This window comes from Paenibacillus sp. CCS19, from assembly GCF_033239625.1.
In the GTDB taxonomy this organism is placed as follows: Bacteria; Bacillota; Bacilli; order Paenibacillales; family Paenibacillaceae; genus Paenibacillus_T.
This window is the reverse complement of sequence record NZ_BTCK01000001.1, coordinates 403701-461371: the sequence shown is the minus strand read 5'-3', so window position 1 is coordinate 461371 and position 57671 is coordinate 403701. Positions and strand designations below refer to the sequence as shown.

Here is a 57671-nt window from a genome sequence, read left to right as displayed (position 1 = left end):
CGCTGACCCGCTTGCGAAATATACCGACTTTTATGCCATAGCAAAGCTATTTCCCTGTCCAATCGATGACCCTCTATCGTAATATAGCGGATGCCTTCGCGTGAATGGCTGGCGGTGCTCGGGATAAACGCAATACCGATTTCCGCTTCTACTAACGCACTTAACCTCGCAGGTTCATCCCCTTCAAAAATATAATGCGGCTCGAAACCGACCGTTCTGCACACTTCATCTACGAAATCGCGAGTGCCATAACCTTTCTTCACGCCAATGAACCATTCGTCCTTAAGCTCGTCCAACGCAATGCTTGTCCGATTGGCAAGATGATGCCCTGCTGGTACAGCCACGACGATCGGATCGATGCAGACGATCTGACATTCAATGTCCTCCCCTTGTATCGGAGGTGAACATAGACAGAAGTCTACCTCTCCGCGTCGAAGCAGCGTAACCATCTCTTCTGTCGCTAACATTTGGACATGAAATTGGATTTCGGGCAGCTGTTTCCGGAATTCACGGAGGATCGCGGGCAGCGTGCTCGCCGTTGTAACTGCTAGTTCAAGTGTGCGATTCTCAGGGCTGGTCAGATCCTTAATCTCAAGCCGCCCTTGCTCGATCTCCAGCATCGCCCGTTCTGCACGGCGCAAGAACCTTGTTCCCAGTTCGTTCAGACGAAGGTTTCTGCCCGTTCGATCGAATAACGGCGCACCAAGGTCCTCTTCCAAGCGTTGTATCGTCTTGCTTAAGGATGATTGTGTGACATGCAGCGTGCGCGCCGCCTCGGTCACATGCTCCAAACGAGCGACCGTAATGAAATATTGCAATTGAAGCAGCTCCATGTTGATCCTCCTTTCATTCCTTCCAGTCAATGAGATCATAACATGAAATGCGTTGGAGTAAATCAATCGAATCGAATACGATATAGCTACAATTCGATTGGGGGAATTATCTATGCGGACACACAGTTGGTCGTTATTGATTGCCGTTGGACTTGGGGTTTTATTGAATCCACTCAATTCATCGATGGTAGCCGTTGCCATTCCGGGGTTGGAACAAGCTTTCCAACTCGACTTCACGCAGGTGTCGTGGATCATATTCGCGTTCTACATTGCAAGTGCGGTCGCCCAGCCGGTCATGGGCAAAGTAAGCGATTTATTAGGACGGCGGAACCTATTTCTCGCAGGGCTCTCCGTTGCTTTCGCGGCCTCCTTAATAGCTCCGCTATCAACAACGTTCGGATGGCTTATTGCGTTTCGGATCGTGCAGTCGATTGGCACGAGCATGATGATTGCGGTAGGGATGGCGATTGTTCGCATTCATGTGACAGAGCGGCAGGCGATGGCGTTGTCGGTACTAAGCATCTTCTTATCCGGAGCGGCGGCGATTGGCCCATTCGTTGGCGGTATGCTCATGCACTGGTGGGATTGGCGCGCGATCTTCTTGGTGAACATCCCGTTCGTTATCGGGAGTATCATCCTTGCGTGGAAGACCATCCCGAAAGATGAACCAACTTCGGCAGTCGGGGGCGGCAGGAACATTCGCTATTGGTCGAAACAGTTGGATGCCGCAGGCATTATTTTGTTCGCATTGGGTCTGGTTGCCTTGCTTATCGGTGTGTTGTCAGTCAAATCTTCCGGACATGTAACCTGGTCGAATGCTGGAGTCGGGATCATCGGTGTCGTGCTCCTTATTGTTTTCGTCCGCTTAGAACAGAGAACGAACCACCCATTCATACCGCTGCGCACCTTCGCGCAGTATCCTGCCATGACATGGGTCAACGTGGAATACATGCTCGTTAACTTACTGTTCTACTCCCTCTTCTTCGGGCTTCCATCCTACCTCCAGACGGTTCGTCACGTTAGCGAATTCCATACGGGCATGCTGATGTTGAGCCTAGGTTTATGCTCCCTCGCAGCGTCTCCATTCGCCGGACGTTGGATAGACCGTTCTGGACCGCGGCCGGCCTTGCTCGCCTCTGCCATTCTCATGGTGACGGGTTCTGTTTGGCTGGTAACCTTGAATGAACATACTCCTGTAAGCAGTATTTGTTTCGCGTTAGCCGCTTTCGGAATTAGCAACGGCTTGAATAATGTCGGCTTGCAGGCTGTCTTGTTCCGAAGCGCTCCGAAAGAGATGATCGGCACTGCGTCTGGGTTATTCAACACGTCGAGGTACTTGGGGACGATCCTCTCATCGTTGTTGATAGGCGTCGTTATGGGCAGCCAGTTCAGCTTCGAGGGCTTCCGCGTGCTCGGCATCATTCTCACCGTAATTTCGACATTGTTGGTGGCTCTATACGTTCGCCGCCGTAAGGATATGGCACGCCGTTCGGTTCCGTTAACTTGAATTGCATGAGCTTCATCCATTCTTTCGCAGCCTAACAGCAACCCAATGGTGAACAAGTATATGAAGATAAAGTAAATAGCAGCATAATCAGCCCCTCCTGTTTAATACCATGCGATGTGTTGTGTTGAAACATTTTCCAAATCAATCATACACGAGATTTAGACAGCACAAACCCGCTGTATGAGATTTCGCATCTCATGCAGCGGGTTTTATTCGTTCGTGGGCGATTCGTTACGCGGCTTACGGTTGTTTGATCTCCGCTAATGCTTGCTCTCGGTAGCTGTCAACCGCTTGGATGGCTGTTTTGCCATTGCTTGAACGAACCTGCCAGTCCGATTGCTTCAGCACATCAACAAATCCTTGGACGATCTTGCCCGTCTGCGTATCCGCATAATCCTTGGCGATACGCTCATAGCTGGACTTCACTTCATCAAGCAGCTTATAAGAGCCTTCCCGATCATAGATCGGTGTATTATCTGCCCCATTGAGGTAGATCGTCATCGCACCCTCGTACATCGTTTTCACTTTGGAGACTTCAGGGCTTGTCGGGAATTTCGATGCATATTGGTCATATGCGATGATACGGTCTGCGAACTGGTCCCAGGAGATGACAAGGCCGCCGTCTGACATTGCTTTCTGGTCCGATTGCTGCGCCAGCAGTTCGATATAAGCGGAATATGCCGGCGACAACGCATCAGCAAACTTCCGCAGTGAACCGTAATCTACGATTGGGAATATCGAGCCTTCAACGGCTTCCAGCTTGTAACCATCGGCGAATGCGGCTTGGACTATTGTACGAACGGATTCGTCTTGGATCTTATCGACACTGTCACTTGTTATCGGCCATTCCAGTTCATTCAGAACGGAAGCCACATTTTCTTTATAAAATGGATCCTGTCGACTTGGCAGCTCCTCGTCGTACCGCGCAGCTAATTCGCGAACGAGTCGATCCGCATCTTCTGGAGACAACTTAGCTAGCTGTTGATCGAAGAACGCAAGGACCTCGCTGATGCTGGCTTTGCTGGTCTTGAGCGCTTCATAGTCCTTTATGATTTGATCCTTATCGGCTGTCTCATTCGAAGGCGTCTGTTCTGCTGGTTGTTGATCCTGATTTACGACTGAGGAGTCGTTCGAGCTGCTGCTCGGCGTTTGGCTGTCGCCGTTGTCACACCCAACCAGCAGAATAGCTGAAAGTAGACAGATGGCGGCTGCGGAAGCGGTTTTTCTTTTGATACGCATATTCGTACCTCCATTTGGATGCTTATTGTTCATTCGGGTACTATTACAAACGCGCTCGGAAACGGATTGGTTGCATAGTTTGTCTTGTATACATTTCCTAATCGCCAGCAAAATATGAGAAAGACTGCCGCTTCAGCGACAGCCTCGAGGATCAGCTTATATCTTGTGCCAGTCATTGATAAAGACTGTAACGATAATCAAGATCGATAGGATGAGAAACGCAATGCCATACGCGTGTTGTCCAGATGTATATAATGCTGCAGCAGCAAGCGCAAATACAACCAGTTTCAACCCTGTTCGCGTTGGATATGAGAATACAGCATACGATGCTTTCGGGGCGAGCACCATTCCCCAAATGACCATGACGCAAACAGGTACAACGATCGCAATAATGATTTTGACCGTTCCCGCGATATGATACCCCCAATAGCCGAAGGCAAACATTGCGATCAGCTCCAACAAGAAAAATGCGGTAAGCACAATTGTTTTCATCACAAATTTCCTTCCTTAGTTCACAGCCTCCGTGTTCGCCTCCGCAAGAATGATGCCAGCCTCCCGTTTGCTCAGCCCGTCACCAGAAGACTTGCCGATCTTTTTCTCCAATTCAGCAATCGCTTTACGTTGTGTTTCAGTCGCATGCTGATCATTGATTAATTTCATTATATTGTCCTGCTTGTCGCTTGCATCATGATTATGAACGTCGACCAATCCTAAATCTCCATAAGTTTGGACCAGCTCAGCACTAGCACTATTGTATGTAAATATGTTGGATTGGTCTATACGTTCTCTAACGCAAATAAGGGGCAATCTTACGACGCAATCGTCTTAAGTGCCCCTCATCATGCGCCGTATTCAGCTGCTACACAGCTTTCTTCCTAAGTCTTTGAAACAAATAGAACAGCAGCGACGAGGCGATGCCGACTGCCATCATGATGATCATGTATCGATTAATGGTGTGGTGATACGCTTCGAATTTGGTTCCTAATGCGTTCCCGAGCAATATAAAGACACACACCCAGAACCAAGCGCCCGAATACGCATAGATCGCATAGTGGCGAAACGGGATCCGCATAACCCCGCAGAAGTAGCCTGTAACATGCCGCACGCCTGGTATGAAATAAGCGATAAACAGCAGCTTCTCCCCATACTTCTCAAACCAGGTCGACAGCTTCTCAAGCTGAGCTTCCCCGAGATGAATATGTTTGCCGTATTTCAGCAGGAATGGCTTGCCTAACTTGTATCCAATCCAATAGGACAAGGTGACGCCAAAAGTGACCCCGACGCCGGCACATACGATACTCACAACTAAGTTCATGCTGCCTGATGAGATGAATACGCCGGTGTAGCTCATCAGCATCTCGCCTGGCAGCGGCAGGGCGAGCATCTCAAGCAATAGAGCAGCGAATAAGATTCCATAGCTATAGTGTTCTAACCAAGATGCGACATTGCCCAATGGATTCCTCTTCTTTCTTAACGGTAATCAATCTCGCTGCTCCTCATCGAAGCAGCAATGACCTTTTAGTGGTTCCCTTCTTACGCATGAAAAAACCGCAGGATGCTCCCGCGGTTCGCGTCGATCGAACGATATCGTTCTAACTGATTCCGTACACAATCTTCCCGGCCAACCGTTCCAAGCGATCCTGCATGCCGTCATCCTCGTGACTCTCTTGGGACGAGCTAAGAAGTTGGCGCTTCTTAATGAGATAGTAGTCGTAAAGCGCATTCCGCAGCGTCAAATTCTGCTTCATTAGATAGACAGGGTCCATAAGGCTTCGGAAAATCAATTCATCCTGCATGATGAGCAGCGAAGCGTTCTGTTGAATGAAAACGCCTTCGGTCATGCCCTTCTCATAGAACAGCCTCAGGCGATCATTGCGTGAGGCGATTGCGGATTCAAGCTTGCCGTACAGCTCCGGGAACGTCTCCCGCAAGTCCTTCAAGAATGCCTCGGAGCGGTAGCTTGCGATCATCAAGGTTCGTACGAATGTGTTGCGGAACCGTTCTTCATAGGAGCTTTCTGCACCTGGCATATCCTCCGCATCATTCTCTTCGACGCTATTCACGAATTGATCGATGATCAGATCAATGATCTCATCCTTGGAGCTGAAATATTTGTACAAAGTCGCTTTAGAAATATCCATCTGCTTCGCAATGTCGTCCATTCTTAGCTGTTGAAAGCCCGAATTTCGGAAGGGGGCCAGCAGCTTGTTGGCGAGTTTACATTTGCACTCGAGGTCATTATATCGGAAGCCCGGTTGTTCCTCCGGTTTCTTCATTCCACGTTCCCCCTTTATGTTTCTAGTATAATCGAATGTTACGATACCGTAAACATTTTGTACGAACTATACGTTTTTAATGAATTTAGTTTACTTCGATTAGGTTGTGATGTATGATGTAGAAACTAAAAAAGACAGGAACTGGAGTGAAGGAAACATGTTGGAAAATGCTGCTCCGAGCAAGGTGAAATTCTGGCCGATCATGATCGCGATCTTCTTCGGCTCGTTCCTCAGCGTTATGGGCATCAGTACGATTAATCTCGCCCTGCCCTTTCTGATCGAGGATTTCCACAGCGATCTGAATACGATTCAGTGGGTGCTGACAGGCTTTATGCTTTCGCTAGGCGTTATCGCACCATTGACGGGGTATTTGGGCAATCGGTTCGGTTTCAAGAAGCTGTACTTGTATTCAATGGTCGGGTTCGTCATCTTCTCGCTGTTGTGTGCGTTGGCTTGGGATACGACATCGTTAATCGCCTTCCGTATTCTGCAAGGCGCATTCAGCGGGCTCGTCCTGCCTGCGACAATGACCATTATTTTTCAAGTCATTCCTCGCGAGAAGCAGGCCTTCGCCGTTAGTATTTGGGCATTGTCCGGGATGTTGTCTCCTGCCTTCGGTCCAACGCTTAGCGGTTGGCTTATTCAGAATTTCAGCTGGGAGTGGTTGTTCTATATCAATATTCCGATTGGCATTATCGCGATCATATTCATCCAGTTGATGATTCCGGATTATCGGATCGGAAGCCGCAAACCGCTTGATATTGCAGGTCTCGCTATTGTCGTATTAAGCAGCACAGCGCTATTGCTCGGACTCAGTGAAGGCCGCCAATGGGGTTGGACTTCTTGGAGTACGTTAGGGTTGTTCGCGCTCGGTCTAGTCGCATTGGCCATGTTTATATGGCGGGAGCTTCATACCGAGCATCCATTGTTGAATCTTCGTGTCTTCACGAACGCTCGGTTTACAATCTCTCTTGTCTCGGCAACATTAATCATGATTAGCTTATATTCCGGTACGCTTCTCATTCCACTGTTTCTGCAGAACGTACAGCATATTTCGGCTCTAGATACGGGTATTATCATGCTGCCAGCTTCTCTTATCATGGCACTGTTCATGCCAGTTGCCGGTCAGTTGTACAGTCGACTGGGGCCATTGTGGCTAACCGTTGCCGGTGTCATCCTCATTCTGATCGGCAGCTACGAAATGACACGTCTTGATGTCGGCGTTTCGCATGGCTACATTATATTCTGGATGTCTGTACGAAACATCGGCGTCTCATTGGCTGCTGCAGCTACAGGTACGGCAGGCATGGAGGAAATATCCGGCGCACTTTCCGGCGATGCATCCGCCGTTAACAACTGGGTGCGCAACGTAGGCGGCTCGTTCGCGATTGCGCTCTTCACTTCCCTGCTCATCTCGCATGCGACTTCACATGGCCAGACGCTAGCAGCATCCGGAACGCAGGACCAAGCGACGATTCCGCTGCTTGCGTATACGATGAGCGTGAACGATGTGTTCATGGTAGCTACGATTATCGTTGCCGTTGCGCTGCCGCTCGGATTGCTCGTCAGAAAGAAACGCTTGGTTTCCCCGGCTGCCGTCTCGGAAGCTGGACTCGCGCGAGCAGAACAACTTTCTTGATCTAAGAAGACATGATAGAAGGCCCAACCACTTGTCCTATAGGGACAGATGGTTGGGCCTTCTTCATTTTAGTGGAGATGCTGTTTATTGGGTATCTTTAGAATACACGGAGAATCCGCTTCTCTTCTCCCAGCCATTGCGGCTCCAGAAATGATTGCCGACCTCGTTGTCGTCGATGACGAAGATGTGGCACTTGTCGATTCCTTCCTCGCTTAATTGTTGCAAGCAGCGATCAACCAGCTGTTGACCGATCGATTGCTTGCGATATTGGGGCGATACGGCAGCATGATAGATGAAGCCCCTTCGGCCATCATGCCCGCATAGAATCGTTCCGACAATGCGTCCGTCCATCTCATACACGAAGCTAAGACTTTTATTCCGAGCCAAGTACTTCTCTATATTCGTTCTCGAATCTGCGTTGCTAATCGAAAGTCCTTCAATGCTGTGCCACAGATCAACCATTTGGTCATAGTCCTGTATGTTCATTTCTCGTAATCCAGACAAGCTGCCCATCTCCTATCGTTCGTTCGTGTTTATATGAATACATTAATCATAAAGGAGGATACGTGCACGATGAAAGACCAAATAATTGAACTTCGCCATTTTACAATGGAGGATGCAGCTGAACTTCTCGCTTATAAAATAAGAAATCGCGCGTTTCTGCAGCCCTTTGAGCCTATACGGAATGAATTGCACTACACCTTAGAAGGCACACGGCTCGAACTCGCTTCAGACGAACAGAATCAAATAAGCGGCCTGTGCGCTATATTCGGCGTATTTATTAAGGAGTCCCGAGAACTCGTCGGCAGAGCTGCGTTAACGGGTATTGCGGGCGGCGCGTTCCTTAATGCTTACCTGGGTTATGCCATCGATCAAGCTCATAACGGTAAAGGTTTCGCGACGATCGCTGTTAACCATTGTGTAAGATATGCGTTCGAGCAACTGGGGCTGCATCGTGTTCAAGCAGGCGTGATGCCGCATAACAAAGCCTCCCTCCGAGTGCTTGAGAATGCCGGTTTCCGGGAGGAAGGCCTGGCTAAGCATTATCTACGCATCAATGGCCGCTGGGAAGATCATGTGCTGCTGGCGATTACGCAGGAGGATGTTCGCGTAAGGAATGACGGTCAGCCATAAAATACGATGTAAAGGCATAAAAAAACCGCCATTACGGCGGTTTAATCACTTCTTATATCAATTCTCTGCGCTTGCGCAAGAGCATGTACAGAATCACGCCTGTTGCTGCGCATAATGCCGCACAGAAACCGATGAAACCATAGCCGGCTTGAAGACCTCGCAGAAGTCCATTCTCGGTATCCGAACCTACGGAGTCTTTGACAATCTCGATGACGCCACCGATTACATAGTTGCCGATTACGCTCCCCAGCCCCATCAACGTGACGGTGAACGTGATCGCTGTATCGCTGCCGTTCGGATATCGCTTGGCGATGAAGGCCATGACCGTCGGATAAATCATTGCAATCCCGATACCTGCAGCCGCGAACAAGAACGCATAGGCTTCCCCGCCAAGTATGGCGGCAAAGGTGCAGACAGCAGACATGCCAGAGAAGATAATCAACGAAAGTGTGAAACCAATACGGTCTGTCAACGGACCCAATATCAGACGGGCCAGCGCGAAGCACAGGAAGAATGCAGACAACATCCCTGATGCTCTTACTGTGTTCCAGTCGTAAGCTTTCTCGAGGAAGTTAACAAGCCACCCGCCCACTGCCAACTCCGATACGACGCCGAACGTAAGAATGCACACCATCAGCCATAGCACGGGGTCACGCAGCAAGCTGCGAAGCGGCGTACGCTCCTCATGTTTAATGTCATCCCCCGGAAACTTACTGAGCGATGCCAACACGATCGGAATGATGGATAGCATCAGCATAATGAGATACATCCCGCGCCAGTCCAGTGTATGACCGAAGATCGTAACCTTCATCAACCCCGTTGCAATAAGCGGTGCGACCGTCGAGCTAAGGCCGTAGAAGCCATGGCTCAAGTTCATCATCGTGCCTGTATTTCGTACGAAGATCCGCGCGCCTAATATGGCAAGACCGATCTCCAGCATCCCGTTGCCAATGTACATTAAGAAGTATGATGCCGAGAACATCGTATATTGCTGTGAGAAATAAATGAAGATACCGGAAATCGCCATGGAGGCGAAAGCAATAACGGTTACCCGCTTAATTCCCCATATCCGAGTCAGCCATGCGGTGAAGGAACAAGCGATCAAATAACCAAGCGCATTAAGCGATAACAACGTACCCAGCTGCGATTCATTCAAGCCGAAGTCGAACTGGATACGTGGTATTGCAGGTCCTTTAATATTTTCCGAGAAGCCAAAAATAATAAAACCGATAAAAATCGTTGCCAACTGCATCAAGTACAGCTTTTTCATTTTGCCTGTTGCCGTCTCCACTCGTTGTCGTCTCCTTTATCCTTATCTCTTCGCGGTAATTTGCAGCTGGTACGTTAAGCTCTCCAGCGTTGAGGTCGCAAGACCGGTCATATACTCGCGATTCGTATCATTCTTCACGATAAACTTGGGCATGTGCGCTTCCGGAATGTCCCTCAGACAGTGCCTATACAGCTCATCAAGCTGAGACTCTTGCGGCAAATCGCCGGTAATCGCAATCGTCACCGGGTTAATAATGGCGATGATAGACGTCAATGTGTGGGAAGCAAGCTGAATGAATCCTTCGTCGGTATGCAGCTGCCTCAGCTGCTCCTCGCGTGAAATGCCGAATGGCAAGAACGACACTTCGCCCCCAAACTTCGTATTGCCGGACAGAATGCGCCCATCAACAATAAAACCAGCGCCGGGAAAATGATTCCTCGGAAACGTTACGACGGCGAACGTTTTATCCTCTTCAATATTGAGCCTATGGTAGAAACCATAGACCGTCATGTTCATATCATTCTCGATCGTGACGGATAACTCGTATTTGTCCTCCAAATAAGGTCCAAGCGGTTGATTCACGAGCTCTGGCACGTCGCATACACCAATCACGCCGTGGTGAACGACACCGGGGATGCCGATCCCGATCGCTTGAACATTGCCATTCTCACTCATCAAAGCTTCGATCTGTTGATCAATTACCTGTATATCGATTCGATTTAATTCATGAATGGCCTCATGAAGGGTCTCACCCAAGAGATTCACGCTGCTGGTGTGGATGGACAATTTGCCTCCCTCTGATTTAATGAGCAGACAAACCACACAGCCGAAATCCGCGTTATATCGGTACTGCTTGGCAGGACGTCCGCCGCTTGGCCCTTCCGTCTCCAATTCGATTACTTCGTTCGACGCAACTAGCTCATTCAGAATAGTTCCGCAGGTGGCAACGCTAAGCTTCGTCAGATTGGCAATCGAAGCTTTCGTTCCAATTCCTTGTGCCTTCAGCGTATTCTTCACAAGTTCAACGTTCATTTTCTTCACTTGAAGCGTGTTATGCGTGTGCGGATTCATCGTTCCACCCCTATATTCGAACACTTATTAAAACAGTTTTAATAAGTGGAGTATATGTCGCATTGCAAGAGTTGTCAACTTGTGACGGACCAATCACCGACTAATTATTATTGAAAATCAATCTATAATCCATTCCCATCTCGTTCGGCTATGCGTTATGCTGTGTTAACCTAGCACAAACTAGAAAGGAATCATTCACGATGACGGATGGATCGCAGCTTATGCAAGATCGAGCGGACAACCGCAGCTTGCAAGATTCAATATTCAGACGTTCGCTATGGATTGTCGTTATTTCACAAATATTTGGCGGAGCCGGCATATCCGCCGGCGTAACCGTCGGCGCCCTCCTGGCGCAGGATATGCTCGGTACGGACAGCGGGGCTGGCGTTCCGAGTGCGTTGCTTACGCTGGGCTCTGCGTTATCAGCCCTGCTCATTGGCCGGATGTCGCAGCGCTTCGGCCGTCGTAAAGGTCTAGCAAGCGGTTTCATCGTTGGCGGATTCGGCGCGATCGGCGTTATTCTAGCAGCTCAGTACGAACTCCTCTCTCTCCTCTTCCTCTCCCTGCTGTTGTATGGAGCAGGCACGGCAGCGAATCTGCAGGCACGCTATGCAGGAACTGACTTAGCGAAGCCGACGCAGAGAGCTAAGGCCGTTAGTATTTCGATGGTATCCACAACATTCGGTGCGGTAGCTGGCCCGAACTTGGTCCATGTGACGGGCGATGTTGCTGAGCAATTGGGACTTCCTGCACTAAGCGGGTTATTCGTCCTGGCTGCCGCGGCCTTCCTATTAGCTGGCATTGTACTGCTTATCTTCCTGAGACCAGACCCTCTGTTATTCGCCAAGCGTATGTTGGATCAATCGCAACCGAATCAATCCTCGCAAATTGACGTCGAAGCAGCACGAGGCAGCCAGAAAGGTCTAGTAGTAGGCACAACCGTCATGGTGCTAACGCAGATTGTAATGGTGGCCGTTATGACGATGACGCCTATTCATATGATGCACCACGGGCATACCTTCGGCGATGTCGGCCTAGTCATCGGCATACATATTGGGGCGATGTACTTCCCTTCTCTTATAACAGGCATTCTGGTTGACAAAATAGGCCGAGTGGCAATGTCCATCGCCTCCGGAGCAGTTCTGCTGCTTGCAGGCGTTGTGGCGGCGACCGCTCCAGGCGATTCCATGGCTCTGCTCATCACGGCTCTTGCATTGCTGGGTCTTGGCTGGAATCTTGGACTCATTAGCGGCACCGCAATGGTCGTCGACGCGACCGTTCCAGCTAACCGCGCGAAGAAGCAAGGCTCGATCGATGTGCTGGTTGGATTGTCAGGCGCTTCCGGCGGAGCTTTATCCGGTATGGTTGTCGCTCATTCTAGTTATGCCGCCCTCTCGTTGGCAGGCGGCGCACTCGCCTTATTGCTTATCCCCGTTGTGATCTGGTCAAGAAGAGCGAGTTAATGCGATACAAGTCCAACAAGAAAGAGACAGCCTTGAACGGTGTTCACCGCTGCTGGCTGTCTCTTTCTTGTTATCTCTTGTAGGATGCGAGGAGTTCACCCGCTGGCACACCGTTAATGATAAGTCCCTCTATGCTGCAATCGTTGATTCGAACGCCATCTAAGTTGCTGTTTGATATGACGCTGTCCTTGAAGTCTACCTCTTCAATATGTAACGGTTCGTACGGTTCCGGCTGGAGCAGCCAGCTATCCTGTAACTTAGAGCCAATAATCCGCATGCCGGATAGATTGCAGTTCACCAGCTCCGCATTCCCCAAGTCACACCGATCGATCGTACTGTATTTGAAATCATTTTCAGCAAATCGAATCGGTGTTGTATGTCCGCCCAAGTCGTGGATGACCGCTCCGTTCATTTGGCTGAAACCCAATGTTAGACCATCGAGGTCCAGATGCTTCAGTGATAGATTCGCCATGCCGCCATGGTGGATCCGCATTCCGTTCAATCGACTATCGAATATTTCGGCGCCATCCATCACGACATCCCGCATGATGACGCCGCGCAGGTTCGAGCATTCGATCTTCGCTTCCTCTAGATCCTCCCGCATCATCGTTTTCTTCGTCTGGATAATGGATTCAATTCTGCCGAAAAATAGAGAGTCAATCGTACAGTTAAACAGCTTCGATATCTTCGGAAGCAACGAGATATCGGGTGTCGCGATTCCCGTCTCCCACTTGGACACCGCTTGACTCGTGACGCCGAGCAGTTCGCCTAGTTCCGACTGCGTCATGCTGCGTTCTAGTCGAAGCGTCTTGATCCGCTCATGAAACTTGATCTCTTCTACCATGAGAACCAGCCACCAACTTTCTTCGAGATGAATCTATCATGGCATACACTGGATAATGATTACAATGGAAGCATAGTTGAGTAAATACAACCAACGGTTGTATCCCTAAGATGAATAAAGCCCGCGTGAATACGCGGACTTTGATACCTACGCTTGCAGCTGTTTTTTAAAGAAATAATGACGGTATCCGCTAGGCGCATCTTCTATCATTGCTACAACCTCGTATCCATATTTGCGATAAAATTCAGGCGCTTGAAAGCTGAACGTATTCAGCTTGATGAATGAACAGATATGCTCCCTTGCGATTCGCTCGGCTTCCAATAACAACCGTGATCCGAGTCCATCGCCTCTATGGTTCTCATCCACCCATAGAATATCGATCTCCATCCAGTTCCAGCATACTGCGCTATTGAGACCGGCAATGATATCACCCGCGTCATTCTTCAAGCACAAGTTAACCACTTCATATCGCCTATCCGGTACATGTTTCGCATTAAAAGCAATAAGTTGATGTCTTACATAAGCCGCTTCCTCTTCGGTGCCTTTCACCACTTGAATGTTATCGGACATGGTGCCTCCTAGTCATTGCTGATCGGAACTTATGGTTCCTTGATTGGCGTTGTTTTGTCTGTTGGTCAGCCCTTTGATCAGCTTGTTCAGATCAAGGCCGGATACGCTCTTCAGCATCTCTGGCGCCGTCGCCATCAGTGAGGTGACATAGTTGCTTACTCTTGCCGCGCCTTCGCCATGGCCGGTATCTACAACCGTCAATTGATCGATTCCTTTGATCGGTTCAGCTACTTTGCCGGCGAGCTCCGGCAGCATTTTGACGACGATATCGAGTACGGCAGCTTCTCCGAATTTCTCGAACGCTTGCGCAAGCTTCTCCTTCGCCTCCGCTTCCGCTAAGCCGCGCAGCCGGATAACCTCCGCCTCCGCTGTACCCTTTGCACGTTCAGCATCGGCGATCGCCAGACCTTCCAATCGCTTCTGCTCTGCATTCGCTCGCGCCTCTGCTTCAATCCGATACTGTACGGCATCCGCTTCGCGCAGCTGCTTCGCCTTATCCGCTTCTGCCGCTTGTTCCACTGCGTAGCGATCTGCATCGGCCTTCTTCTTCACCTCGGCATCGTATTGCTTCTCGCGGCGCAGTATTTCTTTGCCCTCGAGGTCGATCTCGCGCTCTTTGCGAACGAGCTCTACGCGCATTTGCTCCTCAACAACAGACTGCTTCGCCCGAGCTTCATGTATGGAATAGGCTTGATCGGCTTCTGCCTTCGCTGTATCCTGCTCCTTCTTGAACGAAGCGATCTTGAGCTCCTTCTCCTTGCCCGCTTCCGCGATATTCGTATCCCGCAGCAGTTCTGCTTTCTGACCTTCCTCTTCCGCTCTCGCTTTCTGAATTCTGGCGTCGCGGATCGCTTCAGCTTCTGCGATGTCTGCATCGCGCTTGACCGCTGCAATACGCGGCTTGCCGAGTGCTTCGAGGTAGCCGTGTTTGTCTCTTACATCTTTGATTGTGAAGGAAACGATCAACAGGCCCATTTTCTTCAGATCGCGGGCGGCAACGCCTTGTACCTCCTGCGCGAACTTGTCGCGGTTCCGGTACACTTCTTCGACTGTCATCGATCCGAGAATGGCGCGAAGGTGACCTTCCAGCACCTCTTGCGCTTCTGATTTGAGCGACTCAATCGGCTTGCCCATGAACTGCTCTGCCGCTGTCGCGACGTCTTCGACGAGACCGCCGATTTTGATAATCGCAACGCCGTCGGCTAATACAGGCACTCCCTGTTCGGTGTACACTTCTGGGGTGGAAACATCGAGCTTATGCGATAGAAGCGACAGAAACTCCGCCTGTTGGAAAATCGGCAGAATGAAGGCACCTCCGCCGCGTACGATTTTGATGCTGCGGCCGGATTCATCCGTCGAAACGTTGCTCTTGCCAAGGAAAGAGCCCGTTACAATCATCGCCTCATCTGGACCAACGGTCTTGTATCTCGCCCAGAATGCAAGTCCCAGCACAATAATGACACCTACGACAATTACCGGTATGAGCAAATAATCAGGCATGTTCAATCATTCTCCTCTCTCTGATCGCATTTATATATCGAATTTCGATACGAACAGGACGCCTTCTGACGCATCGACCTCGACAACGATAATTCGGGCTTCCGGAGGAATCTCCGTGCCATCGAAGCTCGCAGCAATGTAATGAGAACGCGCTGCGCCTACCTGGACCATCACTTCGCCGAATCCATGCTGCGGAATCGGAACGAGCACTTCTCCTAGGAGACCGACCAGCTCATGAATCGAGAAGCCAACCGAATTCTCGCTTTGTTCCATTGGACGTATGTACGATAAGTACAAGCCTACCGCAAATGCCGATGCAATGAGGAAGGTTAGAATCAGAACAGTGATTGTCCCTAGCTTCGTATACTCGTGCAATAGCAACCCGGCTCCGCCGAATACGGTTATCCAACTAGCGATGACAGTCGGTCGGAATAAGCTATAACCTTCCACGGAGAGAAAGTCCAGCGCACCATCCAACGAAGCGCTTATCCAGTCCCCGAGCAAAACGCTAATTATTGCGAACAAGATCCCACCGATCAAACATGATAGGAATAAGGTTTCCATCCAGGCTCCTCCCTTGCAGTGGTTTAGCAGCAGCTAACGAATGTTTACGATAACGTTGGAGTCAGCGCCAATTAGAGACCCTAAATATATGCCATGAAGTGTAATGAGTATGCCGTTCATCTTGCAAACGAACAAAAAGGAGCCCTTGGTGACAGGCTCCTCCGATGTATGATTAGCGTATTTAGTTAACAAATGATAGCTGCTGATAGATATATTTTACCATCAAATACTTCAGATGTAAATGTTTTACTTTACTAGTGTATGCATCCTAGAGAATCATTCCGTGGAATCAGACGTACTAAACATGAAAACTATGCCCCATTCCTTATCTAGTTCCATGACTTATATCGTTTCAAAAAGGAAATACTTGTGTTGTTACCGTTAGGATTCAGTAGACAAGGAGGAAACTCGCATGAAACAATACCCTACTGCTTCGCTCAATATCGATGCTGTTCATCAGATTCAGGATCTCGAGCACGCGTTGTCACAATCAACAGGGGATAATATTATTCTTATTGCGTACACGCAAGACTCGGACGACCGGTCCGATGCCGTGCAGTCGTCCTATGATGCGGAATAAGTACATCGTATAGTTGCGCAGAAAGCCCAGAGAAGATACGACTTCTCTGGGCTTTTCTCGTTATAGGAGCCGAGCTACGACCTCTCTCAACTGTTGTCGCGCCTCTTCATCCAATCCTTGAATCGGCAATGGCAGATTGGGGCTGCTACCAATTCCAAGCTGTTCAGCCGCTGCTGCGACGACACGCAAGCCGCCATGCTGACGGAACAGCGCCCATAGGGGCTCCAACCGCTCAGACAGCGCTAGCGCCTCCTCGGCTTTCCCTGCCTGTGCTGCACGTGTGATGCGCAGACTGGCCTCGGGATACAACCCGCCGAGTACGGAATACCAGACGTCACAGCCAGCATTCAAACCCGCTGCAGCAGACCAATCCCCGCTAATTCCGATCTTCACATGCGCTGGCATGAGTGTGCGAAGCTTGCTCACTCTCTCCTTTGCTTCTGTTGGATTTAAAGCGACCGGCGGGATTTTAATCGATCCGATGTTCGGCAGCTGCGCGATTTCCTCTACTAATTCATCCCGAAATGTAAAATGAGTCACGCGTGGATTGTCGTATACGCATAACGGAATGGAGAGGGAACGAGTGACTGTTTCATAGAGCGAGTAAACCTCACGCTCGGTCAACGGTTGATAGGATACAGGCGCTAACAATACAGCGCTGACGCCTGCCGCTTGCGCATCCTCAGCATACTGAAGAACATCGCGCGTGCGTAAGGACCCGATTCCGACCATGACAGGCACGCCGCCGGCATTCTCTACTGCCAACTTGGCGGTACGCTTGCGTTCCTCCCGCGTCAGATAAGCATAGCTGCCTGTCGAGCCTAATGCGCTGATAGAATCCACTTGAGCATTCGCAGCTCGCTGAATAAGCTGGACGAACGCTTCTTCATCGATCCCCTTCTCGTTCATTGGTGTAAGTGGAAATGCAGATAGACCTGTAAACATGGGCATCACTCCTTGTCCGGAATCGCTAATCATCAATATTAGCTCATCATAAATGCTGAAGGGCATGAACACAATCCTCAAACGAACAAAAAAAAACCGCATTCTTCATACGGCATCCGATTAATGAAAAGCGATCATTTCTCAGGACAAATTCATCCATACGATTGATGATGCGAGTATAAAAATCACCCCTCATCAGAGGGGTGATCGATTGGTTCTAGCAGCAGCCCAAAATGCTAAGAAAAAGATTACCTCCTCCTTGGCCTATGCGTTAGACTCCGTTATTTGCCAGTCATTGCATACTGAAGATCACTAAAGGACAGGTACTCGATCAGCTCTTCGCTGCTATCGCCTACAATCATGCTTAGATAATAAGCGGGTTTCTTCGTTTGATCGTTCATATCCTCAGCAGTGAGTATACCAAGTTTGTCCCCTTCGGTTACCAGGAGATAATTCAAATACGATTTCTCATACGACGTCGGTTCCCCGTACAATCCTTCTACAAGCTGTCGATTGCTAAGAACCCCTGCCCCGCGCACAGTCTTATAGATTGTAGTCGTCTCCTCATCCAACTTTATTGTTAAAGCAACCACATGATCGTCGCGGTAACCGATCTTAATCCCGTCATACGAAACGCCGCCTACGCTGGATTCTAATATCGGCTCTCCTACGATCGATTCGGCTTCCTTCCTCGACATGCCAAGCGATACAGTCGACTGTGGTCCGCCATCTCCCTTCACCATCGACAGATCTGCTGTCGTAAGCGGCTGCGGGGGTTCCGTTGGCATAGCAGATGCATTATTTCGTGCGACTTGTTCCATGATGGCGACTGTATAATCGCTCCGAACAATCTGAATGCTGTACAGATCGCCGAGCGCATTAACAGACAATCGAAGCTCGTAGAAATCCGCTTGACCTTCGAGCTGCTTCATCGCAGCTTCACCGGCTACCTGGTCGAGCGACTCTGCCTTGCTGTCCCACTGGTACCCGTACGTCATCGTGTTCGGAATTGATGTGGGCCCAAGCTGCTCCAACGCTTCATTCGGACTCATCGCTAGGGTAACGCCGTTGGCTAAGGAGGATTGTTCACCAAGTGAGAATAGCGCCAGATGATCATCCAGATAAGCAGCCATCACATCGTCGTATTTGTAGTACTGACCGCCTTCTGGCGAACGGTATGTTTGAGGCTTCCCAAGCCGTTTATCGACCTGCTTCTTGGTCATTCCCATCCGAATCGTGACCTTATGCCCATCTTTGTTCTGTACAATCGTAAGCTTCTCATCGGTAACCATAGCGGACTCCTTCGAATCAAGCTTCCCCGATAGCAATATCGTTCCGGCCGCTGCTGCAGCCAGCAGAATAGCCGAAATGACAGTGTAGACGATTCTTTTATTGTTCAGCAGACTCACTTACGCTCCCCTTTTCCTAATCTTCCAATTAACCATCATTAGTAGGCAAATAGAGTTTTTCGACATCATCCTTCTTTTTCCTTTTTGGTCTTTCCTGGCAACAATACAAACACAGTGTGCTTTCTCGCCCATCGTAAAGCTGATTCACGAATGCAAGCTTGCCGTCCTCGGACCAATTGATTTGGTTGTAGATTTACAAAATATAATCCTTTCCGTTCGAAATTACCTTATGCACGGTATTATTGGCGACATTAACGAATGGTTCAATCTTCTCTACTCTCGCATAAACAATCTGCTCAACTATGGTCTGGATGCATTAATCGTGCGTTCATAGCTCCCCACCTGTTACGAATGAATTGGATGATAAATAGAAAAGCCCTCTATCTTAGGATAGAGAGCTTCATCAATCAAATAAAGGTAACGTTCTATCTTAGTCTCTGCTTAGGATTGGACTGATGCTGCACGACGGTCTAGAATGTCCTTTATCTGCTTCACAGCGTCATCCAAGCTGCGGATGGATAAGGTTATCTGCGGAGAATCCTCGTACTGCTCCGTCGTGAAGGTATATCTCGGATCATAGTAGTATTCGAGCAGCATCCGAATAGCTGGCTCATAGCGCTCGGCTTGCAGGCAGGAAGCAATCTCGGCAGCTATAGGCGTATGAATGCGAGATTTAATGCCGTTAAAGGCTTTCAAGTAGACATCATTCTGCTCCGTTGGATAGTCCTCCATAATGCGCTGTACTCTAACATCCATTGGTGCTTCAATCCGGATCGCTGCGCCTTTCTCCTTCTTCTGAATCAGAAATTCCGGCAGCACGACCTTACCAATTCGCTTGCTCTCCGCTTCCAGAACGACGTACGGTGAGTCTTGGAGTGTCAGCAGCTTCTCTAGCAGCAGGGCTTCGAAGCTCTTCTGATTGTTCGCCTTCAGTCCTACCTCACCGAAAATCGAACCGCGATGGCCAGCCAGTTGTTCCAGATCCAGTACCGGATAACCTTCCGATTCAAGCTGCTTCAGAATGGCGGTCTTCCCCGTTCCTGTATTGCCGTGGAGCACGATCGCTTCAGGTTTAAAATCAAAAGCTGCCAGCGTCTCAACAACCCATCGACGATAGGCGCGGAATCCGCCATTGAGCCGGTAGACATGAATGCCCATCAACGATAGAACTGTTGCCGTCGTCTTGCTGCGCATCCCGCCTCGCCAACAGAACACGGCTTTCTTCTCCTTGATCTGATCGATCTCGCGGATGAATGCTGGCAGCTTCGCGGAGACGACCTCCAGGCCTCTCTCCTTCGCGGCTTGAATGCTCGTCTGCTTGTACAACGTACCGATCTCTGCACGCTCTTGATCATCGAACAGCGGAATGTTTATGCTGCCCGGAATCGTCGATTCGCGAAACTCGGATGGCGAACGAACGTCAATCGTAACGAGCTTCCTATTGTCTCGCTGTGCTCTAAGTTCATCTATCGTTATGTCTTGAAACAAGTTGATTCGCTCCTTACATCAGGATCTTTGAGCATGACATCAGGATCTTTGAGCGGAGCTCAAAGTCACTCTGCATACTCAAAGTCACTCTGCTGCTACATCAGGATCTTTGAGCGGAGCTCAAAGTCACTCTGCTTTACACCTATAGGTTATTCAATGATGATCTGACCGGGATGCTCGTCCACAACATGGCCGATAATGCTTGCTTCGACACCCTTCTGCACCAGTTCTTCCAACAGACGATCTGCCTGTTCGGGTTGAACGGAGATGAGCAATCCGCCGGAGGTAACCGCGTCGCACAGAATCCAACGATCGATCTGATCCATCGAATCTGGGAAGGTTACGAACGGTTGAATGTGGTTGTAATTGTTCTTGGTTCCGCCAGGAACATAACCTTGCTCTGCAAGTTCACGTACACGTGGCAGAACAGGAACTTGATCCTTCACGATGCGAAGACCAGCGCCGCTGCCTTTTGCCATCTCGGATGCATGCCCTATTAGTCCGAAGCCAGTTACATCCGTGCAGCCATGCACGTCATAACCGTTCATGACCTCTGCAGCCGTTTTATTGAGCGTCGCCATCACGTTCGTGACACGCTTCACTTCTTCTTCGCTCAGTTGATCCTTCTTAATCGAGGTCGTCATGATGCCCACGCCGATTGGCTTCGTTAGAATCAGCTTATCGCCAGGCTTCGCGCTAGCGTTAGCTTTGATTCGGTCTGGATGAATGAGTCCTGTAACCGCCATGCCGAATTTAGGCTCTTTATCATCAATAGAGTGGCCGCCAACTAGCGTAGCGCCTGCTTCTTGAACTTTATCGGCTGCGCCGCGCAAAATGTCAGCGAGCACCTGTTTGTCCAGCGTTGTAATCGGGAATGCGACGATGTTTAATACCGTTAATGGTTTGCCGCCCATTGCATAGATATCGCTGATCGCATTCGCTGCAGCAATCTGTCCGAAGGAATATGGATCATCTACGATTGGCGTAAAGAAATCGACGGTCTGAACAAGCGCCAGCTCGTCGTTCAGACGATAAACACCAGCGTCGTCACTAGTATCCAGTCCGACAAGCAGATCGGGATTTGGAGTCGTAGGCGGGAGACTGCGAAGGACCTGCATAAGATCGGCTGGACCGATTTTGCAGCCGCATCCGCCTTTGGATGAAAGTGATGTAAGTTTAATGGATTCCGCTTGAGTCATAGCCTATCTCCCTTTCGTATCGTACAGTTAATAATTCCGCAAATAACCTTAGATAATAGTACATCATTGCGTATATTATCGCAAAACCGAAGCACTCGTGTGCTATAATGTTGAAGTTTCGACACTTATGACGGAGGTAACGTATGACACATCAGAATTACGCAGCAGCGAGACGACAGAATAACAGCTTGAAAACGATTCTGTTCATCACGTTGTTTCTTCTTATTGCTGCCGCAGGACTCAGTTACGTAAAGTGGTGGCCGTATTACAATAAAGCCTTACATGCCATTGCTGACCATACGATCGGTTCTTCGATCCTAACAGGTAAGGAAGACAGTGCACCTAGCCCATCATGGCACGCAGCATGGGATTATGCCGTTACGTATTACAAAGCGGTATGGAAAGCTGCCATACTTGGCATTCTGCTCGGCTCCCTTGTACAAGTGCTCCTCCCTTCAGGCTGGCTGCAACGTGTTCTTGGAAAAACGTCACTTCGCAATTCGGCGATCGGCGGTTTGGCTTCCGTGCCTGGTATGATGTGCACCTGCTGTGCGGCTCCAATTGCAATCGGCTTGCATAAGAAACAGGTTTCCCCTGCCGCCAGCCTTGCGTTCTGGCTTGGGAATCCATTGATCAATCCAGCTACGCTCATCTTCATGACATTCGTATTATCATGGAAATTCACGGTGATTCGAATTGTATTCGGACTCATCATCACGTTAGGTGTTAGCTATATCGCCGGTCGCTTGATGGGCAATGCGAAAGTTTCAACTGTGGCGCTCGAGAAATCGATCCCTAATGAACAGCAGCCAGAGGCACCATTATGGCGTCGTTGGATCGTCAGCATGTGGAAGATGATTCTGAATGTCGTACCTGCTTACTTCATATCAGTGCTTGTACTCGGAGCGGCAAGAGCTTGGCTCTTCCCATCGCTTGGCGAGGGTGGAATCAGCATCTTGCTTATGGTCATTATTTTCTCCATCGCCGGTGCACTGTTCGTTATCCCGACGGCGGCCGAGATTCCGATCATTCAATCGTTTCTGTCGCTTGGATTCGGCGGAGGACCAGCCGCGGCCCTTCTGGTTGTGCTGCCGGCAGTTAGTCTGCCTTCGCTGCTAATGATCCGAAGTGCCTTCCCTGCACGGGTTGTATGGTTTATTCTTGCCTCGGTAATCGGCTTAGGACTAGTCAGCGGCATTGTGGGCGCTATTGTACTCTAATCTAAGCATGAGCAAGCAAAACCACCTGAGCGATCAGGTGGTTTTATCGTATCGTTATATGGAATCGCTCATATCGCTGCCCGTGATCATCAGATCGAGTGCGAGATGCTGCAATCCACTTAAGTAATCCTCTTTGAAATCACTCTTCAGCAGAACCGGCAAATGCTTCATCGGCATATACTTCGCGCTGCGCTCTTTGATCTGAGCCAGCAGCTCCTCATCAATCTCATCGTTGCAGAAAATAACCGCCTTCGGATTGGTGATCGCAGTGAATGTAGCGATGAGACGCGCTACCGCGTCGATCTGGTCCTCGTCGGTAGGTACGGAGCTTGTACGAATCTCGTTATCGGAACCGCCAACCTTCAACGCTTGGATGAAGGTCTTATTGTCGTACTGCGGCATTAAGGCGATTTCGCCCGCGAAGAACGTGCTGCCGCGCACGACATCTCCATTGATCATAATGCCCGAACCAGGTCCATTCTGACCGAAGTACAAGTAAACAAGCGATTCATTCTCGATCTCATTATTCGAAGCAAAACCAAGCACCGACGCATTCATATCATTCTCGATGACGACAGGAATTTGGAAGCGCGATTCGAATGCCTCCTTCAAATCGTTATCGAGGAAATTCGGATACGGCGGGATAAAAATGATTTGACCGTTGCTAACCGCGCCCGGCACCCCAACTGCAGCCGAACGAAGTCGAGGAAACCGTTCGATCAACGATTCGATATGATTGCCGAGCAGATGTGGATTCTCCTGCAGGACGCTTGGCATTCTGCCTTCTTCTTTGATCTCGCCGATGCAATTGAAGATCGTGTAGTTCGTCTCGGTATTCTCGACGAAAATTGCGAGTCCCAGCATAAATTCAGGGTCATAAGCATATCGCTTCGCACGGCGTCCCCCGCTGGAATCATCCTCGCCGACATAATGAATTTCGCCATCGCTCTCCATCTGCGAAAGAAATTTACTGATCGTGGGGAAACTAATGCCAAGTCGTTGGCATAGATCTGCCTTCGTTGCACTCCCATGCATGATCAATGCCGCACGTATACGCTGCGTTATCGCGCGTTTCATCTCTCGTGGGGAAGAATGTATATCAGTCATAAGGTGCATCACCTTTCATCTCATAGTTGCTCAACTTATTAAACCAGTTAAATAAGTTAGGTTTATCATAGCAAACATCAATCCCTCAGAGCAATATGAAGAAGGGTCTAACTTTTAGTTATTAGTACCCTCCTCTAGAATGGATCACCTGTCCGGTTATCCATTCAGAATCATCGCTTGCAAGAAAAGCCGCCAGCCGAGCAGCGTCCTCTGGTAGTCCGATTCGACCCATCGGGAACCGCGGCAGAAGCGCTTGCTTCACCTCTTCGCTCATCCAACCTGAATCTGTAGGACCGGGATCAATCGCGTTAACCGTTATATGCAGTGGAGCCAATTCAACAGCTAATGACTCGGTGAAGGTCGAGATAGCGCCTTTGGTTGCTGCGTATACAAGATTGCCAGGCATCGGGCCTTTCCCTTGACCGGAAGTAAAGTTAATAATACGGCCACTAACATTATCGCCTTGCTTCATCTGCCCCGACTCGAGCAAACGGGCGAATTCGGCTGACAGCATGAATGTGCCTCTTATATTGACCGCGCAGTGTGCGTCTATGAGTTGTTCATTCATACTGCGGAAATCAACATCAACGCTGCAGGTTGCATTGTTGACGAGAATGGTTGGCATGCCGAGCGTTTGTTGCACAGCCTCCAGTAATTGAAGTGCCGCGCCGGGCGCAGCAAGATCCAAACTCATATGGGCGACTTGTACATTCATCTGGCGAAGCTCTTCAGCGAATAATGTGGGCCAGCTCTGGTCCGCATCATCCGGATAATAGGCTTTGTCATAATCGTATAAGTGGGTGAAGAAAATGTTGGCGCCTTCCTGGGCGAATGCCCTGCAGATTGCAGCTCCTATTCCTCCTGCTCGACTTGCGCCGGTAATAATAGCTGTACGACCTTGCAGTTTCATCTTGAAATGCTCCCTCCAAGTAACAAAAATGTGTCTACAAATTTGCTGCTGCTTGTAGTAGCAGTTCACCAAACTATGCCCGATCTCCTCCCATCACCTGATAAACCAGCGCAACCCAAAGAGAATGACTTGTAGGATTATAGGAATTCGTGCAGGCAAACGCTGAAAATGCAGGCAGGAGGCGGGTTTTGTCGATCTTTCGTGTCTAATGTATGTTAGTGTTATTAATGAATTTATTATATTGATTTGCCAAATATTGAGTATTATAATCATCTTCGAAAGCGCTTTCTATTACACGAATGTAAGGAGGTGATCATTAGCGTCCCAATCCGTCGCTCCTGTCGGAATGCCGTCGTCAGCCGCCCCGTTGCATGAAATCAGCTTGTTCGAAGTAAGTTTTTGCTCGCAGGAAGATTAATCAATGTTGCATCACAAAAACTAAGCCGTTGCTTTCGAAGTAAGTTTTTGCTCGCAGGAAGATTGTTCAATGATGCATCTCAAAAACTTTTAGGAGGGTTTATACCATGAGAAATAAGGGCCGTTTGACTTTGATGTCTTTGGTTACTGCACTCGTTCTCGTATTTTCTTCCTTCTCGGTTGCGTATGCTGCTACTTGGAGCTCCTCTGCACAATGGGCATCTTGGACGAATGGCGGCTACACCATCTATAACAATATCTGGGGCAGCGGCGCTGGCTACCAGAGCATATGGGCAAACTCGTTCAGCAACTGGGGCGTCTGGGCGCAGCATCCGAACTCCGGCGGCATCAAATCGTATCCGAACGTCACGAAGACAATCAACAAGAAAATCAGCGCAATCTCGACGCTGAAGAGCAGCTTCAACGTAACGGTTCCATCGAGCGGTTCTTACTCCTCTACCTATGATGTTTGGGCCGGCACGAATAACGCCTATGAGATCATGATCTGGATGAACAAAGCTGGAGCCGTCAATCCGATCTCGTATAACTGGTCTTCCACCGGAAGCCCTGTTCCTGTGTTCTCGAACGTTAGCGTTGGCGGCCACACTTGGAACGTCTATCAAGGCAGCAACGGCGCGAATGCGGTCTACTCGTTCGTTCGTACGAGCAATACGAACTCCGGTACGGTTGATATCCTTGCGATTTCGAACTGGATAAAGTCCAAAGGCTGGTTCAGCGATGTCGTCATCAACAGCGTGCAATTCGGCTTCGAGATTACATCTTCCGCAGCAGGCTCTGATTTCATTGTGAACAGTTATTCCGTTACGAATAGCTAAAACGGTTTCGGAACCATTATTTTAACTCAAAGGGGCGCATTCGGTGATCGAAACCTTATGCGCTCCCTTTTCTACCGTTTAGAAGTCGAGTGCCTTCTCCAATCCTGCAGCAATTCGTTCAACGGTCGGCAGCCATTGGTTTTCAATTTGTCCGAACGGATAGACCGTGTCCGGCGGTGTAATTCGCATAACCGGCGCTTCAAGACTTAAGATGGCGCGTTCATTGATTTGCGCGATGACCTCGGCTGCAATGCCGGATGTGCGCTGCGCCTCTTGAACGACGACCGCTCGATTTGTTTTGCGAATCGACTGTACAATCGTCTCAATATCCAATGGCATCAACGTTCGAAGATCAATGACCTCCACCGTAATTCCCCGCTTCCGTTCAATCCTTTCAGCCGCTTGCATGGACAGCGCAACCATCGCTCCATACGTTATAACCGTCAGGCTGCTTCCTTCTCTCACACAGTTGGCTTTGCCAATCGGAATCCGATAATCTTCTTCGGGCACTTCTTCGCGATACAGGTGGTACAGCCTCAGATGCTCGAGGAAAATGACAGGATCGTTGTCGGCGATCGCGGACAACAACAGCCCCTTCGCATCATATGGATTCGACGGTGCGACAACCTTGATGCCTGGGGTTTGAATCATCAGACCTTCAAGCGAGTCGTTGTGCATCTTTGCTCCATTCACTCCCCCGCCATATGGAATGCGGTAAGTTATTGGTGCATGGTAACGCCCGCCGGACCGATATCTTAGACGTGCCGCTTGAACGAGCATCTGATCCATCGCCTCATAGATGAAGCCAATGAATTGAAATTTCGACGACTGGTCGGAGTCCCTGCGTACTCATCCCTACCGCCATCCCACAGAGGGCGGATTCAGCAAGTGGAACATCGAATACGCGATCCTCTCCATACTTACGCTGCAAACCCTCTGTTACTCGAAATACGCCGCCAACCGCGCCAACATCTTCGCCGAAGATCACTAACTCGTCATGAGTTGCAAGAGCCGTATCGAGCGCTTGACGTATCGCTTCTTTCATATTCATGAGCATCTAGACAGCACCACCCATCGATAGAATGTTAATATCTACCTGGGTAATTATATGATACAGACTACTTTTATGTATATAACAGTTGAGAAATTTTGATATTAAAACCTCATAAAATGAGATATCTGTACCAAAAACAGATTTCAATAAAAATGTATAACAGATATTATACAGCTCAAATCACAACACAAATAGGACTGCGCTCGGCAGCCCTATCCGTTTGCTTATGGTAAAATGCATTGATGCGGCGACTTCTCTTATCCTTACCCTTAAGAAAGAAACGAGTGCTCGTATACAACATTTCCTTCTTTGTCATAGCCGCGAAGCGTCTGCCAATCGTTTCGTGCGTTCTTCGTTTGCCACAAGAATAGGAACATACGGTCATCAGTTATCGTCTCGCGCATGGTCTCGGGATTGCCTGTCTCCGCATCTTTCATAAGCAGTTCAACTGCTGTAATTGTCTCATCGGAGACATAACCGTAAAATTTGTACATCATAAGTCCTTCAGATCTCTTGCCTGTTGATGTACCTTCCCAGCTAAACGTAAGTCCCTTGTCTCGTTCTATCGGAACGCCTGCGACGCCTCCTCCAGCAAACCAACCACCGCGCTGCTTCTTCACGGAATCGGCTGAGAACCATTCTTTATATATGCCTAGGAAAATGACCTGGTCCTTATCGAACGGTACCGTCACCTTGCGTGCAATCGTAGAAGGTCCGTAATGATAGCTGCTCTCTGACTGCTGGTGTGCTTGCTCCGACGAATATGCACCTGTCATAAAGACGTTCTCACGGTACAAGAGAAACAGCAGCATCAGGATGGCGATCCATTCTGCGGAAGCGAACAACAGCTTCTTCCTCATAACCCATCACCAGCCTTCGACAATGGAATCTGAAGCTCAGCATGTCGATCGTATCGATCATAGACCAGATCAGCGTGGTCAGTCATTGAGTCAGGAAGGTCAAACGAAACATAACTATACGATCCCCATGATGTACCATTAGAACCAGCATTATGGCTCATAAGCCGCTGACCGTCAGGCATGACAAGCACTAGACTCATATCCGGAAAAGACCACACATTCTTCGTCTGCTTCGTTCGGTACGTGTACGTCACCATGATCTGCTTAGGCGTTACATAGACGGTGTCTACAGTAACCGTATCGTTGTCAATCTTAAAGGATTGATGAACAGGAAGTTTAGAAACCGGCCCGTCATCTTTCAATGTATAAATCGTATCGCCCATCCCTCTATCCCTGTCATTCGTCAACTTCTGAATGTAATGTGGGATTAGTAGGACGATGAGAATGATAAGGATCGTTCTTCTTAGCGCAACAATCAGCTGGCTCTTTGTCATCCTTTCGCCCCCCTCCCATCCATTTAATCGAAACGCCCCCCAAGCAAAAGGAACAACCCAATGATGACGCCAATTACACCGCCAACTCTTGCCATAATCATCGCAGCTTCGCTAGGCTCAGCATTCTTGAACTGCCATCCGTACTTCATATACCAACCAGCTCGTGGAAATGCAATGTTCAATACTCCGATAATGATGAAAATAAAGCCGAATAACCCTAACATCCTTTCACTCCTCTCATGCTGAGCAGCATTGCGCCTTTCATGGGATGGAATCCATTGTTAACCCCGATAATCGTTAGACGCATCGAATGGGAGAAAGTTACATATCGCACGCCGGAAATATATGATCAACTACAACAAAACAGACTGCAGTAATGGCAGTCTGAGTGGGTCCGATCATGTTCATCCTGATCTTCAATATTTGCAGCGTTTCGATCGAATTCATCTTGCTTGTCCAATATTCGAAAGGTATTGGAGGATCTGATCATTAACTTGAACCGGGTATTCTCTTACCATATGCGGTCGATGACTACCGTTCTTCACAACATGATACATGGAGTCTGCAACAAGTGATGATAACCGTCTCACCTTATCTTCTCCTGCATAAGGATCATGCTCGCCTGTGATGAACAAGGCTGGACAAGAGATTGATCGTAACTGCTCCTCCGTCAACTGGGGATACAGCCGCCAATCCAGTGCCGATTGTCGCATGAATTGCTGCCAATCTCCCCGATGCGCTTCCTCATGCCGCTCGATCATCTGATTGATCGTATCGTGCTGGTTATGCTTGATGAGCCATTCCGGTTCAAACTGTTCAACGCCGTCGGGTTCACATGTGCCGCCTGTCCCAATCGTCGTCAATGAAGCAACGCGATGCGAATGTTCAACAGCAAGGTATAAGCCGACATTCGCTCCGGAACTATACCCAATGAAATGGGCTCTCCTGATTGCCAGCTGATCCATGAATCCAATGATGTCGTCTGCATGGCCAGGCGTCGACCAATCAAGACTGTTGCAACGGGTTCGTCCATGTCCCCTGAAGTCTGGGAAATAACAAGTATACAGCTTCTGAAAATCTAGCATTTGACTCGCGAAAGCTAATATGCCGCGGGAATCGTGGCTGTGCAAGAAAATGAGCGCCTCCCCGGCGCCCATCTTCTCATAGAACATCGCCATATCATTGATCTGTACATAGGGCATAACTTTATTGCCTCCGTGTCAGGATGACGTTCCTCTTACTCATGTTCAGTCCACTCTTCGTTCTCTCGTATAAGTAGATGTTCAATACGCTTGCGAAGCTCTGCAATCTCGAATAGTCGCTTCTCCATTCGCTCCTGCCTCTTAATCTTGAACTGCTCGATAATATCGCTTGGCGTCTGGGCATCCAGTAAGTTCAGGAGCGCTTGATCGGTCTCCTGCCTTCGTTCCAATCGCTGCAGCTGATACTTCATTACCACTTCACTGGTTGTAGGTTTAGATTGCGCCATCGAGACCACCTCCACCAATATTGTATTCACGGTTGAGATGTACGAAGACTAAGCCGTATCGCAATCTGATGGTCTGATGGTCAATCGCTGTCCTTATTGCCGGAACCAAATCCGATAACGTAACCGTCAGGATCCTTTACCGAAAATTCCTTCCACACTCCCCAATCGAACGCTGTCTCGACAGGCTCTGCCGCAATGACCGCTCCGCTCGATTTCAACTCTTCAAACAGCAGGTCGAGCTCGCCATGCGTTAGAACATAGGCGTACGTGTTCCAATGATTGCGGTTAGGACGAACATCGTCGCTCGACTCTGCTTGAATCAGTTTGAAACCAAGACCGAAATCATCACGAATAGCCCAGAAATCATTCACGTCACAACCCAATGCCTCTGCATAATAAGCTTGTGAACGCGTCAGATCCGATACTAGCAATACCGTAAGCGAGTTTTCGATTCTTGCTTTGACGATTTCCATCATGAGAACGCCCCTCTACATATGGTATTATTACCCATAAATAGAATACCGAATATATGTTCGCTTGTAAACAAAAACCGCATTGCTCTGGTTCGAAAGATGTAAAAACTCACGTATCATGCGAAGTCATGCCACGCAACAACGGCTTCAGTTGATGCTCCCATATCCACTCAGGATTGTACTGCTGCCTCACGATTGTCTTGGCACGCAGCATCGTCTCCCCTTCCATCCGCTTTACGATGGCCGACGCATGCTCTCGTATATACGCCTCCTCTGAAGGACTGTAATGCTCCTTCGTCTCAAAGCCGAAGTTACGCGCATTCCACCGGACAAAATAAGCATGCAATCGACCTCCCAGCTCCTTCAGAGCAGGAACAGCTTCATTAAGAACAATGAAATTGCCGCGTGAAGCCGCTTCAAGTACGATAAGCCCAAACGATTCGGAAGAAGAGGAACAAATAAACAGATTGCTTAGCCCGAACAACTCCATAACCGATTGATGTGGAAACCCTTCTGGCCAGCCTTCATCCGATGTGAACACGATATGCTCACCTGAGAGTCCGTAACGCTCCCCTGCATGACGAATCTGCTGTTTATACGCCTCGCTGCTAATATCGAGTGACGGGAAGTCACAGCACACTAGCTTGGCGGAGCATCCCGCTTCGGCGGCAATAGCACCAACTAATGCAGCCGCCCTCTCGAACTGTTTGCCAGGTGTCAGTCTGCCGGGATAGATCGCTAGAATATCCGGAGACAGCAGATCGACTTGCGACCCTAATCGACGAAACGCTTCGGTAGACTCCGCGAACGGATTGCAGCTATTATGTACCGCATGGCAACGTTCCTGTTCAACCCCATACTGACGGGCAAGTGCGGGAAGTCCACTGGCGGTCGGATAAATATAATCCGTATTCGGCATTGCATGAAACCTCGCAGACAGAGGCCAATTCGCGCGTATCGGCCGTACTGCCGGAAGCGAGTGCGTCATCGCAAGGAATCGAAGATGCGGCAGCCGCTCCTGCACCTTCCTAACTGCAATGTTATGAACGAGATGCCAGCCTTGGTACAAAATATCGTGCATCATGCACACTTCAACATCTCGCAGCGCTTCCTCCATACTATCCGAAATAACGGCAGCCTCTTCGAAAAAGGATTCATGCACTCGCCCAACCGGCTGTGAATAATCCCGCCAATGGATCAGCTCCCCACGAAGTCGATTGGTGATCGGCACCCATTCGATCCGCTCATCGAGATAGATGCCATGACGCTCCGAATCGGGGCAATCTTGGCTTACGAGCAGCTTTACCTGCCAGCCTGCACGAAGAAGCATATGCAGATGCTCCTCCACGACACTGACAAGCGAATAGGTTTTGGAGAGTCCGTTAAACATGGTCAGGATTGCGACTTTCATGGATCCACTCCCCTTGCTTATGTAACTGGTCTTGTCATTCTGAGAACGTTATTTATGCGGAATAGGGGCCGCGTATGCATATTTAGTACAAATCGCCAATATGGTGAAATGCATACGTCGAGAGGAGGTCGCAGAGGATGGCTTGTTTTAACCTAGGGATCGCGAACGATTTCAATGTGTTCGTCTTCACGGATCATACGCAATCATCGGTTGACTCGGAAGGCCGGGTTGCGGTTGGGGGCAAGGCGACTTACGTTAATTATGGGGTCGGCAGTTCGCTGCCGGTATCCCAGACAAGAGACGATCTAATCGTTCAAGGTGAGATCGATATTACATCAGGGACTAACTTCGCGGGCAATACGATCATTTACCCGACGGGTACGGTTACGAATTACACGATGACGAATAACAACGGTGTGCCGAATCAGCCGCTTGTTGGTTCACCAATCGATTTCGATGCTGCGCAGCGCGAATTGACTGCCCTGTCTCTTAATCTGGCCGCTATTCCGCCGAACGGAACGGTTGAAAACAGCTTCGGACAGATCGTATTGACGGGTACGGATCCCGAGGTCAACGTGTTCATGTTCAACGGCTTGAATGTCGACGGCGCAGGACTGCGCCTGGATACTGCGAACGGCATTAATATAATTGCGCCTGCAGGCTCGACAGTCATTGTTACAGTCGGCGGTGAAAATGTCGGGTTCGGCAGCTATACCATCTTCCGCAACGGCGTGAGCACAACGCGCGAGGACGGCGCTCTTATCTTATGGAACTTCTTTCAAGCAACGACAGCCTTCAATCAGAATCTATCGATTACCGGTTCCGTGCTTGCTCCATACGCGGATTGGGAAGCGATCGGCTTCGGCAATATCAATGGCACTATTATCGCTAATTCACTCTCGAATGCCGGCGGAACGCTCGAGGAGCATCATGTTCCGTTCGCTGGCTGTCTGCCAGGCAATATTGACGGGACATCTTCGACAACGACTACAACGACGACAACATCTACTACGTCCACTTCTTCAACGACGTCCGGCGTGCCAACGACAAGCACGACGACTACGGGGAGTACAACAACCTCTTCATCCACGACGAGCTCTGCGACGATATCAACGACGACTGCAAGCACGACTACCGCATCGAGCAGTACAAGTTCAACAACAAGCACCACTTCCTCCACTACAACACCTTTCATTGCTGGACCGAATATTATCGCGAACAAAACAGCGAATGTCACGTCAGCACCTATTGGCAGTACGATTGTATATACAATCCAGCTGACCAATATTGGCAGCGCCGTTGGCGAAGCGATTTTGTCGGAACAATTCCCGAAAGAGGTTAAATTCATACCTTCTAGCCTGAGAATTAACGGCGGCAAATTCAGCGGCGTCGATGTTACCGAACAGGTCATCATCGGCATGATTGCTCCAGGGCAGACGGTAACGGTCGAGTTCCAAGCTTTCGTTGCTGGTTTCCCTCCTGGCGGCATCATTTCGAACAGAGGCAATGTCATTACCGTACCTCCTGGTACTGCTCCAGCGACTTGTACGCCAGGCGTTCCTGCGGTTACAGGGCTTCCCAATGTCCCTGCCATTCCCGGACAGCTGCTTCCCGTGCTCCCAGTGGTCATCCCAGGGTTTACCCCGCTCCCAGGCGAGCTGATTTCTCTTGCACCGCTCGTTACGAATAGCGGCAGAGTCATTCTGGCCAATCCAGTAACGGTTCCAGGCGTAACGCTGCCGCCAATTCTTGGATTAACGCTTCCTGTTGCAACCGGAACCATTCAGCCCATCGTCCTGCAGACCAGCGTTACAGTGCCTAAACCTACGAATGTTCCAGCACCAAACCTAATCGTGTTTCAGCCATTCTTAGACTTTAATCTATTCATCGGCCAGCGTATAACGTATAGCTTCTTCATTGTGAACAATGGTAATCTGCCAGCTGTCCGAACGCGCTTCTTGAACAACGTCGCAAGCAATGCCTCGTTCATACAAGGAACGGTACGCATTAATGACGAGCTGCGACTGATGGATGATCCTAATAAAGGCATCAGTTTAGGACCGATCCCCGTCAACCAAGGCGTTGTTGTCCGCTTTGACCTGCTGATTAATGGGGGAACTTCGCTTACAAACAGCTTTAGCGTAATCGGGGACTTCTTAACGGCGAACAATACGCTGACGCAAGCGACCTTCCGTTCGCAACCGATAACGAATCCAATTCAGCAGCTTGCAGTATCGAACAACGCTAGATTTCTGAAGGTTTCGTCTGTAAGTACGGTGAAAGTGAACGATACGTACAGCTATCGCCTGACGCTTACGAACCTATCTCCGGACATCGCAGCGCTCAATTCCATTCTCTATGATAACCTGCACCCATCGCTTGAATATGTATCCGGCAGTCTAGTGATTAATGGTGTACAGCAAGCGGACCCTCAAGTAGGAATCAGTCTTGGCACCATTCAACCAGGTGCGACTGTAACACTATCCTTCAACGTTAGGGTCATGTTCGAACCGGGCGGCGATATTATACCGAACCAAGCGATTCTGTTCTTTGAGTTCCGCTCGGGAGCCTCTTGCTTCCGCGGCGGCCTGCTCTCCAACCTGAACCGGGTGACGGTTGAGGAAGAAGAAGAATAACGCCTAACAAACACAAGGACGATCGCTGCGAGAGCGATCGTCCTTGTTTTATTTTATGGCTCAATAATGCCGTATTTCGATTTGATTCGATCCAGCTTCTCCAGCATCGGCCTTGCGAGCAGGAACAAGAAGAAAACGGTAGCAGCCGCATGAACGAGATCAAACCAGAAGCCTGACATATAAATGGCGATAATCGATTCCTTCGTATAACTACCGTCGACCATCGATAACGAGCTGAAGTTCATGATTCCACCGTAGATTACAATCGCTGAAAGTCCTCCGTAGATGCACAAGGACAGCTTGGAGCGCCGAAGCCATTGTACACGGAACAGAATCCCTGCCAAGAAGCCTATGATCCCGAAGCTGAACATTTGCCACGGCGTCCACGGACCTTGGCCGAAGAAGAAATTCGAGACGAACCCTGTGACTGCTCCAACCAAGAAACCAGCTTCCGGGCCAAGACTCACTCCTGCGATAATGACAATGGCCAGCACCGGCTTGAACTGAGGCAGCATGAAGAAGGCTGAACGGCCTGCAACAGCGATTGAAGATAGAACGGCTATAACGATCAGCTCTCTCGCCTGCGGCTTGCGATGCTCGAATACCATTGCGAATGGGATAATCGTATACAGAATGATGAGCAGACTGATGAAATAGTATTTGCGGTCATCCATAACGATGATGCCAAGTGCAATCGTTGCCGGAATGACGATCAGAATGAGCAAGGAAGCAAACAACGTACGTCGATTACGTATGCGAGGACTGATCATCGGCTGCTGAAACATCGCTCGATCACACTCTCAGTCGTTACCGCTTCCGGCCACAAATGCCGCGCCATCCGATTGGCTGCCGTCGTATAGAAATGATTGCCTGCGAAGAATGCATTCGTCTCGCTGCTCGCGATCATACCGCCATCGAAGAACATGGAACAAACCTCCCCGTATTGGGCGCAAAACTCAATATCATGCGAGACCATAATGATCGTTACGCCTTGCGCACGGAGCTGAAGGAGAAACTCTCCGAGCTTGCGCTTGAAGAAAGCATCCAGCCCCTTGGTCGGTTCATCCAGCAGCAGAATCGCAGGCTCTAGCAGCAACACCTTGGCGAGTGCCGCCCGCTGCTGCTCGCCTCCGCTCAGATCGTACGGGTGCATGGGCAATAATGACTCAAGTTCCGCGAATGCCACGACCTTGTCTACCTTTGCCTTCCTTTCTGTCTTCGTCAGTTTCGAATCGGATAACATTTCGTACAAATCCAGTTCTACCGTCTTCTTTACGAAGAGAGACTGCGGATTTTGCGGAAGTACGCCTAACCGATTATGGAATAGTTCGCGTACCTTCATCGATGAGGATAGATTTCCATCTACTAGAACCTTGCCGCGATAAGGCTTAAGAATGCCGCTGAGAAGCGACAAAGTTGTCGACTTTCCTGTACCGTTGCCTCCGACGATGCAATAGAACTGTCCTTTTCTTACTTCAAACGACAAGTCCTTAATAATATCCGTCCCATGCTTCTCATACTTAAACCACACATCCTTGAATTCGACTGCGACAGGACTATGACTGATGTCGTCGTTCATCGTGGCTGAGTCAGGTCTGTTAAGAATGTGGGTCGATGGCTGATGGAGCTCTTCCAACCACAGTCGGCCTTCTTTGATCGTTAGCGGTACCTGGTTGCGCGATGTATGGTTCGTCGGCACAGCCGCATGGATACGCATCGGCGCAGGCATTGATGCAAACATCGGGTGTCTCATAGCGCTTAGGGCTTCGCCAACAGCGCGCGGCGTATCGTCAGCGATGACGGCGCCTTGATCCATTACGATCAATCGATCGGCGATCGGCAGCACTTCTTCCAGCCTGTGCTCGCTCATAATGATGGTCGTGCCGAGCTCCCGATTGATTCGGTGCACCGTATCTAGAAACTCCATGGCAGCGATCGGATCCAGCTGTGAAGTAGGTTCATCGAGAATGAGGACAGATGGATGCATCGCCATAATGGAAGCAAGGTTCAGCAGCTGCTTCTGGCCGCCGGACAGCTCCGATACATCGCGATGGAACCAGGTCTGAATCCCGAAGAAGCTGGCCATCTCCGCTACCCGCAGACGCATCGTCTGCTGATCGAGCCCCAAGCTCTCAAGCCCGAATGCGAGCTCGTGCCACACTTTATCGGTAACGATCTGATTGTCTGGATTTTGGAGGACGAATCCTATATCGGATGCTTGCGTACGATGGTCCATATCACGGATCGGCTGGTCCTTATACAGAATTTCGCCGCTTCGCTCACCATGCGGCGTAAGCACCGACTTGAGATGACGCAGCAGCGTGCTCTTGCCGCAGCCGGATCGGCTGGCCCGCGTTACGAATTCCCCGCTTGCAATCGATAGATTCAATTGATTGAGCGCCTTCTTCTCCTGCTCGGGAAAAGCGAAGCTTAAGTCCTTGATACGATAGATTTCCATCTGAGTTCCTCCACGAGCGATAGTATTGCAGGCAGCTTGCACAGCAGCGCATACGCTGCATACACGATGCCACTGCACCAGGATTGCTCCTTCATATGAATCGACGGAAAATAACGAATGTTATTCTCGCCTGTTCCGGCACCGATAAGCACGATTACAACGAGCAGTGACATAATCATCAACATCATCCGATCACGCCGATCCATCCGATAGAGCGAGTAACTTGTTCGGCCTGGAAGACCATATCCTCTCGCTCGCATTGAATCTGCCGTCTCGATCGCATTCTCCATCGCCCATGACGTCATAATGGACAAGATGCGAATGCCATGACGAGCACGTTGGGCGATGCTGCCCTGCGTCACATCTCTGCCGATGCTGCGTTGAGCGACTGAGATGACGCGAATCTGATGCTTGAACCGCGGCACGAAACGAAGCACCATCGAGAAAATAAGCGATAACGAAGGTAGGATCCGGCCGAACAAATAAATAAACTTGTCAGAAGTCATCACCTTGTTATAGCAAGAAAACCAGATCATCACAGTGATCAACATGCAGGCAGATGCGATGCCGTATAGAATGGATTCGCGCGTTACTGGATTTCCGTCTCTCATATAGAACAAGATGGTCACGCCGGCGTGATTAAAGAGCGGGTTAGCAACTGCTAGAAGGATCAACATCGGCATCATATAGAGCAGGTTGAATCGAACCGCACTTCGTCCATTCAATACGATGGAATAAGTGATTGCGCTGACCAGCGCAATGCCTTGAAATATCGGATGCATGAAGAACATGCTGAACGCCAATACAGCTGCGAAATAGCAGAAGTTGACAATCGGGTGATACGTCGCGAAGGAATCTCTTCTCACTCTTCTCCCTCCGTCGCTGTCTGCCCGCCACCAATATCACGGCCGAGATCACAGGTGTACAGCCACTCGATGACATCGCCATCTTTCAACTGATAACGGCTGGCGCCATAGTTCGGAAACCATCCATTGACGCGATACATCCAGCCGCTAAGCTCACCGCAGTCGAACTCATAAATATTGTTAATGCCCTCAATATAATTGCTGTTATAGAGAGGCGTCATTTCGAATTCCATATGAATCTTGGCCTTCTTCATCTCTCGGAGCAGCACATCGAAGACGCTCTCTCCCTCATAGAATGTGACCTTCGTGGCTGGGAAAATGACGCCGTCGTCCGGCAGCACCTCCAGCTTATCCTTGTTGAATAGATCTAAGTGATCAAGAATCGTCTTGCACATGACCGATAAGGTAACCGTGTAGGACTTCTTCTTATCGACGTCCGTATTCTGCGGCTCGACCGGTTTCGGCTTGCCGGCAGGCACCGGTTCGGTTTGGTATTTGTCCTTGTCTGTATCTTTATCATCTTGACTTGGGCTTCCGGCTGTTGGATTGTCCTTGCCCTTGTCTCCAGTCGTTGTCTTGCTTGTCGCACTCGGCTTACTCTTATCCGGACCCTTCTCAGCGGCACCGGTGTCTTGCGTACTCGTTCCTTCTGGCTTACTTGTTGATGGAGTCTTCGTACCAGCAGCTTGCTCTGTCGTTATATTTGTTGGTACTTGCGAGGTATCCGTCTTCGTTATGTCTCGCTCGACGCTAGTGTCTGGATTCTGATCTGTTGTTGCAGCTGGTTCATCTTGCGAAACGTCATCTGTGGATGTTGAATTCGGATTGTCCGCTTGCGATGAATCCGGCGTTTCATCAGACGAGGCGGCTTCAAGCGATACCGATCCTATCGTATCTTTGATCGTTAGATCCGCGGTCGTTCCAGTCGTAGACTTATTGCTGGTGAACGAACCGTTCCCGCCATAGAAGTAAGCAACGGCTAGTACCATTACGATAACGACTAAAGTAAGCCATTTCTTCGCGGACAGCTTCATACGTGATGTACACCCCCAAATAACGAGGCAAGGGCATTCAGTATGCCCTTGCCTCTCTCGTGTTCACTGCATTCTATCCATGCGCTGAGATACATGCAACTTACTTTACATCCGTCATGTCATACAGACTTGTCTTGCCGCCGAGCAGTCGATCGTACGCGACCAGCGCGTACATCGCTTGATCCGCAGCCATCGGATCAGCCATGCCTGGCTGGGCGCCGCCGTTATCATTGCCGCCAGCCTTAATGTGATAGAAACCGCCTTCTGCGGCTGCGAAGCTCATGAGTGCATCAACGACAGAATGACCATTTTTCACGAAACGGGTATCGGTATGCGGGTTGATCCCCAAGCTCGTCAACGCGACGATAACCTGCGCTGCGCTCTCTACGTTGTTCGCATCGTTGCTTGCGAAACCGCCATCCGACTGCTGCTGTGCAGACAACCATGCGAGCGCCTTATTAACTGCGGCCTTAACGTCTGCGTTATCCGTGTAATAGGGTGCAAGCGCTTGAATCGCCATTCCCGTTACGTCTGCGTCCGCAGCCGTGGCGTTCTCTCCGAGAGCCCATCCCCCACCTGCAATCTGACGGTTTAGAATGAACCGGATGAGGCCTTCTCTTGTCGTCTGTGTGGATACACTCTTCACGATAGGGATCTCATACTGGTTGCTGTCTAATGCGATAAGGGCGAAGATCGGACCATTGATTCCTTGTTTGATCAACGTATCGAAGTCAGCCAGCTTCTCGAGCAGATTGTAGCCTGCAACATCGTCCACACTGCGGCCGAGAGCAGACAGCGCCAGAATGACGCGGTCATACTCGGTGTATTTGACACTGTGGAGGTTGCCCTCCTTTTCCTTCAGCGTCTTCTCTAGGTTTGCGTAATACGTGTTATACCAAGAAGCTGGCACTTTCTCGCCCGAACGTGCCAATCCCAGTACCGTCCATTCGCCGCCAAGAGTTGATACGGTAGGGTTCGTCACAGACTTGAGCAAGTATTGTGCGGTTCGTGCGATTTGCTTCTCGACCGCTTGCTTGTGAACTTCAACAGCAGGCAGTTCTTGCTCCGTACCGTCGGACTTGTAGTCATACGAACGCATCGCAACGACAAACGCCATCTCGCGTGTTACGGTTCCAGCTGGATCAAACTTGCTGCCTACGCCGTTCATCCATTGCAGCGCGAGACTAGTCTTCACAGCGGATTGTGCCCATGATGATACTTGGTTAATATCGTTAATATTTAATGTTGTTGATGAAGTTTCTCCTTCTTCAACACCAAACGCTCGAACGATCATGACGGCCATTTGTTCACGCGTAAGCGTATCATTCGGTTTGAACTCGCCGTTATAACCCGTAATGAAACCTGCCTTGTACGCTGCTTCTACATAAGGGCTGTACCATGCTGTCGGCTGGATATCCTTGAAGGAAGTCGTTGCTGACTGCTCTACCTCCAGCTTAAGCACCGCCGCCATCAGCTTCGTAAACTCCGCGCGCGTCACCGATCCTTTAGGGCTCAATTTGCCGCCGCTGCCTTGTACGAAGCCTTTCTGCACAGCATCCTCGATCGATTGCACAGCCCAAGCCGATACTTGTTTCGCATCGGAGAACAATGCGCTAAGCTCTACTTCCGTCGATGCTGCTTGTGTCGTGTACGTAACGAACGAAGTGAAGTGGTTCGTCTTAATGATCAGATCGTCGCCGACTAAGTAGGCGTAAGTGATGAGCTCTTTGCCTGCTGTTGCTTTCTTGCCTTCTTCATCCGAAGCGAACAGCTTGATTTGGGTGAACGATTGATTTTGAATAAAACCAGCTAGTTGTCCCTTCGCTCCCTTGATCGTAAGCGTCAGTGTGCGATCGAACGTATACGAGGAATCTGCCGCGCCCATGAGGAACGCATGCATAATGCTGTTAACCGTTGTGCCTTGTGCCTGTTGGCCATTGATAAGCTTAAGCAGATCTGCACGTGTTGGGTCGATGCCGGTAAACAGTTCTAGGCTCGACTGCCCCGATAAAATCTTCGTTCCCTGCTCAACGGAAAGGGTCAAATTGCCTTTGTTCGCCGTCAGTTGAGGAAGCCCGTCTGTCGACTCTTCCGTATTCAATACGATCTTATGCTGGACATCCGGGATGTTCAGCGTAATCGGCTGCGAAGCTTGTTCCTTGGTCGGCTTCAGCTCGTAATCCTTCTGAAGATCCTTCGGCACGTCAATAACAGCGCCTGGTTGAGTCGTTGATCCTGTGCCAGCACCTGCGCCCGTGCCCGTACCTGTGCCTGGCGTATAACAAGCACCTAGGTCGCAGCCGAGATCCTTCGTGTAGCGCCATGCAACGACATCATTTGCATGGAGAGTGTGGATACCCGCACTATGATTTGGGAAAATGCCGTTAACCGCGTACATCCAGCCGCTGTCCGGGCCGCGATCGAACTCGCTTAGGCCGTCAATGCCTTGCACATAGATCGCAGCGCCCGAGCCCTCATAACGAATCTTGCCCGGCAGCTCTCGCGCCAGAACCGTGAAAGCTGTATCGCCGGCTTGAAGCGCGACCTGCTTCGATGCAAGAATCGTTCCCTTCTGACTATCGCCGTTGACGGACAGCGTCACATAACTTGTGATCGATCCACCGTTGCCTGGGTTCGTCGTAGAAGCTGGCGCAATGACAAGCGGTTTCGTCGAACGAACAAGATTCGGTGCTTGATCAGTCACATAACCAGTTACTTCGACGGTGTACGTGCCAGCTTGCGCAAAGCCGCCGCTGAACGTCGCTATGCCCTCGTTATTTGTTGTGACAGTCGTGCCGCCAATCTTAACTTGCACATCTGCTGCAGCGGATTTGACGATCTCGCTGCTTTGAGCATCATTGTTCCATACGGAGGTGACCTGAGTCACCGCAACAGTGAAGGATTCCCCAGCTTTGGGTTCAGCTGGCGTTACTTGAATGGAATCGACCATCTGGGTGTCGGAACCGGTGTAATAAACGACAACTCGGTCATTCTTCTTCAGTTCAAACGCATCCATGCCAACGGATGGGAAAATCCATTTACCAGCGCGATAGATGTTGAACATCCAGCCATCATAGCCGCCGTATGTACCTGCTACGATATTGTTAATGGCGGATACGTATTTGCCGAACGATGAGTCCGTTACCGCAATTGGCACTTGTTTCTCTGACAGAAGGTTCTGGAGTGCCGCCAGTGCATTCGTGCCGCTTGCACTGCCTTCTGCGATCGGACCTTGCGGCCCTTCTACTTGGATGGATACCGTCAATAGCGGCTTGCCCATCTGGTACAAGCGTCCCTCTCCGCGCACGAACTTCTCGTATGCGGTAAGAGCTTGCTGAGCCTGCTCGGTTGCCATGGCGTCAGAAGCCGCTTGCGGGTCAATGACATGAGAGAATCCGCCATCCGATTGGTAAAAGCTGAACAGCTTATCCAGCAGCGTAATGCCATTCTTCGTAAATTTAGCGCTCGTCGGGTCAATACCGTTGGACGTCAGGGCGATAATCGCTTGCGATACGCTTTCGCTCGAATCGGTCCCCCATGACAAATATCCGCCGTTCGCCTGTTGATTCAAGGACAGCCATTCAACTGCTCGATCGCCTGCGGTCTTCACATCGGCTTGGCTCATGTAAGACGCGAGTGCGGTCAGTGTCATCGCCGTCACATCTGGATCGCTGGCGCCTGTGTTTAAGGCGAAGCCGCCATCCGCCTTCTGACGATCCAAGATCGCTTTCAACAGCTTCGTACGATCCCACTTCGCATCGCTAGGCGTTGTGTACTCACCGCTATCAAGAGCAATCAGTGCAAACACTAAACCATTCGTTCCTTGGTTCTCCATGATGTCGCTGTTGTAGATTCGTTCTACAAGATTCATGCCGTCGTAGTCAGCAGCATCTTGACGCAGCGCAGACAATGCGATTACAAGCCGCTCGTAATCCGTCACATAAGCATACTCAGGGGACTCTTTGATGAAAGCCAGCGAAGGAAGCGTTGATAGATAGCTGTCCGGCACCCTCAACCCTGCGCGGGCAATGGCTACCGCCTGCCATTCGGTGTCGGACCAGCTTGATCCAAGAATCCACTGCGCCGGCCAGCCATATGTTTGCGGCGTTCCGAAATCATACAGGCGATTGCCACCTGACTTGAACGCATTGTAGGCAAGAAGCGCCTGCAGCGCTTGCTCTGTCGCCATGCCGTTCGAAGCAGCCCCAGGCGTGTGCGAGAATGTTCCGTTCGCTAAGCGGAAGCTGAGCAGCTTCTGGACGAGGTTGACGCCATTTTTCGTAAAACGGTCAGTTGTTGGATCGATACCTTGCGAAGTAAGTCCAATGATCGCCTGAGCCACACTTTCGCTAGCATCCGCTCCCCATGAGAGGTAACCGCCATTTGCCTGCTGTTTGAGCGACAGCCACTCTACAGCTTTGCCGATCGCGGCCTGTGCATCTGCTTGGCCCGCATAAGGTGATAGAGCAGTCAGCGTCATGGCCGTGATATCTGGATCGCTGGCACCGCCGCCGAGCGCAAAGCCTCCATCTGCCTTCTGCAATGCAATAATGGCAGCGACGAGCTTCTCGCGAGTCCAGACCGCATCGGCTGGAACCGCGTATCTGCCACTGTCTAGTGCGATAAGCCCATATAGAGGACCATTCAGTCCCTGATTGGTCATTCTCGCATTGTTATAGATCTTCTCAATCAGATTGTATCCGGCGAACTTCGTCGCATCTTGATGCGCCGCCGTAAGACCGATTACCGTTCTCTCGTAGTCCGTCACCAGCGTGAAGGTACCTTTATTCGCAACAAGCGTCTTATATAGACCTGCTGCATAATTGCTAGGAAGCTTCTTCCCTGCCTTCGAAAGACCGACAGCCTGCCAGTCTCCGATCTTCGCAAGGCTGAGCATGCTTTGTGCAGCGCCTTCGATAGCCGTCTGAACTTCTGTAAGAAGTGGATCAGTCGTTGGAGAAGACACATCCGCCAGTTCGGTATTGCTCGATGTATCTTGCATAGACTCGGCTGCTGTACGCGAAGCTGGAACGGAATCCACTTCCGCATAAACTTGAAAAGCTTGCGTGAAGCTCGTAATGAACACCGCAATGACGAGCAGAAGCTTCAATGCCGCTCTCGCAGATGTTCGCCTTAATTTACTTGATAATTTCATCCTATAACGCTCCTCGTAACTAATTAGAATCCGTACAATTACCGATGTTCAAAAACGCAAAAAAGCCGCCCTCGAGGGCGGCTTAATAAAGGTCGAATGTGCATGCTGAAGCCAGCTGCACACTTCGAACCTATCAGATACATCATTTGTATCCGTTACGTCTTTCTTATTCTCACCCCCCGAAGAATAAAGAAAATTCACATAAAGGCAGGTCTCCTGGCTCATGATTCATCGCATCTCTATGCCTTCCCAGCGTCTAAACAACCAGTGGCTTCATATAGAGGTGCTCATCAATTACAGTGGCGGGACCGCGTCGGATTGTAACCGAACTTCCCTTTTAAGCAGACTTGCAAGCAAGGCTGCACCTTTACGGACTTTGTATTCAATTATTTATCCTGTTCATCATACAGACTATTGCATGGACTGTCTATGAAAAAGTTCACAAACATGGTCCCGAAACGACATGCGATTACATTTCAAAATAGCTGTCTCGCTCTATCTTGCACACGCGAAGCGCGTATTTCGAATACCAAGTCGACTTTCCTCGTTCCTGTGCGACACGATGCAGCGAATGCTCCTTCCAGTTACGGATCGCCTCCAAGGACTCCCAGTATGATACTGTAATTCCGAGTCTCTCTTCGTCGCGGTTGCTGCTCTCAACACCAAGAAATCCAGGTTGGCTCGAAGCAAGTTCAACCATCTTATCGGCCATCGCACCATAACCTAGGTCCCCGTCTGTCCGTTCGGATGTGAAAATCACCGCATAATACGGGGGTTGCGGCGTCTTTGCAATTCCGCTCATCGTATTCGTACCTCCTATGGATAGGTATAGAATGGTTGCACAGTACGCTTCGTACAACCTAACAAATCTACCATACGCTATCATCCTATGATAGACAAGCATCCAATAAGTGGTTTAACCTATCGCTTCAAATAAAGAAGAAATCCGTACTAATTATCAATGATAATTTCCCCTTCACCACTCGGTTCCTCGAAGCCGTTAATGAAGGTGGTTAGAAGCTCTTCCGTAATGGGAAAAGCAGCGTTCGCATCGAATCGCTCGCTGCGCACCTTAAGCCGTCGACGCAATTCGTCTGGAGGAACACGCAAGTAAAGCAGCCGCCAGCGTCCGCCGGCTTCTTCTATTAATTGCTTATATCGATCACGTTCACGACGATTCCAGAAGCTGGAGTCGACGATCACATGTTTCTTCGCTTGAATAAGTGCGATAAGTCGAGCAAACAGCCGTTGATGTGCGGCATCTAGCTTCGCTCGATACTGTTCAATCGGATAATCAACCCCGTACCGACCATAAGTCCGCCACACTTCCTCATCGATCGATAGTCGACTATAGCCCTGTTGTTCAGCTAACTGCTGCGACAGTGTAGTCTTCCCTGAACCAGCAATGCCGCACATTAGAATAACAACGGAATGATCGCCATCGCGCTCCCGATCGATAAGTTTCGCTAGATCAAGTGGTTCAGTCATGGTTGCTCGCTCCTTATTCATCCGAAATAGCCAGCTCTATCAGTTTATGGTCTATGATTGCAACTGCACCGATATCTGATGAATATGATATCGCTTACCGTCTGATTCGTCTCCTCGTACAGCTCCCTGCACACGCAATCCCTTGCTGATTCACCGGACTCGATTACGCCGCCGGGCAGCTCCCAGCTGCTGCGCCATTTGTTAAACATCATCAGCGATTTACCCTGGCATCTAACAACGATTAACGCATGCGTGAACGGTGCATCAAGCTCCCTAGTAGATAGCTCTGATTCGGATATCTTAATCAAATCCAGCAGTACATTGCCTTTGGCGTCCGTCACAATAGACATCGTATTTCCCTCCAGTTGCAAGAGTCGTTCTCGCGCTACTTTTAAACACGGATATCGCAGCAGCTCTGCTAGTCAGAATCTACACATTCTTATTTCGAATTTCGAGATGAACTTCCTCTGTTCGCACATCGATAAACTTTACGAGCAGCGAGATTTTGTTATCGGCATGCAGCCGTTCCCAGTAGTAATTGGCAGTGTCTTCGATGGAATCCCATAGCGGCACCTCGAAAGGCTCGCCTACGAACGGTTTCAGAACCCCGTTCTCTTCCGCACGGTACGTATGGATGCAATGTCCCATCCCTGATTTGAACGAGCTGTAATGATAGAATTGCCGCAAACATACTGCCGGATCATTATCATGCGTCTTCAGAATCGAGAGCGTATACGATTGGTTCGCAGTGTCGAGCATTGCAGAGATACGCGGCGTATAGTGCGGCGCATCAGGTTCGAACTCGCGTGTCATCAGCAGCTGTATGAACGTATTTCCTTGTTTGATGCCGTCATAGACGGTATCCGTCTGATCGCCATTGGTGACGATATGCATACCGTTCCAATCTCGTACTGGATAATAGATGATGAGCGACGGATCCTCCATCAGCGTTGGATCGAACGCCGAGTTCTTCACATGATTTCCTTCTCGCTCGAATACGCGGTTGCGGCTGTTCGCACTCCGTCCCATAATCCAGTACACCTGCACATAATGGGCTGCTGACGGTGTCTGGCCAACGATTAACGTTCTTCCCGGATATGGATTGGCGAATAACTGATCTGCTGACAATGTACATAACTCCTCTCGATTAGAAAACAAAAAGAGGCAAAGGGATCAATAACAATCCCTTTACCTCTGCCCAGGCGTCCGGCCGTTAACGCTATATGCTCCCCCATGGTTCCCCATGCTTCGCCAGTCACATAAACGTGTTAAGTTGTTTTTATTCTACTAATATCAACCCAATCATACAACCCTTTTTATCCTAACATCTTATCGAATCTCCCGAACAACATACTCATCAGTTGGGTCGGACCCGGCAAATGCGGATTAAACAAAAGGGTTATGGCTAGCGCTGTCGAGAATAACGTGATTCCCACAACGACCATTCTGCTTTTTTTCTGTTTACACTTCCGTAACTCCATGTATACAACGGCGGCTGAGATTACAATAATGCCGAAGATTGCTGCCGCTTTCAATGATTTTGCCTCCTAATTGAACAGTTAATAATGAACGCTTTGACCAGGCACACCTTGCGGATCTGTAGATTTCCCTGTACTTGTAATGAGGGTATCCACCTTTACCTCCACCTTCATGTTCTCGAGAATGGATTCCCAGTTCTCCTGCTGCGACTTCCATTTCCTTGGGTAATGTCGACGAAACTCGATCGCGAAACCGTAAAAGTCGGTTTTCAATTGTTTCTGAGAAAGCATCAGGGCATCGTTCGCTAATTCAGTAAGCTTATTCTTCCACTGTTTCTCTACCATCGTGTTCATTTGTGGATCGGCAATCGATTTTGACGTTGTATTCAATACAACCTCTCCCTTCGCGTCCACTTTGATTTTCATGCTCCATTTGTTGTTCGCGATCTTCGGAGTCAGCGTAGTCCTCAAGGAGATAAGTCGGATCGAAATAGCTCCTTTGTTCCCTTCTAAGTCTATCGGCATGATGATGTTATTAAGCTGATTAAGGAGTAATAATACGCCAACGCTCATCGGTTCGGTCACCGTTTTCACATATCGATCCTCTTTGATCAAACTAAGGCCTCTCACATAAGGATCGCTTATGAATTTATTTTGTCCTGACGTAGGCGACAGAATGAGCATTCGCGATAGAACGGCGGATCGACTGGGACCTTCAATGCGCTGCGCGAGGTTCAAGACGGTTACGCGCGTTCCCAGCTTCATATTGCCCATCTCCCGCAACGATTCAGCTGAGCTTCGCTCCAGCGGAGGAAGCAGCGCAAGGATGTCCCTTGCTTTCTTATCGGTAGAAAATACATAGGCATGCTCTCGGATTTGGGTATACCGAAGAAAGAAATCAAGATATTGGCGCAATCCTTGTTTAGAGGCCTGTTCGCTAATCACAATGACCTCGCAATGACCCCAGAACACGTTGCGTGAAACTTTACGCTGCAGTCTGTTCATCGCTTCAGCCACATTGCTCCCTACTGCAGTGCGTATCATGGTTAAACCGCTTTGACTGGCTTCGCTCGAAGCGCTTCCGCCCATTCCGCTTCCTGCCTTGCGAGGAATAAAGATCTGAGCGGTCAATTCGACTTGGTCTCCTCTGGTATCGACGCCTGTTGCAAGTATAATGGCCAGATCATTGACTTCTATTCGATCCCAGCATCCCCCAAGTACCAGAAAGCTGAGTAAGGTCAGCGCTTGAGAAGTCCGTTTCCATCTCGACTTTGCAGAAACTGTCTTAGACTCACTCCTTTTACGCTTCTTCATAGGTCATTAACCTCCTCCCCCCTTCAACAGCTTCCTCACCAAGGCACAACCGTATAGAAGTGAAGGAAAACCGAAGAGGAACATTAAGGTATATAGATTACCGGAGACGCTTAACAGCTTAGCCACGTCCGGATGACCGGATACGACCCAGTAAGAATAGGCCAAACATAAGAATGATAATGGTGCCACAACAGGTTTATAGTCATTTAAACCGAACCATTCAGCCGTCGTTGTCGAGAAGATGTAAAGAAATACGGAGATTTTGACGAAAATACCGAAGATCCACACCGCTATGATGACAGCTTCAATATGCTGCAGAAAGTCAGCGATGGTAATGTATCTCGCAGCAATCAACATAGGAAATGCAAAGCTGTCCGTTAGATCGCCAATCAGGAACAAACAAACTAGATTGGTGACGATCATGGTTATGGTTGTAAACAACAAAGAACCAATCATCGCTTTGCCGAGTTTGCGTTTACGGTTGACATAAGGAAGCAGGAAAGCGATCACGATATACTCGCTGAACCATGCAGCAGGCGGTATGCTGCCGAGCATGGAAGGAAGCGGTCCATCCTCGAACACCGGAAGAAGCTCTTGCGGTTTCAGCTCTTTGATCAGCAGAAGAAATGTAAGGAGCAATAGAGCAGTGATGATGGTCACGAATATTTGCGAGGTTCGGCCTACAACCTCTATCCCAAGGCGAACATTTAGCGCACATACAATAACCATCGTCCCCATCACGACGAATAATGGCGTGCGCGGCAAAGCGTTGTTAACGATAAATTCGCCATACTCTCTAATAATCAGTCCCGTCAGATGCGGCAGGTAGAAAAGGTAAGCGAGTCCGAATATTTTGCCTGGAAGCCATCCCAATATTTGCATACTGGTTTGAAGCATCGTCATATCAGGATATAATCGATGAATGCCTAGACTTATCCCTATAACGACAAGCCCTATGAAAGATCCCCACAATGGCGAAAGCCACATATCGTGCCCTGCATAATGCATGGTCATACTTGGAGCGGATAGGATAGAAGTTGCAAGTATGGTCGGCAGCAGCAGAATCGCTAGTTGAAATTCAGAAATTCGCCCCTTATCGGTAATCATGCGTACCCCCTCCTCCACTTGAGCATAACAGTCACTCGTTTACCTAATTTGCGTGTTCCTCCAAATCATGACTCCATCGGACATTGTTAACCTTGTGCGCATTGGCTGGCGCAGCGGGCGACAGATAGGGCATGCCAAACGATCGCAAACTGCTAAGGTGGATCACAATCACAATGACGCCAAGCATCATCCCGACGAGTCCAAGCGTGCCAGCCAGTATCATGATCGGGAATCTGAGCAGTCGCGAAACAATGCCTGCCGCATACCTGGGGATCATGAACGAAGCGATCCCGGTTAACGCAACGATAATGACCATCGGAGCGGATACGATACCTGCCGAGGTAGCGGCTTGTCCGATAATGAGCGCTCCGACGATACTGACAGCAGCGCCAACCTGCTTAGGCAATCGAACCCCGGCTTCTCTAAGCGCTTCGAATGCGATTTCCATGATCATCGCTTCCACCAGTGCCGGAAACGGAATCTCTTCTCTCGCCCTAGCGATGCTAAGCAGCAGTACCGTAGGAATCATTTCCTGATGATAAGTCGTTATCGCCACATAAGCCGATGGAAGCATAATGGAAATGACAGCGAATAAGTATCTTAACCATCGAACAAACAGGCTCATATATTTATTCTCGTAATAATCTTCCGGAGATTGGAGCATCGAGAAAATGGATACAGGAGCAATCAGACTGAAAGGCGTTCCATCAATGATAAGCGCAAAGCGACCTTCGAGGAGATTGGCTGCGACAACATCCGGCCGTTCTGTCGCGATCATCTGCGGAAAAGGCGAGTACTGCTCATCCGCAAGCCCTTTTTCGATATAATAACTTTCCATAACGCCATTTACCTGCAGCTTGCGTAATCTTGATTGGACTTCCTTAATTAACGATGGATCAATGATGCCCTCGACATAAGCGAGAACAATTTCTGTGTTTGTGTATTGCCCTTTTGTCGTAGGAATAAGTTTCAATGAAGGTGTTTTCATTCGTTTGCGCAATAAAGAAAGATTGATGCTTAAATTTTCAGTAAAGCCTTCTCTGGGTCCGCGGACAGTCGACTCCGCAGTAGGCTCTTCAACCGCACGCGATGTCGATTTGGGCAGAGAATAAGCTCTGCCTATCGACTGTTCTTCCAACAGCAGCAGAGCTTGTCCATTCAGAATAGCAAGAATAGCTTGATCGATCGTACAAACGTTCTGGATGGAAGACATAGGGACTTGTGGTCCTTTAGTTAAGTCTGAAACGTAATGTCCTTCCGGCGTAAAAGCCGTGTCGACATCGAAGTTGCTTGGAAAGTTGTTTCCCAACATAGGAGACAGCAATTGTCTCTCCAGTCTCTCGGAATCGCACAAGCTGCTGCAATATACACACAATGCGGATAAATGATTTCCTGTATGGAAGCTGCGAAAAATAATGTCAGCGTTATCTCCCAAGACTTCCTGTAGCAACGCGCGGTTTCCAGCTAGACTGGATGTGAATTTCTCTTTATCTTCTTTCTTGTCCGTTTTAACCATCATCGCTCACCCCGCTTTCCGTATTTGGAGATAAGGCACCTATAGGTTTTTCCCAATAAGTAGTAATTATGCGCAGGTTCGTCGAAGTCGTGTCAGATTATGCGGATTCGATTTCCAACTCCACACAAAAAACACTCAAGAGCGTGTCTGCTCCCAAGTGTTCGCAACATCCCTCATTCAATTAAAAATCCATCCCAATATACTCTGCAACCGACAAAATAAAAGCGATTGCGTTACCTACAATAAAGAACCACTTGCGCACTCGTCAGCTCGTCGGCTCCGTCTCCACAACCATCCCGCTCGGGGGATATAGGCGCTGCTAATCCAGTCACAATGCGTTCGATTGCCTAGCCTTCACAACCGGTACCCAATACTCTACCTCATGATACTTCGTGTACACTTGCTTCTCCGCGCCTAGCTTTATATCTGCTCCGCCAACTTGGATAATCGGCCCCTGCACCTGCTCATAACCGGATGTCGGGAACCATTCGCCATAGATGCTGTGCCACGTCCCATGCTCCCACGGAGCCTGAATCTCAAAGACGACCCAAGTATGGGCTGGCACCGTCAATGAAGTCAAGTTAGACGGACAAGGCTGAGATGAGGCCACGCCAAACAAATATTCAAATTCATTGCCCACCTGCTCCCCAACCTGATAATCGACATGCAGAATGCCCGACGGTTGAATATCATTCAGTGCTAGCATCTGGTCGTACATCCGTTGATCCGTATCCCTCCATACTTGCAGCATGCCTGGATGATCGCCTTCTGGCACAGGCACCACATGATTGGAAACGCCAATCAGCTGAAAGGCTTCCTTCTGTTCAATCCGATATTTCATAGGATTTCGTCCCCCTATCGATAGTCGGAAGGTCATCGGCGGATACGCTTTGAGCGAACGGCTGCTTTCGCGCGATTCGGATGGCGTCATGCCGTGCATGCTCTGGAAGGCGCGTGTAAAAGCATCCGGCGATTGATAACCGTATTTAACCGCTATATCAATTACTTTCACTGAACGATCCTGAAGCTCTAATGCGGCCAGCGTAAGCCTCCTTCGGCGAATGTATTCCTGCAGCGGAATGCCAGCAAGGAACGAGAACATGCGTTTAAAGTGGTACACCGAACAATACGCTCGTCTAGCAATTTCATTCTCGTCCACTTCATATTGCAAGTTCTGCTCAATGTAGGCGAGAGCATCGTTCAACTGGTTCAGCGTATTCATGCAATGCCCCCCCCCATTAAGTTAGAATGTCTATCGGCTCTCGACCCCTGCCATTTGTTACAACTCCGTTTATTTTATTTAGCGTAAGTAATCGTAGGCTAACTCCCGTTCAAACAATCCACTTTCTTCGATAAACTGGGATACTATCTGAACATGTGCGCTTCCGACGATCAGCAAGATTCGGTCATCGCTGGAATCAACGATTCGGGCAAGATTGGAGAACAGAATCAAGTTTCGTTGGTACCACCAGATCAGCCATTCCATCCCTATGTATTGATCCCAATCCCCGATGCGTGCCATGTTGACATACATCGTATGATGCTGTTTAACTTGGAACGGCTCATTACATTCACGATACATATCTAGTATGGTTCGATAGGATACTTCGCCTTCATTCGAATAGGTATGATGCAGCCAGCCGAATATTGACTCGAACAGCTCGGGCTGATGCTTCTTTGCCCATTCGTAGACATCTCCTGACCCTTTCGTACTTGCTCCCTGCTCCATCCAATCAATACAATAGACCTTCCTATGCATTAGCTCTGAAGCAATCCGAAAGCCCACCTGGTAAATTTCATTCACTCGCAGTTCACAGGTCCCAGCTAGGTACTGCTCATACTGCCCATTAATTATCTCGCTGTTTCTCGTCTCGACCTCAAGTGCCAGCTTAGTCGGACGATATCGCTTTATTCGCTCGACTACTTCCACTATCTCTTGTTGCCGTTTGTCTGTTAAGATATCTTGCAGCTGATGGCTGAAGAGATCGTTTGACGGACCCATGTGAAATGTACCAAGTATCATAAGCTTTGGTTTCTTGAATTCATTAAACCAGACCATTGCTTCACCTCGTATGAATGTTATCACAGCTCTCATCCATAGATTATCAGGCAAGCACATTTGATGACCGACTATTCCGTTGCAATTGCTGCAGGATGGTCGTTCACGCAAAACAATTTCCTACCGATCGGACAACCATCATGATGTAGAAAGTTACTTATTATAGCTTTAATAGCCATTCACCAATATCAGACACCTTAACTACCTAACTCTATCGGTTTTACTTGAAACGTGCTTGATAGTACCGTCAACGTCTGGGTAAAACCATATTCACTGCATGCGATTCGAAACTGATCCAGCGCACTAATCGATTCAGACACGACCTTCATCAGGAAATTGTATTGACCGCTAATCTGATGCAGCTCCATAACCTCAGGGGACCGCTCGCAAAATGCAGTCAACTTGTCGCATCGATCGGTTTGAATAAGGAGGAACGCTGTAACCGCCTTGCCTAGCTTCGACTGGTCGATATCCGCTCTATAGCCTTGTATAATTCCCTTCTCTTCGAGCCTCTTCACTCGCTCCGTTACGGCTGGCGCCGTCATATTAATCGTTCGTCCGATCTCGCTGATCGAGATGCGGGCATTGTCCTGCAGCAGATTCAAGATTTTCACGTCGATCTGATCCAATTGGTTCATACTCCCTTCTTCTCTTTCGATTTTGAAGCGAACGAAACCTTTTTACTTGAGATATGAAACCAAATCAATCCGAATACCTTGGAATTCTTATGTAAGAAAGCAAGCCGGTTCTGTAGACTGTTGGTACAGGAATGACAGTACATCCATTCATGTAAGTACAGGAGGAACCTCAAATGAAAGAACCTTTGCTCCGCCCGCTTCATATCGGCAATTTGAACTTGCGCAATCGCCTAATTGTAGCTCCCATGCAGCAGTATCAAGGGACTCCTGAAGCTTATGCCAACGATTACCATGTCAATCATTATAGCAGACTCGCTCGTGACGCTGGGTTGTTAATTATAGAATCAACCGGTATTTCAGCTGATGGGAGGCTATTCCCGAACGACATTGGCATATACAGCGATGCTCATACAGAGCCTCTAAGACGAATCGTTGACGCTGTTCATGCGCAAGGAACACCAATCTTCATTCAACTGACCCACGGAGGGAGGAAATCGTGGCGCGCTGCGGTTAATCGCATGTTAGCCCCAAGCCCCCTTGCCTATGACGATCAGTATGGCGTACCCGAACAGATGAACAGTGACGATATAGAGAGAGAATTAGAAAACTATCGACGTGCTGCACGCAGGAGCATTCAAGCAGGTTTCGATGGCATTGAGGTTCATGCAGCGCATGGACATCTTGTTCACCAATTTCTATCGCCATTATCAAACGTGAGAACCGATTCATACGGCGGCACGCTTAACAATCGCGTTCGTTTTCTTAACCATGTATTGGATGCGGTCCGTTCGGAGACTGGCAGCGGCTATCCGGTCATTGTACGTTTCTCAGCCTCTGATTATGTCACAGGCGGGTTAACTCCATCCGAGATCGGCACCATCGTGTCATTACTAGATGCTCAGATCGATGCCGTGGATATTTCGTCAGGCGGCTTGCTGCCCCTCAATCCGGACGCATCGCATGATGGTTACCAAGTGCCGTACGCCTCCATCATCAAGCATTTGGTCAACATTCCCGTCATCGCGGTCGGCAATATCCACACCCGATCACAAGCAGCTTTCATCCTTAGCGAGGGATTGGCTGATTTCGTTGCGGTTGGCAGACCATTGCTTCAAGACCCCGACTTTATTCGATCAACGTTTCTGACGAAACAACCAACAACATGCGGCTGATGTGCAAAATACGGCAAAGGAGCAGAATGCCTATAAGGCACGCTGCTCCTTCCCCTTTAAACCTTCACGACCGGTACCCAGAACTCCGCCTCATGGTGCTTCGTATATTCCTGCTTCTCCACTCCAAGCTGAAGCTTGGGGCCTCCTTCCTGGAAAGTCCTTCCCTTCTCTTGATCGTAGACGGATGTCGGGAACCATTCCCCGTAGATGCTGTGCCAAGTCCCTTGCTCCCACGGGGACATGATCTCGAATACGACCCAGTATGCGCTGGTACCATTATTGAAGTGAATTGTGAAGGACAAGCTTGGGACGAGTTAGGAATGAGAACATTCGTTTGAAGCGGTAAACCGAGCAATAAGCACGCCTAGCAATTTCATTGTCATCCACTTCGTATTCAAGGTTTTGTTCAATATATTCTAGCCCATCGTTCAACTGGTTGAGCGTATTCATACTATGACCTCCTTTCATCCATAGATTATCAGGCAAGCGCATTTGATGACCGACTATTCCGTTGCAATAGCTGCAGGATGGTCGTTCACGCAAGGAATTGTAATAACGAAGAGCGAATACGTATGAAAGGATAGACTGCCAAGGGAGGAAGCGTTCGCATGGAGATCACCATTACGCAAGCAGCAGCGGAGGATGCCCCGCTGATATTAGCCCTGCAGAAGCTTGCCTATCGAAGCGAAGCCTTGTTCTACAACGACTTTAATATCGAGCCGCTTCTCCAGACACTTGAGCACCTGCTGCAGCAGTTTGACGATCATATCGTACTGAAAGCCGTCGTAGACGGCAGAATTGTAGGGTCAGTACGAGCAGTGGAACGAGATGGCACCTGCTTTATCGGAAAGCTGATGGTCGATCCCGCTTATCAGAATCAAGGCATCGGCAAACAGCTGATGAGACAGATCGAAGCGCTGTTCCCGCAAGCTCGTTATGAATTATTTACAGGCTTTAAGAGTTTTCGCAATATTGCTTTATACGAGAAATTGGGGTATCACATCTATCATGAACGTGTGATCACTTCTCATTTTAGCCTAATCTATCTAGAGAAGAAAAGTAGTTAACCAAATGCCAAGAGCAGCCGAATCGAATTCGACTGCTCTTTATTTATTCCGGTATGGATATAGAGAAAGTCCCCGTTAAGACCGCATCGCTTAAGTTCAGAATGCCGACTGTTTGAATCTGGCTGAGACTGATTCCATATTCTTGTCCGCTAATAAGCTCGATCTCGAATGGCGGCAGCCCATTGTAACGAGTTACAACGACTCGCGCTGGTCCCGTTAAGCTGTCAACGCTGACTGTGACTAATCCGGAAACGCCAGGCGGATCGACCGCTGAGTAATAACCTTGTCCGACACCTGGGTCCTGCGTAATGAATGTGAAGAATCCAAGAGACACCCTTTGTCCACCTCCTCCATGTAATAGATGAGATTGGAAGTGTTGTTGTAACGGCTCTCATTGCCCTTTTTCACCACTACTAAAGCTTCTTCCGCACTTCTGCACAACGAACAGGCTTTAAGAATACGAATAGGTAGATACCTACCTAGCATGGAATCGGGAGGAAAAGAATGATGTACTGGGGCTACCCAATCGCTTACCGGCAGTCTTTCCAGCCGCTATGGCAAACAACTTTCCAACAAGCACTCGCGCTGATTCGTGATGCTGTACAGGACGAAAGCCACGACGAGATGTTCTATGAACAATTAATTCGTCTAGCGCCAAACCAAGAGCAGCGCGCTATCATTGCCTCCATTCGGGACGACGAGCGTGGTCATAATCGGATGTTTAGAAGCATGTACAAAGAATTGACGGGTCAAGATATCGGTCCTTCGCCTGCCGCCCCGATTGAAGCGCCTGCCTCCTATGTGGATGGTCTCGTATCTGCCTTGTTCGGCGAGTTATCTGCCGTAGAGAAATACCGTTCCATATGGTCAGGTCTGCCTGCCGGCGTCTATCAGAATACGGTGCTCGGCATCATTCTTGATGAACAGAAGCATGCGTCCAAGTACAATTACTTGTTCACATTAAACAGCACTCACTAAGCCGTTTTAATCGAAAATAGGGCCCGTATCGTAAGTTTTATCCCTTACGACGGCCCTTCTCCCTACTCCTCGTCATCATGTTCCCCTCGTACAATTGCCGATGTCCCAATCACATGTCCTGCTCCATCCAGCGCCATCACCTGATAGAATGGCCCTTCGGACTGCACAGTAATTTCCGTCTCGAAGCCCGTACGAACCGCTCTGACAGTAACGATCTCTAAACAATCTAATGCGGCTCCTGCGAGAACACGCCATGCGGCCGTTTCCGTAGAGCCGTTCCATGATGCGAATACAGCTGCTATATCATCCGTAATATGTACGGCAACACTAGGCGGATCCTTCGGAAGCCCGACCCATTCATTCTTGAATGCGCGATAAGACAAGTTCTGACTTGGATATTGCACATCGTATAACAAGTTCAAAGATGGATCAGTCGTTGTATTGCCTGGATTGGCGAACTCCGATAAGTAGGGCTCCTGTCCCCATCCGATGAATTGGTTACCGTTCGGCAGCAGCTGCACATTGCCCTGACTGGGGACAAATAACGCGGGGTCATGGTAATAGGTTCGGTCCACCGTTGCCGTCATTTGTGCCAAATCAAGGGCAAGAACCAACCCATGTGCTTGGCACTCAGGCGGCGACGTGCGCGTAGCACAGCAAGCGTCATCGAACAAGCTGACCCTGTTATCGGATCGATGGCGCGCGTGATGCTGCCAGGAGAACGATGCATTCGGGCCTAACGTGAAATTGCTTCTCTTACCGCCAAGCTGCCATAGGATGTTCCCCGTCTTCTTATCGATGTTATAGATCGCCCACATATTACGCATGCTGATCAGCAGTGTATCGTTCGGTCCTTCGTCGATCGAATTGACATGGAAGCAGTCCCAAATTCCATTCGAACTT

General features: G+C 49.4%; 56 protein-coding genes, 1 pseudogene and 2 riboswitches (2 of these 59 cut by a window edge). Of the genes and pseudogenes, 11 read left to right on the top strand and 46 right to left on the bottom strand.

What is annotated here, in order from left to right:
* Window positions 1-833, bottom strand: partial view of a LysR family transcriptional regulator gene (locus SBI19_RS02200; RefSeq protein ID WP_317964560.1) — the 5' portion only. Its footprint begins 43 nt before the window's first position; the window shows 833 of its 876 coding nt (coding positions 1-833); it begins with the start codon at window positions 831-833; its stop codon lies beyond the left edge, outside the window.
* A 112-nt stretch (window positions 834-945) separates the two neighbouring features.
* On the opposite strand from SBI19_RS02200, the gene SBI19_RS02195 reads away from it, so the two are divergent.
* A complete protein-coding gene (locus SBI19_RS02195) occupies window positions 946-2340 on the top strand; it encodes an MFS transporter (protein ID WP_317964559.1) in 1395 nt (464 codons plus the stop codon).
* Window positions 2341-2580: 240 nt separating this feature from the next.
* On the opposite strand, the gene SBI19_RS02190 is transcribed toward SBI19_RS02195, so the two are convergent.
* From SBI19_RS02190 to SBI19_RS02170, 5 genes are all read right to left on the bottom strand, one after another.
* Window positions 2581-3579, bottom strand: a complete 999-nt coding sequence (locus SBI19_RS02190) for a hypothetical protein (RefSeq protein WP_317964558.1) — start codon at window positions 3577-3579, stop codon at window positions 2581-2583.
* Window positions 3580-3735: 156 nt separating this feature from the next.
* Window positions 3736-4071, bottom strand: a complete 336-nt coding sequence (locus SBI19_RS02185; protein ID WP_317964594.1) for a YrdB family protein — start codon at window positions 4069-4071, stop codon at window positions 3736-3738.
* A 15-nt stretch (window positions 4072-4086) separates the two neighbouring features.
* Window positions 4087-4239, bottom strand: a complete 153-nt coding sequence (locus SBI19_RS02180) for a hypothetical protein (RefSeq protein ID WP_317964557.1) — start codon at window positions 4237-4239, stop codon at window positions 4087-4089.
* Between the two features lie 199 nt (window positions 4240-4438).
* Window positions 4439-5032 (bottom strand): DedA family protein, encoded by a 594-nt coding sequence (locus SBI19_RS02175; protein ID WP_317964556.1) that lies wholly within the window; start codon window positions 5030-5032, stop codon window positions 4439-4441.
* 139 nt (window positions 5033-5171) lie between these two features.
* Entirely contained in the window at window positions 5172-5855 is a 684-nt protein-coding gene (locus tag SBI19_RS02170) for a TetR/AcrR family transcriptional regulator (RefSeq protein ID WP_317964555.1), read from the bottom strand.
* Window positions 5856-6012: 157 nt separating this feature from the next.
* Between SBI19_RS02170 and SBI19_RS02165 the strand changes: the two genes are divergently transcribed.
* Window positions 6013-7494, top strand: a complete 1482-nt coding sequence (locus SBI19_RS02165) for an MDR family MFS transporter (protein ID WP_317964554.1) — start codon at window positions 6013-6015, stop codon at window positions 7492-7494.
* A gap of 84 nt (window positions 7495-7578) precedes the next feature.
* On the opposite strand, the gene SBI19_RS02160 is transcribed toward SBI19_RS02165, so the two are convergent.
* A complete protein-coding gene (locus SBI19_RS02160; RefSeq protein WP_483312218.1) occupies window positions 7579-8007 on the bottom strand; it encodes a GNAT family N-acetyltransferase in 429 nt (142 codons plus the stop codon).
* Between the two features lie 60 nt (window positions 8008-8067).
* Between SBI19_RS02160 and SBI19_RS02155 the strand changes: the two genes are divergently transcribed.
* The gene (locus SBI19_RS02155) at window positions 8068-8628 is read left to right on the top strand and encodes a GNAT family N-acetyltransferase (protein ID WP_317964552.1); all 561 of its coding nucleotides are present in this window, start codon (window positions 8068-8070) and stop codon (window positions 8626-8628) included.
* Window positions 8629-8680: 52 nt separating this feature from the next.
* Here SBI19_RS02155 and SBI19_RS02150 read toward each other — a convergent pair whose 3' ends face one another.
* Window positions 8681-9898, bottom strand: a complete 1218-nt coding sequence (locus SBI19_RS02150; RefSeq protein WP_317964593.1) for an MFS transporter — start codon at window positions 9896-9898, stop codon at window positions 8681-8683.
* A 42-nt stretch (window positions 9899-9940) separates the two neighbouring features.
* Window positions 9941-10969 (bottom strand): ROK family protein, encoded by a 1029-nt coding sequence (locus tag SBI19_RS02145; protein WP_317964551.1) that lies wholly within the window; start codon window positions 10967-10969, stop codon window positions 9941-9943.
* 221 nt (window positions 10970-11190) lie between these two features.
* On the opposite strand from SBI19_RS02145, the gene SBI19_RS02140 reads away from it, so the two are divergent.
* Window positions 11191-12432, top strand: coding sequence for an MFS transporter (locus SBI19_RS02140; RefSeq protein WP_483312223.1), 1242 nt, complete (start codon window positions 11191-11193; stop codon window positions 12430-12432).
* Window positions 12433-12502: 70 nt separating this feature from the next.
* Here SBI19_RS02140 and SBI19_RS02135 read toward each other — a convergent pair whose 3' ends face one another.
* From SBI19_RS02135 to SBI19_RS02120, 4 genes are all read right to left on the bottom strand, one after another.
* Window positions 12503-13276 (bottom strand): helix-turn-helix domain-containing protein, encoded by a 774-nt coding sequence (locus SBI19_RS02135; RefSeq protein WP_317964550.1) that lies wholly within the window; start codon window positions 13274-13276, stop codon window positions 12503-12505.
* A 147-nt stretch (window positions 13277-13423) separates the two neighbouring features.
* Window positions 13424-13846: a GNAT family N-acetyltransferase gene (locus tag SBI19_RS02130; RefSeq protein ID WP_317964549.1), complete on the bottom strand. Its 423-nt coding sequence runs from the start codon at window positions 13844-13846 to the stop codon at window positions 13424-13426.
* A 12-nt stretch (window positions 13847-13858) separates the two neighbouring features.
* Window positions 13859-15346, bottom strand: a complete 1488-nt coding sequence (locus SBI19_RS02125) for a flotillin lipid rafts scaffold protein FloT (protein WP_317964548.1) — start codon at window positions 15344-15346, stop codon at window positions 13859-13861.
* Window positions 15347-15376: 30 nt separating this feature from the next.
* Window positions 15377-15910, bottom strand: a complete 534-nt coding sequence (locus tag SBI19_RS02120; RefSeq protein ID WP_317964547.1) for an NfeD family membrane protein — start codon at window positions 15908-15910, stop codon at window positions 15377-15379.
* 412 nt (window positions 15911-16322) lie between these two features.
* Between SBI19_RS02120 and SBI19_RS02115 the strand changes: the two genes are divergently transcribed.
* A complete protein-coding gene (locus tag SBI19_RS02115; protein ID WP_317964546.1) occupies window positions 16323-16490 on the top strand; it encodes a hypothetical protein in 168 nt (55 codons plus the stop codon).
* A 60-nt stretch (window positions 16491-16550) separates the two neighbouring features.
* On the opposite strand, the gene SBI19_RS02110 is transcribed toward SBI19_RS02115, so the two are convergent.
* The 4 genes from SBI19_RS02110 to selD all read right to left on the bottom strand — a co-directional run bounded on the left by SBI19_RS02110 (window position 16551) and on the right by selD (window position 21531).
* Window positions 16551-17435, bottom strand: coding sequence for a dihydrodipicolinate synthase family protein (locus SBI19_RS02110; protein WP_317964545.1), 885 nt, complete (start codon window positions 17433-17435; stop codon window positions 16551-16553).
* Window positions 17436-17716: 281 nt separating this feature from the next.
* On the bottom strand, window positions 17717-18844 hold the full coding sequence (locus tag SBI19_RS02105) for a hypothetical protein (RefSeq protein ID WP_317964544.1): 1128 nt from the start codon (window positions 18842-18844) through the stop codon (window positions 17717-17719).
* Window positions 18845-19285: 441 nt separating this feature from the next.
* Complete coding sequence (gene mnmH / locus SBI19_RS02100; RefSeq protein ID WP_317964543.1) at window positions 19286-20332, bottom strand: tRNA 2-selenouridine(34) synthase MnmH; 1047 nt, start codon at window positions 20330-20332, stop codon at window positions 19286-19288.
* 149 nt (window positions 20333-20481) lie between these two features.
* Complete coding sequence (gene selD / locus SBI19_RS02095) at window positions 20482-21531, bottom strand: selenide, water dikinase SelD (RefSeq protein WP_317964542.1); 1050 nt, start codon at window positions 21529-21531, stop codon at window positions 20482-20484.
* Between the two features lie 143 nt (window positions 21532-21674).
* On the opposite strand from selD, the gene SBI19_RS02090 reads away from it, so the two are divergent.
* Window positions 21675-22751 (top strand): permease, encoded by a 1077-nt coding sequence (locus tag SBI19_RS02090; protein ID WP_317964541.1) that lies wholly within the window; start codon window positions 21675-21677, stop codon window positions 22749-22751.
* 54 nt (window positions 22752-22805) lie between these two features.
* On the opposite strand, the gene SBI19_RS02085 is transcribed toward SBI19_RS02090, so the two are convergent.
* Both SBI19_RS02085 and SBI19_RS02080 read right to left on the bottom strand, forming a co-directional pair.
* Window positions 22806-23858, bottom strand: coding sequence for an ROK family transcriptional regulator (locus SBI19_RS02085; RefSeq protein WP_317964540.1), 1053 nt, complete (start codon window positions 23856-23858; stop codon window positions 22806-22808).
* A 121-nt stretch (window positions 23859-23979) separates the two neighbouring features.
* Window positions 23980-24768, bottom strand: coding sequence for an SDR family oxidoreductase (locus SBI19_RS02080; protein WP_317964539.1), 789 nt, complete (start codon window positions 24766-24768; stop codon window positions 23980-23982).
* A 524-nt stretch (window positions 24769-25292) separates the two neighbouring features.
* On the opposite strand from SBI19_RS02080, the gene SBI19_RS02075 reads away from it, so the two are divergent.
* On the top strand, window positions 25293-26021 hold the full coding sequence (locus SBI19_RS02075) for a GH12 family glycosyl hydrolase domain-containing protein (protein WP_317964538.1): 729 nt from the start codon (window positions 25293-25295) through the stop codon (window positions 26019-26021).
* A 78-nt stretch (window positions 26022-26099) separates the two neighbouring features.
* Here the strand turns inward: SBI19_RS02075 and SBI19_RS02070 are convergent.
* The 8 genes and pseudogenes from SBI19_RS02070 to SBI19_RS02035 form a co-directional block, all read right to left on the bottom strand.
* Window positions 26100-27078: pseudogene (locus SBI19_RS02070) on the bottom strand (alpha-ketoacid dehydrogenase subunit beta).
* 266 nt (window positions 27079-27344) lie between these two features.
* Window positions 27345-27935 carry a hypothetical protein gene (locus SBI19_RS02065; RefSeq protein WP_317964537.1) on the bottom strand — a complete coding sequence of 197 codons (591 nt, stop codon included), beginning with the start codon at window positions 27933-27935 and terminating at the stop codon, window positions 27345-27347.
* Entirely contained in the window at window positions 27932-28429 is a 498-nt protein-coding gene (locus SBI19_RS02060) for a hypothetical protein (RefSeq protein ID WP_317964536.1), read from the bottom strand. The genes SBI19_RS02065 and SBI19_RS02060 overlap by 4 nt, the downstream gene beginning before the upstream one ends.
* 23 nt (window positions 28430-28452) lie before the next feature.
* The gene (locus SBI19_RS02055; RefSeq protein WP_317964535.1) at window positions 28453-28653 is read right to left on the bottom strand and encodes a DUF6199 family natural product biosynthesis protein; all 201 of its coding nucleotides are present in this window, start codon (window positions 28651-28653) and stop codon (window positions 28453-28455) included.
* Between the two features lie 219 nt (window positions 28654-28872).
* Complete coding sequence (locus tag SBI19_RS02050) at window positions 28873-29631, bottom strand: alpha/beta fold hydrolase (protein WP_317964534.1); 759 nt, start codon at window positions 29629-29631, stop codon at window positions 28873-28875.
* Between the two features lie 35 nt (window positions 29632-29666).
* Entirely contained in the window at window positions 29667-29918 is a 252-nt protein-coding gene (locus SBI19_RS02045) for a hypothetical protein (RefSeq protein ID WP_317964533.1), read from the bottom strand.
* Window positions 29919-29998: 80 nt separating this feature from the next.
* Window positions 29999-30394, bottom strand: a complete 396-nt coding sequence (locus tag SBI19_RS02040; protein ID WP_317964532.1) for a VOC family protein — start codon at window positions 30392-30394, stop codon at window positions 29999-30001.
* A gap of 106 nt (window positions 30395-30500) precedes the next feature.
* Window positions 30501-31802 (bottom strand): glycosyltransferase, encoded by a 1302-nt coding sequence (locus SBI19_RS02035; RefSeq protein ID WP_317964531.1) that lies wholly within the window; start codon window positions 31800-31802, stop codon window positions 30501-30503.
* A gap of 137 nt (window positions 31803-31939) precedes the next feature.
* Between SBI19_RS02035 and SBI19_RS02030 the strand changes: the two genes are divergently transcribed.
* The gene (locus tag SBI19_RS02030; RefSeq protein WP_317964530.1) at window positions 31940-34438 is read left to right on the top strand and encodes a choice-of-anchor A family protein; all 2499 of its coding nucleotides are present in this window, start codon (window positions 31940-31942) and stop codon (window positions 34436-34438) included.
* Between the two features lie 53 nt (window positions 34439-34491).
* Here the strand turns inward: SBI19_RS02030 and SBI19_RS02025 are convergent, their stop codons facing one another.
* The 15 genes from SBI19_RS02025 to SBI19_RS01955 form a co-directional block, all read right to left on the bottom strand.
* Window positions 34492-35223 (bottom strand): ECF transporter S component, encoded by a 732-nt coding sequence (locus SBI19_RS02025; protein WP_317964529.1) that lies wholly within the window; start codon window positions 35221-35223, stop codon window positions 34492-34494.
* Window positions 35205-36896: an ABC transporter ATP-binding protein gene (locus tag SBI19_RS02020; protein WP_317964528.1), complete on the bottom strand. Its 1692-nt coding sequence runs from the start codon at window positions 36894-36896 to the stop codon at window positions 35205-35207. Before SBI19_RS02020 ends, SBI19_RS02025 begins: the two co-directional genes overlap by 19 nt.
* Window positions 36869-37762, bottom strand: a complete 894-nt coding sequence (locus tag SBI19_RS02015; RefSeq protein WP_317964527.1) for an energy-coupling factor transporter transmembrane component T — start codon at window positions 37760-37762, stop codon at window positions 36869-36871. The genes SBI19_RS02020 and SBI19_RS02015 overlap by 28 nt, the downstream gene beginning before the upstream one ends.
* Window positions 37759-38796, bottom strand: coding sequence for a DUF4430 domain-containing protein (locus tag SBI19_RS02010; protein WP_317964526.1), 1038 nt, complete (start codon window positions 38794-38796; stop codon window positions 37759-37761). Before SBI19_RS02010 ends, SBI19_RS02015 begins: the two co-directional genes overlap by 4 nt.
* Before the next feature lie 100 nt (window positions 38797-38896).
* Window positions 38897-43951: an S-layer homology domain-containing protein gene (locus SBI19_RS02005; protein WP_317964525.1), complete on the bottom strand. Its 5055-nt coding sequence runs from the start codon at window positions 43949-43951 to the stop codon at window positions 38897-38899.
* 189 nt (window positions 43952-44140) lie between these two features.
* Window positions 44141-44335: riboswitch (cobalamin riboswitch) on the bottom strand.
* A gap of 85 nt (window positions 44336-44420) precedes the next feature.
* Window positions 44421-44753, bottom strand: a complete 333-nt coding sequence (locus SBI19_RS02000) for an antibiotic biosynthesis monooxygenase family protein (RefSeq protein ID WP_317964524.1) — start codon at window positions 44751-44753, stop codon at window positions 44421-44423.
* Between the two features lie 149 nt (window positions 44754-44902).
* Entirely contained in the window at window positions 44903-45439 is a 537-nt protein-coding gene (locus tag SBI19_RS01995; RefSeq protein WP_317964523.1) for a P-loop nucleotide/nucleoside kinase family protein, read from the bottom strand.
* Between the two features lie 44 nt (window positions 45440-45483).
* Window positions 45484-45789 carry an NUDIX domain-containing protein gene (locus SBI19_RS01990; protein ID WP_317964522.1) on the bottom strand — a complete coding sequence of 102 codons (306 nt, stop codon included), beginning with the start codon at window positions 45787-45789 and terminating at the stop codon, window positions 45484-45486.
* Window positions 45790-45868: 79 nt separating this feature from the next.
* Window positions 45869-46567 carry an IMP cyclohydrolase gene (locus tag SBI19_RS01985; RefSeq protein ID WP_317964521.1) on the bottom strand — a complete coding sequence of 233 codons (699 nt, stop codon included), beginning with the start codon at window positions 46565-46567 and terminating at the stop codon, window positions 45869-45871.
* 61 nt (window positions 46568-46628) lie between these two features.
* Window positions 46629-46708, bottom strand: a riboswitch (ZMP/ZTP riboswitch).
* A gap of 290 nt (window positions 46709-46998) precedes the next feature.
* Window positions 46999-48231 carry a Ger(x)C family spore germination protein gene (locus tag SBI19_RS01980; RefSeq protein WP_317964520.1) on the bottom strand — a complete coding sequence of 411 codons (1233 nt, stop codon included), beginning with the start codon at window positions 48229-48231 and terminating at the stop codon, window positions 46999-47001.
* A 6-nt stretch (window positions 48232-48237) separates the two neighbouring features.
* Window positions 48238-49338 carry a GerAB/ArcD/ProY family transporter gene (locus SBI19_RS01975; protein ID WP_317964519.1) on the bottom strand — a complete coding sequence of 367 codons (1101 nt, stop codon included), beginning with the start codon at window positions 49336-49338 and terminating at the stop codon, window positions 48238-48240.
* 43 nt (window positions 49339-49381) lie between these two features.
* Window positions 49382-50854, bottom strand: coding sequence for a spore germination protein (locus SBI19_RS01970; protein WP_317964591.1), 1473 nt, complete (start codon window positions 50852-50854; stop codon window positions 49382-49384).
* A gap of 328 nt (window positions 50855-51182) precedes the next feature.
* Window positions 51183-52076 carry an AraC family transcriptional regulator gene (locus SBI19_RS01965; RefSeq protein WP_317964518.1) on the bottom strand — a complete coding sequence of 298 codons (894 nt, stop codon included), beginning with the start codon at window positions 52074-52076 and terminating at the stop codon, window positions 51183-51185.
* Window positions 52077-52154: 78 nt separating this feature from the next.
* The gene (locus tag SBI19_RS01960; protein WP_317964517.1) at window positions 52155-52913 is read right to left on the bottom strand and encodes a DUF5694 domain-containing protein; all 759 of its coding nucleotides are present in this window, start codon (window positions 52911-52913) and stop codon (window positions 52155-52157) included.
* Between the two features lie 197 nt (window positions 52914-53110).
* Complete coding sequence (locus SBI19_RS01955; RefSeq protein WP_317964516.1) at window positions 53111-53551, bottom strand: Lrp/AsnC family transcriptional regulator; 441 nt, start codon at window positions 53549-53551, stop codon at window positions 53111-53113.
* Window positions 53552-53724: 173 nt separating this feature from the next.
* Here SBI19_RS01955 and SBI19_RS01950 point away from each other — a divergent pair, with 173 nt between their 5' ends.
* Window positions 53725-54723, top strand: coding sequence for an oxidoreductase (locus tag SBI19_RS01950; protein ID WP_317964515.1), 999 nt, complete (start codon window positions 53725-53727; stop codon window positions 54721-54723).
* 56 nt (window positions 54724-54779) lie between these two features.
* Here the strand turns inward: SBI19_RS01950 and SBI19_RS01945 are convergent, their stop codons facing one another.
* Together SBI19_RS01945 and SBI19_RS01940 are read right to left on the bottom strand one after the other, a co-directional pair.
* Window positions 54780-54965: a hypothetical protein gene (locus SBI19_RS01945; RefSeq protein WP_317964514.1), complete on the bottom strand. Its 186-nt coding sequence runs from the start codon at window positions 54963-54965 to the stop codon at window positions 54780-54782.
* Window positions 54966-54999: 34 nt separating this feature from the next.
* Window positions 55000-55173, bottom strand: a complete 174-nt coding sequence (locus SBI19_RS01940) for a hypothetical protein (protein WP_317964513.1) — start codon at window positions 55171-55173, stop codon at window positions 55000-55002.
* Window positions 55174-55331: 158 nt separating this feature from the next.
* Here SBI19_RS01940 and SBI19_RS01935 point away from each other — a divergent pair, with 158 nt between their 5' ends.
* Window positions 55332-55790 carry a GNAT family N-acetyltransferase gene (locus SBI19_RS01935; protein WP_317964512.1) on the top strand — a complete coding sequence of 153 codons (459 nt, stop codon included), beginning with the start codon at window positions 55332-55334 and terminating at the stop codon, window positions 55788-55790.
* A 43-nt stretch (window positions 55791-55833) separates the two neighbouring features.
* Here the strand turns inward: SBI19_RS01935 and SBI19_RS01930 are convergent, their stop codons facing one another.
* On the bottom strand, window positions 55834-56124 hold the full coding sequence (locus tag SBI19_RS01930; RefSeq protein WP_317964511.1) for a hypothetical protein: 291 nt from the start codon (window positions 56122-56124) through the stop codon (window positions 55834-55836).
* Window positions 56125-56294: 170 nt separating this feature from the next.
* Between SBI19_RS01930 and SBI19_RS01925 the strand changes: the two genes are divergently transcribed.
* A complete protein-coding gene (locus SBI19_RS01925; RefSeq protein ID WP_317964510.1) occupies window positions 56295-56768 on the top strand; it encodes a ferritin-like domain-containing protein in 474 nt (157 codons plus the stop codon).
* A gap of 62 nt (window positions 56769-56830) precedes the next feature.
* Here SBI19_RS01925 and SBI19_RS01920 read toward each other — a convergent pair whose 3' ends face one another.
* Window positions 56831-57671 carry the 3' portion of an arylsulfotransferase family protein gene (locus tag SBI19_RS01920; protein WP_317964509.1) on the bottom strand. The gene runs 638 nt beyond the window's last position, so only the last 841 of its 1479 coding nucleotides appear in the window; its start codon lies beyond the right edge, outside the window — the gene reads right to left on this strand; the stop codon is at window positions 56831-56833.

Coding starts and splice junctions, on each gene's coding strand:
- SBI19_RS02195 (WP_317964559.1), top strand. CDS start 946: ATGCGGACACACAGTTGGTCGTTATTGATTGCCGTTGGACTTGGGGTT.
- SBI19_RS02190 (WP_317964558.1), bottom strand. CDS start 3,579: ATGCGTATCAAAAGAAAAACCGCTTCCGCAGCCGCCATCTGTCTACTT.
- SBI19_RS02185 (WP_317964594.1), bottom strand. CDS start 4,071: ATGAAAACAATTGTGCTTACCGCATTTTTCTTGTTGGAGCTGATCGCA.
- SBI19_RS02180 (WP_317964557.1), bottom strand. CDS start 4,239: ATGAAATTAATCAATGATCAGCATGCGACTGAAACACAACGTAAAGCG.
- SBI19_RS02170 (WP_317964555.1), bottom strand. CDS start 5,855: ATGAAGAAACCGGAGGAACAACCGGGCTTCCGATATAATGACCTCGAG.
- SBI19_RS02165 (WP_317964554.1), top strand. CDS start 6,013: ATGTTGGAAAATGCTGCTCCGAGCAAGGTGAAATTCTGGCCGATCATG.
- SBI19_RS02160 (WP_483312218.1), bottom strand. CDS start 8,007: ATGGGCAGCTTGTCTGGATTACGAGAAATGAACATACAGGACTATGAC.
- SBI19_RS02155 (WP_317964552.1), top strand. CDS start 8,068: ATGAAAGACCAAATAATTGAACTTCGCCATTTTACAATGGAGGATGCA.
- SBI19_RS02150 (WP_317964593.1), bottom strand. CDS start 9,898: ATGAAAAAGCTGTACTTGATGCAGTTGGCAACGATTTTTATCGGTTTT.
- SBI19_RS02145 (WP_317964551.1), bottom strand. CDS start 10,969: ATGAATCCGCACACGCATAACACGCTTCAAGTGAAGAAAATGAACGTT.
- SBI19_RS02140 (WP_483312223.1), top strand. CDS start 11,191: ATGCAAGATCGAGCGGACAACCGCAGCTTGCAAGATTCAATATTCAGA.
- SBI19_RS02135 (WP_317964550.1), bottom strand. CDS start 13,276: ATGGTAGAAGAGATCAAGTTTCATGAGCGGATCAAGACGCTTCGACTA.
- SBI19_RS02130 (WP_317964549.1), bottom strand. CDS start 13,846: ATGTCCGATAACATTCAAGTGGTGAAAGGCACCGAAGAGGAAGCGGCT.
- SBI19_RS02125 (WP_317964548.1), bottom strand. CDS start 15,346: ATGCCTGATTATTTGCTCATACCGGTAATTGTCGTAGGTGTCATTATT.
- SBI19_RS02120 (WP_317964547.1), bottom strand. CDS start 15,910: ATGGAAACCTTATTCCTATCATGTTTGATCGGTGGGATCTTGTTCGCA.
- SBI19_RS02115 (WP_317964546.1), top strand. CDS start 16,323: ATGAAACAATACCCTACTGCTTCGCTCAATATCGATGCTGTTCATCAG.
- SBI19_RS02110 (WP_317964545.1), bottom strand. CDS start 17,435: ATGTTTACAGGTCTATCTGCATTTCCACTTACACCAATGAACGAGAAG.
- selD (WP_317964542.1), bottom strand. CDS start 21,531: ATGACTCAAGCGGAATCCATTAAACTTACATCACTTTCATCCAAAGGC.
- SBI19_RS02090 (WP_317964541.1), top strand. CDS start 21,675: ATGACACATCAGAATTACGCAGCAGCGAGACGACAGAATAACAGCTTG.
- SBI19_RS02085 (WP_317964540.1), bottom strand. CDS start 23,858: ATGACTGATATACATTCTTCCCCACGAGAGATGAAACGCGCGATAACG.
- SBI19_RS02080 (WP_317964539.1), bottom strand. CDS start 24,768: ATGAAACTGCAAGGTCGTACAGCTATTATTACCGGCGCAAGTCGAGCA.
- SBI19_RS02075 (WP_317964538.1), top strand. CDS start 25,293: ATGAGAAATAAGGGCCGTTTGACTTTGATGTCTTTGGTTACTGCACTC.
- SBI19_RS02065 (WP_317964537.1), bottom strand. CDS start 27,935: ATGAGGAAGAAGCTGTTGTTCGCTTCCGCAGAATGGATCGCCATCCTG.
- SBI19_RS02060 (WP_317964536.1), bottom strand. CDS start 28,429: ATGACAAAGAGCCAGCTGATTGTTGCGCTAAGAAGAACGATCCTTATC.
- SBI19_RS02055 (WP_317964535.1), bottom strand. CDS start 28,653: ATGTTAGGGTTATTCGGCTTTATTTTCATCATTATCGGAGTATTGAAC.
- SBI19_RS02050 (WP_317964534.1), bottom strand. CDS start 29,631: ATGCCCTATGTACAGATCAATGATATGGCGATGTTCTATGAGAAGATG.
- SBI19_RS02045 (WP_317964533.1), bottom strand. CDS start 29,918: ATGGCGCAATCTAAACCTACAACCAGTGAAGTGGTAATGAAGTATCAG.
- SBI19_RS02040 (WP_317964532.1), bottom strand. CDS start 30,394: ATGATGGAAATCGTCAAAGCAAGAATCGAAAACTCGCTTACGGTATTG.
- SBI19_RS02035 (WP_317964531.1), bottom strand. CDS start 31,802: ATGAAAGTCGCAATCCTGACCATGTTTAACGGACTCTCCAAAACCTAT.
- SBI19_RS02030 (WP_317964530.1), top strand. CDS start 31,940: ATGGCTTGTTTTAACCTAGGGATCGCGAACGATTTCAATGTGTTCGTC.
- SBI19_RS02025 (WP_317964529.1), bottom strand. CDS start 35,223: ATGTTTCAGCAGCCGATGATCAGTCCTCGCATACGTAATCGACGTACG.
- SBI19_RS02020 (WP_317964528.1), bottom strand. CDS start 36,896: ATGGAAATCTATCGTATCAAGGACTTAAGCTTCGCTTTTCCCGAGCAG.
- SBI19_RS02010 (WP_317964526.1), bottom strand. CDS start 38,796: ATGAAGCTGTCCGCGAAGAAATGGCTTACTTTAGTCGTTATCGTAATG.
- SBI19_RS02005 (WP_317964525.1), bottom strand. CDS start 43,951: ATGAAATTATCAAGTAAATTAAGGCGAACATCTGCGAGAGCGGCATTG.
- SBI19_RS02000 (WP_317964524.1), bottom strand. CDS start 44,753: ATGAGCGGAATTGCAAAGACGCCGCAACCCCCGTATTATGCGGTGATT.
- SBI19_RS01995 (WP_317964523.1), bottom strand. CDS start 45,439: ATGACTGAACCACTTGATCTAGCGAAACTTATCGATCGGGAGCGCGAT.
- SBI19_RS01990 (WP_317964522.1), bottom strand. CDS start 45,789: ATGTCTATTGTGACGGACGCCAAAGGCAATGTACTGCTGGATTTGATT.
- SBI19_RS01980 (WP_317964520.1), bottom strand. CDS start 48,231: ATGAAGAAGCGTAAAAGGAGTGAGTCTAAGACAGTTTCTGCAAAGTCG.
- SBI19_RS01975 (WP_317964519.1), bottom strand. CDS start 49,338: ATGATTACCGATAAGGGGCGAATTTCTGAATTTCAACTAGCGATTCTG.
- SBI19_RS01970 (WP_317964591.1), bottom strand. CDS start 50,854: ATGGTTAAAACGGACAAGAAAGAAGATAAAGAGAAATTCACATCCAGT.
- SBI19_RS01965 (WP_317964518.1), bottom strand. CDS start 52,076: ATGAATACGCTGAACCAGTTGAACGATGCTCTCGCCTACATTGAGCAG.
- SBI19_RS01960 (WP_317964517.1), bottom strand. CDS start 52,913: ATGGTCTGGTTTAATGAATTCAAGAAACCAAAGCTTATGATACTTGGT.
- SBI19_RS01955 (WP_317964516.1), bottom strand. CDS start 53,551: ATGAACCAATTGGATCAGATCGACGTGAAAATCTTGAATCTGCTGCAG.
- SBI19_RS01950 (WP_317964515.1), top strand. CDS start 53,725: ATGAAAGAACCTTTGCTCCGCCCGCTTCATATCGGCAATTTGAACTTG.
- SBI19_RS01945 (WP_317964514.1), bottom strand. CDS start 54,965: ATGTCCCCGTGGGAGCAAGGGACTTGGCACAGCATCTACGGGGAATGG.
- SBI19_RS01940 (WP_317964513.1), bottom strand. CDS start 55,173: ATGAATACGCTCAACCAGTTGAACGATGGGCTAGAATATATTGAACAA.
- SBI19_RS01935 (WP_317964512.1), top strand. CDS start 55,332: ATGGAGATCACCATTACGCAAGCAGCAGCGGAGGATGCCCCGCTGATA.
- SBI19_RS01925 (WP_317964510.1), top strand. CDS start 56,295: ATGATGTACTGGGGCTACCCAATCGCTTACCGGCAGTCTTTCCAGCCG.